53 protein-coding genes and 5 pseudogenes are annotated in these 56,249 nt (G+C 70.4%); 24 read left to right on the top strand and 34 right to left on the bottom strand.

Annotation, left to right across the window (positions count from 1 at the left end):
* Positions 1–109 precede the first annotated feature (109 nt).
* On the bottom strand, positions 110–1,207 hold the full coding sequence (locus ACH5AC_RS36270) for a hypothetical protein (RefSeq protein ID WP_398866602.1): 1,098 nt from the start codon (positions 1,205–1,207) through the stop codon (positions 110–112).
* 1,111 nt (positions 1,208–2,318) lie between these two features.
* On the opposite strand from ACH5AC_RS36270, the gene ACH5AC_RS36265 reads away from it, so the two are divergent.
* Positions 2,319–2,777, top strand: coding sequence for a hypothetical protein (locus ACH5AC_RS36265; RefSeq protein ID WP_398866601.1), 459 nt, complete (start codon positions 2,319–2,321; stop codon positions 2,775–2,777).
* A gap of 558 nt (positions 2,778–3,335) precedes the next feature.
* Complete coding sequence (locus ACH5AC_RS36260) at positions 3,336–3,734, top strand: DUF5958 family protein (RefSeq protein WP_398866600.1); 399 nt, start codon at positions 3,336–3,338, stop codon at positions 3,732–3,734.
* 105 nt (positions 3,735–3,839) lie between these two features.
* Here the strand turns inward: ACH5AC_RS36260 and ACH5AC_RS36255 are convergent, their stop codons facing one another.
* The 3 genes and pseudogenes from ACH5AC_RS36255 to ACH5AC_RS36245 all read right to left on the bottom strand — a co-directional run.
* Positions 3,840–4,922: a barstar family protein gene (locus ACH5AC_RS36255; RefSeq protein ID WP_398866599.1), complete on the bottom strand. Its 1,083-nt coding sequence runs from the start codon at positions 4,920–4,922 to the stop codon at positions 3,840–3,842.
* A 245-nt stretch (positions 4,923–5,167) separates the two neighbouring features.
* Positions 5,168–5,486: pseudogene (locus ACH5AC_RS36250) on the bottom strand (ISAzo13 family transposase); the annotation flags it as partial.
* Between the two features lie 52 nt (positions 5,487–5,538).
* Positions 5,539–6,284: pseudogene (locus tag ACH5AC_RS36245) on the bottom strand (IS256 family transposase); the annotation flags it as partial.
* On the opposite strand from ACH5AC_RS36245, the pseudogene ACH5AC_RS36240 reads away from it, so the two are divergent.
* Positions 6,258–6,404: pseudogene (locus ACH5AC_RS36240) on the top strand (transposase); the annotation flags it as partial. The pseudogenes ACH5AC_RS36245 and ACH5AC_RS36240 sit on opposite strands and share 27 nt — an antisense overlap.
* Before the next feature lie 249 nt (positions 6,405–6,653).
* Positions 6,654–6,872, top strand: a pseudogene (locus tag ACH5AC_RS36235) (pyridoxamine 5'-phosphate oxidase family protein); the annotation flags it as partial.
* A 119-nt stretch (positions 6,873–6,991) separates the two neighbouring features.
* On the opposite strand, the gene ACH5AC_RS36230 reads toward ACH5AC_RS36235, so the two are convergent.
* From ACH5AC_RS36230 to ACH5AC_RS36210, 5 genes are all read right to left on the bottom strand, one after another.
* A complete protein-coding gene (locus tag ACH5AC_RS36230; RefSeq protein WP_398866622.1) occupies positions 6,992–7,237 on the bottom strand; it encodes an alpha-L-rhamnosidase C-terminal domain-containing protein in 246 nt (81 codons plus the stop codon).
* A gap of 9 nt (positions 7,238–7,246) precedes the next feature.
* Entirely contained in the window at positions 7,247–7,861 is a 615-nt protein-coding gene (locus ACH5AC_RS36225; RefSeq protein WP_398866598.1) for a TetR/AcrR family transcriptional regulator, read from the bottom strand.
* Between the two features lie 68 nt (positions 7,862–7,929).
* A complete protein-coding gene (locus ACH5AC_RS36220; RefSeq protein ID WP_398866596.1) occupies positions 7,930–8,811 on the bottom strand; it encodes an SDR family NAD(P)-dependent oxidoreductase in 882 nt (293 codons plus the stop codon).
* Positions 8,812–8,817: 6 nt separating this feature from the next.
* Positions 8,818–9,702 (bottom strand): short-chain dehydrogenase/reductase, encoded by an 885-nt coding sequence (locus ACH5AC_RS36215; protein WP_398866595.1) that lies wholly within the window; start codon positions 9,700–9,702, stop codon positions 8,818–8,820.
* Between the two features lie 12 nt (positions 9,703–9,714).
* Complete coding sequence (locus tag ACH5AC_RS36210) at positions 9,715–10,641, bottom strand: alpha/beta hydrolase (RefSeq protein WP_398866594.1); 927 nt, start codon at positions 10,639–10,641, stop codon at positions 9,715–9,717.
* 697 nt (positions 10,642–11,338) lie between these two features.
* On the opposite strand from ACH5AC_RS36210, the pseudogene ACH5AC_RS36205 reads away from it, so the two are divergent.
* Positions 11,339–11,669: pseudogene (locus tag ACH5AC_RS36205) on the top strand (IS110 family transposase); the annotation flags it as partial.
* Positions 11,670–11,682: 13 nt separating this feature from the next.
* On the opposite strand, the gene ACH5AC_RS36200 reads toward ACH5AC_RS36205, so the two are convergent.
* Together ACH5AC_RS36200 and ACH5AC_RS36195 are read right to left on the bottom strand one after the other, a co-directional pair.
* Positions 11,683–12,111: a hypothetical protein gene (locus ACH5AC_RS36200; protein ID WP_398866593.1), complete on the bottom strand. Its 429-nt coding sequence runs from the start codon at positions 12,109–12,111 to the stop codon at positions 11,683–11,685.
* Positions 12,112–12,399: 288 nt separating this feature from the next.
* Positions 12,400–12,993: a TetR/AcrR family transcriptional regulator gene (locus tag ACH5AC_RS36195; RefSeq protein ID WP_398866592.1), complete on the bottom strand. Its 594-nt coding sequence runs from the start codon at positions 12,991–12,993 to the stop codon at positions 12,400–12,402.
* A gap of 79 nt (positions 12,994–13,072) precedes the next feature.
* On the opposite strand from ACH5AC_RS36195, the gene ACH5AC_RS36190 reads away from it, so the two are divergent.
* Together ACH5AC_RS36190 and ACH5AC_RS36185 are read left to right on the top strand one after the other, a co-directional pair.
* The gene (locus ACH5AC_RS36190; protein WP_398866591.1) at positions 13,073–13,996 is read left to right on the top strand and encodes an oxidoreductase; all 924 of its coding nucleotides are present in this window, start codon (positions 13,073–13,075) and stop codon (positions 13,994–13,996) included.
* An 89-nt stretch (positions 13,997–14,085) separates the two neighbouring features.
* The gene (locus tag ACH5AC_RS36185) at positions 14,086–14,259 is read left to right on the top strand and encodes an ATP-binding protein (protein ID WP_398866590.1); all 174 of its coding nucleotides are present in this window, start codon (positions 14,086–14,088) and stop codon (positions 14,257–14,259) included.
* 87 nt (positions 14,260–14,346) lie between these two features.
* On the opposite strand, the gene ACH5AC_RS36180 is transcribed toward ACH5AC_RS36185, so the two are convergent.
* Both ACH5AC_RS36180 and ACH5AC_RS36175 read right to left on the bottom strand, forming a co-directional pair.
* On the bottom strand, positions 14,347–14,922 hold the full coding sequence (locus ACH5AC_RS36180) for a DUF6262 family protein (RefSeq protein ID WP_398866589.1): 576 nt from the start codon (positions 14,920–14,922) through the stop codon (positions 14,347–14,349).
* Entirely contained in the window at positions 14,919–15,209 is a 291-nt protein-coding gene (locus tag ACH5AC_RS36175) for a hypothetical protein (protein ID WP_398866588.1), read from the bottom strand. The genes ACH5AC_RS36180 and ACH5AC_RS36175 overlap by 4 nt, the downstream gene beginning before the upstream one ends.
* Before the next feature lie 297 nt (positions 15,210–15,506).
* Between ACH5AC_RS36175 and ACH5AC_RS36170 the strand changes: the two genes are divergently transcribed.
* Entirely contained in the window at positions 15,507–16,586 is a 1,080-nt protein-coding gene (locus ACH5AC_RS36170) for a hypothetical protein (RefSeq protein ID WP_398866586.1), read from the top strand.
* A 98-nt stretch (positions 16,587–16,684) separates the two neighbouring features.
* Here ACH5AC_RS36170 and tpg read toward each other — a convergent pair whose 3' ends face one another.
* Positions 16,685–17,242 (bottom strand): telomere-protecting terminal protein Tpg, encoded by a 558-nt coding sequence (tpg, locus tag ACH5AC_RS36165; RefSeq protein ID WP_398866584.1) that lies wholly within the window; start codon positions 17,240–17,242, stop codon positions 16,685–16,687.
* A gap of 13 nt (positions 17,243–17,255) precedes the next feature.
* Positions 17,256–19,499 carry a telomere-associated protein Tap gene (tap, locus tag ACH5AC_RS36160; protein ID WP_398866582.1) on the bottom strand — a complete coding sequence of 748 codons (2,244 nt, stop codon included), beginning with the start codon at positions 19,497–19,499 and terminating at the stop codon, positions 17,256–17,258.
* Between the two features lie 164 nt (positions 19,500–19,663).
* On the opposite strand from tap, the gene ACH5AC_RS36155 reads away from it, so the two are divergent.
* The 5 genes from ACH5AC_RS36155 (at position 19,664) to ACH5AC_RS36135 (ending at position 24,871) form a co-directional block, all read left to right on the top strand.
* Positions 19,664–21,013 (top strand): tetratricopeptide repeat protein, encoded by a 1,350-nt coding sequence (locus tag ACH5AC_RS36155; protein ID WP_398866581.1) that lies wholly within the window; start codon positions 19,664–19,666, stop codon positions 21,011–21,013.
* Positions 21,014–21,161: 148 nt separating this feature from the next.
* Positions 21,162–23,612: a Helicase associated domain protein gene (locus tag ACH5AC_RS36150; RefSeq protein ID WP_398866580.1), complete on the top strand. Its 2,451-nt coding sequence runs from the start codon at positions 21,162–21,164 to the stop codon at positions 23,610–23,612.
* A 19-nt stretch (positions 23,613–23,631) separates the two neighbouring features.
* On the top strand, positions 23,632–23,871 hold the full coding sequence (locus ACH5AC_RS36145) for a hypothetical protein (protein WP_398866579.1): 240 nt from the start codon (positions 23,632–23,634) through the stop codon (positions 23,869–23,871).
* Positions 23,871–24,248: a fic family toxin-antitoxin system, toxin component gene (locus ACH5AC_RS36140; protein ID WP_398866578.1), complete on the top strand. Its 378-nt coding sequence runs from the start codon at positions 23,871–23,873 to the stop codon at positions 24,246–24,248. Before ACH5AC_RS36145 ends, ACH5AC_RS36140 begins: the two co-directional genes overlap by 1 nt.
* A 323-nt stretch (positions 24,249–24,571) precedes the next feature.
* Positions 24,572–24,871: an NIPSNAP family protein gene (locus ACH5AC_RS36135; RefSeq protein ID WP_398866577.1), complete on the top strand. Its 300-nt coding sequence runs from the start codon at positions 24,572–24,574 to the stop codon at positions 24,869–24,871.
* Between the two features lie 527 nt (positions 24,872–25,398).
* Here ACH5AC_RS36135 and ACH5AC_RS36130 read toward each other — a convergent pair.
* The 3 genes from ACH5AC_RS36130 to ACH5AC_RS36120 form a co-directional block, all read right to left on the bottom strand.
* Positions 25,399–26,637, bottom strand: a complete 1,239-nt coding sequence (locus ACH5AC_RS36130; protein ID WP_398866576.1) for a competence protein CoiA — start codon at positions 26,635–26,637, stop codon at positions 25,399–25,401.
* Positions 26,638–27,313: 676 nt separating this feature from the next.
* Entirely contained in the window at positions 27,314–27,445 is a 132-nt protein-coding gene (locus ACH5AC_RS36125) for a hypothetical protein (protein ID WP_398866575.1), read from the bottom strand.
* Positions 27,433–28,224 carry a GNAT family N-acetyltransferase gene (locus ACH5AC_RS36120; protein WP_398866574.1) on the bottom strand — a complete coding sequence of 264 codons (792 nt, stop codon included), beginning with the start codon at positions 28,222–28,224 and terminating at the stop codon, positions 27,433–27,435. Before ACH5AC_RS36120 ends, ACH5AC_RS36125 begins: the two co-directional genes overlap by 13 nt.
* A 99-nt stretch (positions 28,225–28,323) precedes the next feature.
* Here ACH5AC_RS36120 and ACH5AC_RS36115 point away from each other — a divergent pair, with 99 nt between their 5' ends.
* Positions 28,324–28,641 (top strand): Imm51 family immunity protein, encoded by a 318-nt coding sequence (locus tag ACH5AC_RS36115; protein WP_398866573.1) that lies wholly within the window; start codon positions 28,324–28,326, stop codon positions 28,639–28,641.
* A gap of 25 nt (positions 28,642–28,666) precedes the next feature.
* Here ACH5AC_RS36115 and ACH5AC_RS36110 read toward each other — a convergent pair whose 3' ends face one another.
* The gene (locus ACH5AC_RS36110; RefSeq protein ID WP_398866572.1) at positions 28,667–29,788 is read right to left on the bottom strand and encodes an IS630 family transposase; all 1,122 of its coding nucleotides are present in this window, start codon (positions 29,786–29,788) and stop codon (positions 28,667–28,669) included.
* A gap of 75 nt (positions 29,789–29,863) precedes the next feature.
* On the bottom strand, positions 29,864–30,259 hold the full coding sequence (locus tag ACH5AC_RS36105) for a hypothetical protein (RefSeq protein ID WP_398866571.1): 396 nt from the start codon (positions 30,257–30,259) through the stop codon (positions 29,864–29,866).
* A gap of 333 nt (positions 30,260–30,592) precedes the next feature.
* Between ACH5AC_RS36105 and ACH5AC_RS36100 the strand changes: the two genes are divergently transcribed.
* Both ACH5AC_RS36100 and ACH5AC_RS36095 read left to right on the top strand, forming a co-directional pair.
* The gene (locus ACH5AC_RS36100) at positions 30,593–31,951 is read left to right on the top strand and encodes a hypothetical protein (RefSeq protein WP_398866570.1); all 1,359 of its coding nucleotides are present in this window, start codon (positions 30,593–30,595) and stop codon (positions 31,949–31,951) included.
* An 84-nt stretch (positions 31,952–32,035) separates the two neighbouring features.
* Positions 32,036–32,767 (top strand): DsbA family protein, encoded by a 732-nt coding sequence (locus tag ACH5AC_RS36095; RefSeq protein WP_398866569.1) that lies wholly within the window; start codon positions 32,036–32,038, stop codon positions 32,765–32,767.
* A 906-nt stretch (positions 32,768–33,673) separates the two neighbouring features.
* Here ACH5AC_RS36095 and ACH5AC_RS36090 read toward each other — a convergent pair.
* The 7 genes from ACH5AC_RS36090 to ACH5AC_RS36060 all read right to left on the bottom strand — a co-directional run bounded on the left by ACH5AC_RS36090 (position 33,674) and on the right by ACH5AC_RS36060 (position 40,189).
* Positions 33,674–34,597, bottom strand: a complete 924-nt coding sequence (locus ACH5AC_RS36090) for a GNAT family N-acetyltransferase (RefSeq protein ID WP_398866568.1) — start codon at positions 34,595–34,597, stop codon at positions 33,674–33,676.
* Between the two features lies 1 nt (position 34,598).
* On the bottom strand, positions 34,599–34,988 hold the full coding sequence (locus ACH5AC_RS36085) for a hypothetical protein (protein WP_398866567.1): 390 nt from the start codon (positions 34,986–34,988) through the stop codon (positions 34,599–34,601).
* A 371-nt stretch (positions 34,989–35,359) separates the two neighbouring features.
* Positions 35,360–35,683, bottom strand: coding sequence for a hypothetical protein (locus ACH5AC_RS36080; protein ID WP_398866566.1), 324 nt, complete (start codon positions 35,681–35,683; stop codon positions 35,360–35,362).
* 219 nt (positions 35,684–35,902) lie between these two features.
* Positions 35,903–37,213 (bottom strand): hypothetical protein, encoded by a 1,311-nt coding sequence (locus ACH5AC_RS36075; protein ID WP_398866565.1) that lies wholly within the window; start codon positions 37,211–37,213, stop codon positions 35,903–35,905.
* Positions 37,210–37,821 carry an RNA polymerase sigma factor gene (locus ACH5AC_RS36070; protein WP_398866564.1) on the bottom strand — a complete coding sequence of 204 codons (612 nt, stop codon included), beginning with the start codon at positions 37,819–37,821 and terminating at the stop codon, positions 37,210–37,212. The genes ACH5AC_RS36075 and ACH5AC_RS36070 overlap by 4 nt, the downstream gene beginning before the upstream one ends.
* Positions 37,818–38,132 carry a hypothetical protein gene (locus tag ACH5AC_RS36065; RefSeq protein WP_398866563.1) on the bottom strand — a complete coding sequence of 105 codons (315 nt, stop codon included), beginning with the start codon at positions 38,130–38,132 and terminating at the stop codon, positions 37,818–37,820. Before ACH5AC_RS36065 ends, ACH5AC_RS36070 begins: the two co-directional genes overlap by 4 nt.
* 707 nt (positions 38,133–38,839) lie before the next feature.
* Positions 38,840–40,189, bottom strand: coding sequence for a hypothetical protein (locus ACH5AC_RS36060; protein ID WP_398866562.1), 1,350 nt, complete (start codon positions 40,187–40,189; stop codon positions 38,840–38,842).
* A gap of 594 nt (positions 40,190–40,783) precedes the next feature.
* Here ACH5AC_RS36060 and ACH5AC_RS36055 point away from each other — a divergent pair.
* Complete coding sequence (locus tag ACH5AC_RS36055) at positions 40,784–42,937, top strand: HEAT repeat domain-containing protein (protein WP_398866561.1); 2,154 nt, start codon at positions 40,784–40,786, stop codon at positions 42,935–42,937.
* A gap of 105 nt (positions 42,938–43,042) precedes the next feature.
* Here ACH5AC_RS36055 and ACH5AC_RS36050 read toward each other — a convergent pair whose 3' ends face one another.
* The 3 genes from ACH5AC_RS36050 to ACH5AC_RS36040 all read right to left on the bottom strand — a co-directional run bounded on the left by ACH5AC_RS36050 (position 43,043) and on the right by ACH5AC_RS36040 (position 46,529).
* Positions 43,043–43,618, bottom strand: a complete 576-nt coding sequence (locus ACH5AC_RS36050) for an HNH endonuclease (protein WP_398866560.1) — start codon at positions 43,616–43,618, stop codon at positions 43,043–43,045.
* Positions 43,619–43,755: 137 nt separating this feature from the next.
* Complete coding sequence (locus ACH5AC_RS36045) at positions 43,756–45,105, bottom strand: AAA family ATPase (RefSeq protein WP_398866559.1); 1,350 nt, start codon at positions 45,103–45,105, stop codon at positions 43,756–43,758.
* Positions 45,106–45,236: 131 nt separating this feature from the next.
* Positions 45,237–46,529: a helix-turn-helix domain-containing protein gene (locus tag ACH5AC_RS36040; RefSeq protein WP_398866558.1), complete on the bottom strand. Its 1,293-nt coding sequence runs from the start codon at positions 46,527–46,529 to the stop codon at positions 45,237–45,239.
* A 187-nt stretch (positions 46,530–46,716) separates the two neighbouring features.
* Between ACH5AC_RS36040 and ACH5AC_RS36035 the strand changes: the two genes are divergently transcribed.
* The 4 genes from ACH5AC_RS36035 to ACH5AC_RS36020 all read left to right on the top strand — a co-directional run bounded on the left by ACH5AC_RS36035 (position 46,717) and on the right by ACH5AC_RS36020 (position 50,097).
* Positions 46,717–47,187 carry a hypothetical protein gene (locus tag ACH5AC_RS36035; RefSeq protein WP_398866557.1) on the top strand — a complete coding sequence of 157 codons (471 nt, stop codon included), beginning with the start codon at positions 46,717–46,719 and terminating at the stop codon, positions 47,185–47,187.
* A gap of 110 nt (positions 47,188–47,297) precedes the next feature.
* On the top strand, positions 47,298–48,020 hold the full coding sequence (locus ACH5AC_RS36030; protein WP_398866556.1) for a methyltransferase domain-containing protein: 723 nt from the start codon (positions 47,298–47,300) through the stop codon (positions 48,018–48,020).
* 72 nt (positions 48,021–48,092) lie between these two features.
* On the top strand, positions 48,093–48,938 hold the full coding sequence (locus tag ACH5AC_RS36025) for a DUF6042 family protein (RefSeq protein WP_398866555.1): 846 nt from the start codon (positions 48,093–48,095) through the stop codon (positions 48,936–48,938).
* A gap of 139 nt (positions 48,939–49,077) precedes the next feature.
* Positions 49,078–50,097, top strand: coding sequence for a hypothetical protein (locus ACH5AC_RS36020; protein ID WP_398866554.1), 1,020 nt, complete (start codon positions 49,078–49,080; stop codon positions 50,095–50,097).
* 53 nt (positions 50,098–50,150) lie between these two features.
* Here ACH5AC_RS36020 and ACH5AC_RS36015 read toward each other — a convergent pair whose 3' ends face one another.
* The 4 genes from ACH5AC_RS36015 to ACH5AC_RS36000 all read right to left on the bottom strand — a co-directional run bounded on the left by ACH5AC_RS36015 (position 50,151) and on the right by ACH5AC_RS36000 (position 53,461).
* Entirely contained in the window at positions 50,151–50,918 is a 768-nt protein-coding gene (locus ACH5AC_RS36015) for a hypothetical protein (RefSeq protein ID WP_398866553.1), read from the bottom strand.
* Positions 50,869–51,402 (bottom strand): hypothetical protein, encoded by a 534-nt coding sequence (locus tag ACH5AC_RS36010; protein ID WP_398866552.1) that lies wholly within the window; start codon positions 51,400–51,402, stop codon positions 50,869–50,871. The genes ACH5AC_RS36015 and ACH5AC_RS36010 overlap by 50 nt, the downstream gene beginning before the upstream one ends.
* 527 nt (positions 51,403–51,929) lie before the next feature.
* Positions 51,930–52,166, bottom strand: coding sequence for a hypothetical protein (locus ACH5AC_RS36005; protein ID WP_398866551.1), 237 nt, complete (start codon positions 52,164–52,166; stop codon positions 51,930–51,932).
* On the bottom strand, positions 52,163–53,461 hold the full coding sequence (locus ACH5AC_RS36000; RefSeq protein WP_398866550.1) for a hypothetical protein: 1,299 nt from the start codon (positions 53,459–53,461) through the stop codon (positions 52,163–52,165). The genes ACH5AC_RS36005 and ACH5AC_RS36000 overlap by 4 nt, the downstream gene beginning before the upstream one ends.
* A gap of 137 nt (positions 53,462–53,598) precedes the next feature.
* On the opposite strand from ACH5AC_RS36000, the gene ACH5AC_RS35995 reads away from it, so the two are divergent.
* The 3 genes from ACH5AC_RS35995 (at position 53,599) to ACH5AC_RS35985 (ending at position 55,734) form a co-directional block, all read left to right on the top strand.
* Positions 53,599–53,883 (top strand): hypothetical protein, encoded by a 285-nt coding sequence (locus tag ACH5AC_RS35995; protein ID WP_398866549.1) that lies wholly within the window; start codon positions 53,599–53,601, stop codon positions 53,881–53,883.
* A 612-nt stretch (positions 53,884–54,495) separates the two neighbouring features.
* Positions 54,496–54,786 carry a hypothetical protein gene (locus ACH5AC_RS35990; RefSeq protein ID WP_398866548.1) on the top strand — a complete coding sequence of 97 codons (291 nt, stop codon included), beginning with the start codon at positions 54,496–54,498 and terminating at the stop codon, positions 54,784–54,786.
* Between the two features lie 6 nt (positions 54,787–54,792).
* The gene (locus ACH5AC_RS35985; protein WP_398866547.1) at positions 54,793–55,734 is read left to right on the top strand and encodes a helix-turn-helix domain-containing protein; all 942 of its coding nucleotides are present in this window, start codon (positions 54,793–54,795) and stop codon (positions 55,732–55,734) included.
* Positions 55,735–56,249: the final 515 nt, after the last annotated feature.

The raw sequence follows: 56,249 nt of genomic DNA, 5'->3' as shown, positions 1-56,249 counted from the left end.
GCTGCGCGCCGTGCTCGGCCGACCGGCCTGGCGCCGGCGCTGGGAGCGGATCGGCAGCTGGAAGTTCATCCCCCTCGGGGTTGGGGTGGCCGCCACCGAGTAACGTCCGCTAGGACCGCGTCGCCCTCCCGCACTCGTCCCCAGTGGACTTGCCCCGCCCGACCGGCGCGCTGCGGTCGTACGGGTCGATCTCCGTGCCGGCCTCGTCCGCCCGGCGGTCGGTGCCGAAGGGCGGGGTGAAGTAGCCCGTGGGGGCGCCGCAGCCGCCGTTGGTCATGTCGTATTTGTACGAGACGATCGAGAACGTGCCCGGCTCGGTGATCACCTTGTCAGGGTCGTCCCAGCTCAGGACCAGCTCGCGCCGGATGATCGTGCGCACGATCTCGTCGTCGCCGCCCGCGTCCGCGCGGGTGACCGGGTAGACGAAGGTGACGTCGGCGGTCACCTGGAGCGCGCCGCGCTCGCCCTCCTGGTAGGTGAGCCGGCCCCGGGTCTTCACGACGTCGCCGACCAGGCGGGTGTGGGAGGGCTGGAAGCGGCTGAAGAGGAGGAGGGGGTCGTTCTTCTCGCTCGGGGTTCGGAAAGCGGTTTTGAGGAGGTCTTGGACGTCCTTCTGGTGCGGGTTGATCAGTGCAATCGCCTTCTCGGGGCGCTCGCCCTGCAGCACCCCGCGGTCCAGGCCGGACGCGACGAGGAAATCCCGGCTGCGGGCGAGGGCCCGCTCGACCTCGACCGCGCTCAACCAGCCGACCGCCCCGGCCTTCGGCACGGTGATCCCCGCCGCTCCGCTCGCCCAGCTCGCCGCCGGCGAGCCGCGGAACGGCTCCTCCATGGTGGGACGTTGGGTCGCCTCCGCCGGGGGTGCCTGGGTCGGGCGGGCGTCCTCGGCCGCCAGCGGCGGGGAGTCAGCGCCGGCGAACAGGTCCACTGTCCGCCCCGGCGCGAGCGCCACAACCACCAGCAGTACCAGCGAGGCCAGCAGCCCGACCATGTACCAGCCGGTGCGCCGCTTGGGCCGCGGGGGCGTGTAGCTGCGCCAGCCCTCCAGGCCGCGGCCGGGCTCCGCGCGCAGCCGCTTTGCCACGTCGCGGGCCCGCGCCGACGGCTCCTTGGGCGCGTCGGCGGTACCCGCCACCGACTCGCGCAGAAACCGCTCCCACTCCTCGTCGGACCTGGACGAGCCGTCCGGCTCCGTACCCGCGCCCATCCCCAACCCCCTGGCAATCAGCAGACCGCGGCCCACTCCCCTGGGACGCGTCCGCATAATGACACAGAGCGCTGACAGCGAGGCCGGCTGGGTGGACGGTGTGGGCGCGCCGCCCTTTCTCAACTGGCCAACTGAAGCACTCAGTCACACCGCTGAGACTGAGCGCTTCAGCTGGCGACTGAGTCGTTGACTTGGCGGGGCTGTGTGCTTGAGTTGGCGGGCAGCGTAGCGGGCTGGCCTGTCACCTGCGGGGTCTTCGCGGAAACCGGTACCGACCTCAGGCTCGTGACCGTGCTGGTCAGCTCGGCATTTGCCCCACTCCCGTTCCCTCGTCGACGACGGCCTCGCCGCCCGGGTGAACAGGCAGTTCCGCACCATCCATGCCGCGGGTAACACCTCCGGCGAACGCAACCGCCTCCTGCTGGCACCACCACGCGATGCGGCGGTTTGCGCAGCCCTCCTGCATGCCTCCCAACATGCTCCTGGAAGCACGCTGGCTGACCTGATCAACGCCTCCTCCAGGAATGGGATCTCCAGAAGCCTGTGGGCCCGCCAGTTCACGTGCTGGGAAAGCTCGGAATGCCAAGATCCTGCGACGGACTGCGGCTATCCGGCTTGTCCGCTGGGTCGCCGGCGGCTCCATGGAGGAAGCCGCCGAGTTCCTCGGAATTTCGCCCAGCCGGATGTGGTTGAACCCGGCCAGCGACGCTCGCCGCTGGGTCTGGTCCTGGCAAGGCCCCGCCGCCTTCGAAGACGCCCTGCACAACCTCGCCGATCAACTGGCCGCCGGCACAGCCCTCATCGACTGCCACTACCGCCGCGCCGTCCTTGAACACTGGCACCTCAGCCGCGGTGAGTGGCAGGGCCTCATCAACCGTCTGCCGCCAACCCCAGGCCCTGTCCAGCCGGTGCTCGATGACGCAAGCGCCAGGACGCCTCGATCTTCATCTGGACACGCATCACTCAGGGCGAACATCTCTTCGCACCTCGCCTCATCGAGGCCGGCAAGCCGGAGCACGTCCAACGCGCCTGGGCGAACCGGCGCCATACCACATGGTTCCAGCTCACCCGGCCCGACCCTCTGCCCCACTACGCTGAACTGCGACGACTGTTGATCGAACACGCCGACTCGCTGGCGCGGCAGAACGACGCGGGCACACCGCTGCCACACGCTCAGGAGCACCTCTGGCCCCCACCGCAGTCGTCCCCCGACCCGCCGCCCCCAAGGAGTCCCCACATCAACGCCACCCGATGGATCCGCTCCTACTATGACGAGCCCGACACCTGTTCCTACTTCGAACTCGACAACGAGAGCTGGGCACTGCGTCACGTCGACCTGCAAGGCCCCACCCTGCAGCCCGTCACCGCAGCCGCCCTGAGCGAGGTCTTGGGCCTCCGCGATCAGCGTGACCAGACAGCGATGGCTGTCTACGAGCACAAGTACGGCGTCCTTGCCGAAGGCAGCCTGGACGGCTGGCAGGACACCCAGTCCGCCACCGAAATCACAGCGGCTGAGTTCGAACGCATCTGGGCGTCAGCCCGCGAGGCTCTCGCACGTGATGGGGGATAACCCCGCACCCCACGGCCCCATCCAGGCGACATCACGCTGAGCGCTTCAGTTGGTACCTGCGCGTTTGGTGAGGCGGGTCGGGGGAAATGCAGGTGCCGACTCACGGGCCGTGCGGGCAGCATGCCTGCATGTCTACCGAAGTCAGCGGGATGATCGAGCTTTCTACTCAACAATGGCAACGCCTACGACGCCCTCGCCTGCCTCTTCGGTATCCGGAACTACTTCGGCTTCCGCCCGCTGGCCGAAAGTCGCGGCTTTCCGAGCGACGCGTCCGAGGTGCTCCGGACCGATTACGCCGCGTACGGCGGATCTCCTGACACCCACGGCACGACATGGATCACGTGGGCCGAGCTCGCCTCGAGCGACTGGCAGGAAACGGACAGCTCCGGCACGCGAAGCCGAGAATCGGTCGCCGGAGAAGAAAGCGACTGGGGGCCGGTCTGGAGCGTGATGCGGACACTCAGCGAACTCCATGGAGCAGACCATATGCGACTCGTTGCCTGGTTCCACTGACCTCGACTCCGCGGCGAAGCGCCGCTTGCCCGATGGGAGACCGGCGTGACCGAACGCGACGTCATACTCAACGAACTTGCCCAGGGGCTCCGCCCGATGTCACAGGGCATCGCATGGTTCGACGCACTCGACCCAGAGGAGCAGTCCAAGGCCCTGCTGTTTCTGCGCCACCACTGCGTCCAGGCACGCGCCGCCGCCGAGGACGGACCGGAGGGCGTCCGCCGTGCCGGCCTGCGCCCGACGCACACGCCGGCGGTGCTGATCACACGTGGTCGTATCGACGATCAACTGGGGAAGATCGCCTCTCTCGATCCCCGCGACGAACGCCGAAAGGCGTTCCGACTGCTGGTCGCGGTGCTCGCGATCGCCGACGAACGACGCCGCGAACGCTGCTGCTCGAACGGGTGCGGTCACTGGTGGCACAGGCTGTCCGCCGCTGACTGATCCCTCCATCGGCATCAGCTCCCGGCTGGGCTCCCGTATCAGGCGCGTAGGTAGCCCGACGGACCGGCAGCAGCATTGAGTCACTACCGCGGCAGCTCGGCCACTTCACGTCAAGGTCACATGCATCCCGCCCTCGGTCAGGACTTCGATCACCAGGGCGACCAGGTCATATTGCTCACCCTCCGGCGCCAGGACGCGGGACAGGTGCTCGCGCGCAGTCGCAGCGTCCCGCCAGACCAAGGTTGCGGGGGCGGTGTAGCCGAAATTGCCACGCAGACAGTCCACGAGGGCGTCCAGGCAGCCGCCGAAATAGCCGCCCGGCCCGTTGACGGCCTCGCCGAGTGCCAGGTAGAGGCCCGGTTCATCCGTGATGTGCCGGCCGTCCAGCTCGTACGCGTGCCCGGACTGCCGGTCCTGGTGCTTGAGCCGACAGCCCCGCTCCCGGACGAGATCGAGCCAGACCCCGCGCTGGCGGGTATCGAGCGCAGCCCAGGCGCCGGGGGCGTCCGGCGGGCCGGCAAGCCAGCGCTCCCAGACAGGCCGGGCGTATCCCGGTACGGGTGCGAGGTATCCGTCGAGTTCCAGATCAATCAGGTCCGTCCCGCGGGAGGACGGCTGCCACGTACGGGCTTTGGGACGCAGCAGCCGGTCGGTGAGCGGTTCGCCCCGGTCGTCCCGTATCTCCAGCCAGACCTCCTCCAGGTCCAGCGTGCGCCGGGTGCCCGTAGCCAGTGCCCGCCGTAGCCGATCACTCGGGGCGAGCCCCCGCAGGACCAGCGGAGGTTCTACTTGCTCGGGCGGCAGGACGCGGGCGAACTCCCGGCTGGAGCCCAGCCACCGGTACCCGTCGTGCAGCCGGACAGGAGCCCGGTGTCCCTCGGGCGGGCCCTCGTAGTCGTCCAGAGCGGTGAGCACGAGGCCGTCCGTTCCCGGGCACTGTCCGAGGCTCTCCGCGTCCTCCAGCAGCCAGGCATCGAGCGTCCTGTCCTCCGGCACCAGCCACACCCGGCTGCCGACCCAGCCGCAAACCTCGACTTCAGCCGGAACCCAGCCGAACAGTTCGTACGTCCCGCGCACGGGTTCCCTGAACAACCCGTCCGCCTCGACGCAGACGCCCCAGACATGGCTGCTTCCTGCGTCCGTCAGCGAGTACCGTCCCTGCCCGCGATGATTCCCGTCCACATGCACGGCAGGAATAATGCACAGCCCAGGGGTAGCGCGTGAAGCTCTTGGTGGTCGGTGAGAGCGACTCAATGTTGAGCGCTCGGTCTGGCGGAGGTTACGTCCGCTGGAGTGGTGTATTGACGGCCACTCGGTGATCTCGTTTTGAGGCTATGCGGTGAGTTCGGTGGGCAGGTCGGTCTCGTGGGTCTCTGACTCGATCGGGTGGAGGCGGGCCTTGGCCAGCAGGTCGAGTCCCATGTAGCGGCGGGCCTCGGTCCCGGCTCGTCCAGCGCCATGAGCGCCGACAGCAGGCGCGGATCACGCTCCGTCAGGCGCTTGCGGCCACCTCCGCGCGTGCGGACACGACCCCCGCCCAGAGGCACACAGTCCGCCTCCAGCTCGAGGAGGCCCCTGCGGACGGTGGTCTCGCTCGCTCCGGCAACCCGCGCGAACGGCGCGGACGCCACCATGGCCGAGCAGTCCCGCCTCCCTCGCCCGCATCAGCCGCCGCTGCCGCTCGTTGAGATGCGGCAACAACACGCCGAAACGCACGGCAAGTTGCTGCCGTACCCCCTCCTTGATCCCCATGCCAGACCAACGATCTACATCGCCGAAAGCGACACCTTGTTTCCCTACATCTCCAGCGCGTGCGGCAGCGCTGCCACGATGCTCCGGGCAGTACCGCGCCGATGGCGTCGACCAGGCCGGCGTGGGCGTCGGAGATGACCAGCTGGACGCCGGACAGGCCGCGGGCGATCAGTGAGCGCAGGAAGACCAGCCAGCCGGCACCGTCCTCGGCAGCGGCGATGTCGATGCCGAGGATCTCGCGGTGTCCGTCGGCATTGACGCCGACCGCGATCAGCGCGTGGACGTTGATGATCCGGCCGCCCTCGCGGACCTTCTGCGTGAGCGCGTCCACCCAGAGGAACGCATATGGCCCTTGGTCCAGAGGCCGATTGCGGAAAGCTGCGACCTGTTCGTCCAGGTGCCGGGCCATCGCACTGACCTGGGACTTCGACAGCTGGGTGACGCCGAGGGACTCGGCGAGCTTCTCGACTCGGCGGATGGACACGCCGAGCAGGTAGGCGGTGGCGACCACCCAGTTCAGGGCCTGCTCGGCCCGGCGGCGTCGTTCAAGCAGCCAGTGCGGGAAGTAACTCCCGCTCCTGAGCTTGAGGATGGCCAGTTCGACGGTGCCGGCCCTCGTGTCCCACTCGCGCGGGCGGTATCCGTTGCGATGGTTGACTCTCTCCTCACTGACCTGGCCGTATCGGCATTGCAGAGGGCATCCGCCGACGTGAGCGCGTCAGTGAACGTCTTGACCATCGCGCGCAGCAGGTCCGGACTCGCCGAGGCGAGGAACGCGTCAACCATCGCAATGGCCATCGCCCGTGCGAGTGGGACACCCGCGCTGGGACCGTCGAACTCGCCGTCCCCAAGCTGAGGCAGGGCAGCTACTTCCCGCACTGGCTTCTCGAGCGCCGCCGCCGGGCCGAGCAGGCCCTGATCTGGCTGTGACGTTGTCCAGCGGCCCCGGCGTGACGCCTTCCAGCGGCCCCAGTTGATGAAGATCCTGTGTCCCCGGGACGTCTTCAAGTGGCCCCGGGGATTGGTCTGCGCCGGGACCACTTGAGGGGCTTGCCCTTTTCTTGCGGGGGCTCGGGGTGCTTGGGGCTTTGGTCGTAGGTCGTAGGTCGGTGGTGAAGTGATCGGCAGCAACAGAAGATTGGCAATGTGGAATCTTCGCGTTTTGATGTGGACGCTTTCCTGCAGCAGCCGCTCACCGCTCGTATCGCGGCGAGCGGGCCGACGGTGCGTCCTGTCTGGTTCCTCTGGAAAGGGGGAGCTTTCTGGACCTTGACAGGCCCGTGGGCTCGATTGTTCGACCGCGTGCGGGACGACCCGAACGTCGCCCTCCTGGTGGACGAGTGCGATCTCGCGACAGGGTGTGTCCGACAGGTGATCGCTCGGGGCTGCCGGAGCTCCGGCGCCGCTCTCGTTGAACTCTGCGGCCTCCGGGAAGTACGAGACGAGCAAGTCCTTGAAGACACGGACCGCATCTTCGCGGTCCATGAGTTCCCCCATCGTCATGTCTAGGGACAACGGTGCCTGCTCAACCGTGTGTGCCCCAACGCCACTGTCCACGTGTGCCTCCCGGAGCCCACCTCGATGACGCCCCTGCCGTCCGGCAGGACGACGTCGGCCGTGGTGTTCGGAGGGACGACGGCCTCCACGGTGAGTTCACGCCCGGAGAGCGCCCAGGACACCTCGGCGGTGCTGTGCGGCGTGTGCAGACGTGCTCCAGCTTGGGTGATACCGCCACCCGGAAGGGGGGCGATCCGCGGACTTCAGCGGGCGAGCAGTCCGCGGAGAACCACCCTTTCCACAGCTGCGACGAGTTCCGTCAAATGGGAGGCGTCGGCGCGGAGTCGGTCCGCGCGCCAGGAGAGGCCGAGAACGCCGTTCATGGCAGCCCACAACGCGGTGGCGGTGGTGACGGGATCGAGGTCGGCGGCGAGCGAGCCGTCGGCCACCCCGTCGGCCAGGGCGGCGGCGAGTTTGGCGTTCTGCTCGTCGACGAGCGCGGCGACCCGTTCCAGGGCCGCGGGTTCGTCCGGCGGCTCGGCCAGCAGGCGGAACTGGTGCGGGCGCTCGGCGGCGAAGCGGACGTACGCGGCCGAGGCGGCCCTGATGCGTTCCACCGGGGTGCCCGGGGCAGCGTAGGCGTCGTCCATGTAGGTCCGGTTGTCCTCGAGTGCCCGCTCGGCAACCGCGATGAGAACGGCCGCGCGGCCGCCCACGCGGTTGTACACCGTCTGCACGGCGACATCCGCGCGTTCGGCGATGGCTTCCAAGGTGACCGCGTCGGGGCCTCCGGAGGCCAGCAGCTCCTCGGCGGCGTCGACGATGGCCGCACGGGTTGCGGCGGCCCGACGTGTCGTGCGTGTGACCTTGATTGTCATGGTCTTCGCTACTTTACGTGGTGCTTGAACGGCCGGACCCCCCTGGGCCGCTTCCTTCAGCCCGGAATTCAGCGGGAACCGGCCTGGTGGCGCTCATGCACCGCCGGGTCGTGCCAGCCCGACGCCGAGGCGAGGCCGAGGGCGCGCTGGACCGTCTGAGGGCGGAAACCGACACGTTCGAGTATCGGCCGGAACAGACCGGGAGCGTTCGCGGTCAGGGTGAGGGACCTGGGGACGACGACGCGGTCCGCACGGCGCTCGATGCCGCGGACGATACCGGCGATGACCTTCTCCAGCGGCACCATCTTCCACAACCCCTTGGAGTTGCCGCCCCAGAGGGCGTGCCCGGCCGGGTCCGCGGTCACGTCGTCCATCATCGGAGTGCGGAAGAACGTGGGGTGGGCGCTGCCGACACCGACACCCAGGTGGCGAACCTCCAGGCGAAGGCTGTCGCACATCGCCCACACGCCGGCCTTGCTCGCGGTGTAGGAGATCTGGAGCGGCGAGTGCACGAAGGCGGCCATGGACGAGACGGCGAGCAGGTAGCCCTCGTGGCGTTGCACGTGGGGGAGTGCGGCACGGAAGGTGCGCCAGACCCCGTTGAGGTTGACGTCGATGACACGTTCGTAGGCCGACGGGTCGATGGTCGCCATCGGGGCCATGGTGTCGATCCCTGCGCCTGCGATGACGATGTCGAGGCGCCCGAAGTGCGTGGCGGCCTCGTCCATGGCTTGCTGCAGGCCGGCGAGGTCGCGTACGTCGGCGTGCCAGCCACGGGCGACCGTTTCGTCTCCCAGGTCCTGGGCTTGGGCCGTGGTGGCCGCGAGGCTGAGGTCGAGCAGCGCGAGGTTGGCGCCGCGCCCGCGCAGGGCCCGGGCGAGGGCGGCGCCCAGGCCGCCGGTGGAGCCAGTGAGGACGACGGTGCGCCCGGCCAGGCCGTAACGGGTCATGACGGCCTACCTCGGTGAGTCGGTCTGCGGGGACTTGCCTGTGGAGCCGGCGGATTCCTCGAATCGGCGCAGGAGTCGGCGCAGTTCGGGGTGGCGTTCGGCGATGAGATCGGTGACGGGGTTGAGGACGCCGCGCAGGGCCGAAAACGGTACCCACCTGCGGGGGACCATGACACGGGCCGAGCGGTTCTCGATGCCGCGGACGACGGCGTCCGCGACGTGCGTGGGGGCGATGGCCTTGCCGAGCAGGGACGGGAAGGCGATCTCGCGCATGCGGGTGGTGATGTCGTTGCTTCCGAAGGCTGCTCCAGCGATGGGCGTGTGGACCCAGCCGGGGTAGAGCACCCCGGCGCTGGCGCCGTGGATGCCGAGTTCGGCGCGCAGGGCGCGGCCGAACTGCTCGACGCCGGCCTTCGACATGGCGTAGGGGGCGTTGGTCATGCCGTTGAAGTAGGCGTACACCGAAGCGGTGACCAGGACGTGCCCGCGCGCCGCGACAACGTGCGGCAGTGCGGCGCGAACGGTGCGCCAGACGCCCAGCAGGTCCACTTCGACGACGCGCTCGAACATGGCCGGGTCGATGGTGGCGATCGTCGCCGGCGGATCGGCCGCGATCCCCGCGTTGGCGAAGACGACATCCAGGCCGCCGAACCGGTCGACCGTACGGTCCACCGCGTCGGCCAGTGCGGCGCTGTCGGTGACATCCACCGACAGCGCCAGTGTCCTGTCGCCGCCGAGGTCGCGGGCGAGGGCCGATGCGGCGTCGATGCCCCGGTCGGCGAGGACCACGTTGGCTCCGCGCGAGTGCAGCGTGCGGGCGGTGGCCGCACCGATGCCTCCGGCTGCGCCGGTGATGAAGACGGTCTTCCCCGCAATCGGGTAGGTGAGCATCTCGTACCTCTTTCAGGGTGTCGTGGGTCCCGGGGCTTCACCGGGTGCGGAGCCGATGGGGACGTGCCGCGCCAGGAAGGCGAGCTGGTCCGTGACAACGCGTTCGAAGGGCTCGCCGAGGTAGATGTCGAAGTGGCCGTCGGGGTAGAGGCGGATCTCGCCGCGCGGGGCCCTGCGGGCATGGCGCAGGGTCGGCCGCGCGGGGGCCACGCTGTCGTGCTCGCATACGCAGAACAGCACCGGGCATGCGATCTTCGCGGTCCGGCGGCCCGGCCGGTAGCGGAGGATGTCCAGGGCGAACCGCGCCGCAACCTGGTTGGAGAAGGGCGCGTCGTTGGGCACGAGGGCCAGGTAGCCGGGCTCGGCGTCCGCAGCGGTCATCAACGCGGCGGATCGGGGCGGCCCCGCCGTCGCGACCATGACGGGAGGGCGCCCAAGGCGGGCGCCGACCACGTCACGGACCGCGCGGGCCATCACCTTCACCGAGGTGTCGGGGCGCATCGCCAGGGCAGAGGCGACACCGTCGGTGAACAGGCCTTGGGCGATGACGGCGGCGACGGCCGGGTCCTGGGCGGCTGTCGCCAGGACATGGCCGCCGCCGAATGAGGTGCCCCACAGCACCACGCGCCGGGGGGCGACCTCCTGCCGGGAGCGGGCGAAGGCCACAGCCGCCTGCCAGTCCTGAAGCTGTCGGCGGATGCTCAGGAGCTGGCGGGGCCGGCCCCCGCTGGCGCCGAAGTGTCGGTAGTCGAAGACCAGGCAGGCGTATCCCGCGGCGGTGAAACGCTCGGCATAGGCATCCAGGCGCATTTCCCGGATACCGCCCAGGCCGTGCGCCATGACCACCACGGGACGCCGACCCCCGCCCTCGGGCAGGTACAGCCAGGCGTGACACTCGTCGGGCCCCGAAGGAAACGTCACATTCAATCGGTCGGTCATCGGACCTCCGTAACACCGCTCGCATCGTTGGGCTCGCGGAAACTTGGAACTGCTTCCAACATTGGAAGTTAATCCAACATTGCGGGGCTGTAAAGCAAGTCGACGGCAACGAACACGTCACGCCTCCGCTGGGTCCTGAGCCACGCCCTACGTCAGCGCCGCACTGACCGACTGGGCGGCGAAAGGGACGATGACCGGCGGAACAGCGAGGCCGGCGAGCCTCCGGAGACAGGGTCGGCATGTCCTTGGCGGACGTCGCGACGCGCATGCGACCCGAACGCTGTCGCCCACAGGACGGTCGGAGCTGTCGGCGAAGAACGGCCGACGGTCCGAGTGCGCCGTACGACGCACAGAAGGACCGGTCAGTCGCGCCTGTAGCACCGAGCACAAGGTGCGCGACCATGGGCCGGACCCGAAGCGGCCCGGGAACCGGCTCCTGGTCCCTCGGAGAGATCACCGCGCCGGCCCCGAGGCGAGGCGCTCGTCGGGGCCAGGCCCGCCGCAAGCAGAGCGCCGGCCTCCGCCGGTGTCAGAGGGCTCTTCGTTCTTGGACGGGTCGGTCCCCCCATTCGTAGGGTGGGGACGCCCAGGGGTGCAGGGTGTGGCTATCAGAGGGCTGCCGCTTGTGGCTTTAGATGCTTCGCCGCCCGGCGCCCCCCGACGACTCGGCCGCCGATTAGGAAGTGCGAGACAGTCGCTGAACCACGGCCTCGCCCTGGACGCCCTGGGCACCACGTTGCTGTCGCGGCGGCCAACGACGAGCCCGAGCTGCTCACGTTCATCGGCGACGTCTTGGCCCTGGCGGACGGAAGCCCGGTGACCTGGGCGATCGACATGACCGGCGGCGAACCGGCGTTGCTGCTCGCCCTCCTGCGCAACCACGGCCAGGAGGTCCTCCACCTGCCTGGCCGCCTGGTGAACCGGGCCGCCGACGGTTACCGCGGCGAGGGCAAGACCGACGCCCGGGACGCTACGTCATCGCGGACCAGGCCCGAATGCGCCGTGATCTGCGGCCGATCCGCCCCGGCCCTCGCCTGACGACTACGGACGTGGCAGGGTGAACAGCCCCGGTTCCGGCTCGGTCAGGATGTTGCGCCCGGTCAGGGGCTTGAGCTTCAAACGGACGTTGTTGATGTTGTTCGGAGCCGGGTCCAGATCCATCGCCTCGCACACGCCCCGTGCCCGTAGCGGACCGTCTGCCTGGGTGAACACCGCCATGATCTCCTGGTAGGTCGCCCCGTCCGGCAGCTCCGGGGCGGATGTCGACAGCGCGGGCGGGTCCGGGTCGGGCAGCTCCAGCAGCGTCTTGCGGGTGATCCGCACTTCCTCGGCGGCCCGGCCGAGCTCGTCCAGCACGGTGGTGAGCCGCGTGATCTGCTCGCGGGTCTCTTCGGCCTGCTCGGCGATCTCCCGCTCGCGCTCCTCCAGACGTACCAGCACAGCCCCCAGGGTCAGGTCCCCGCTGGTCATGCGCCGCGCCAGGAGGTCGCGCTGCCGGCCAGCCGACGGGCCATCACGTCGCTTATCGCCCAGTCAGACCCTCGCCCTATGGTGTCTCGGTGATTCATGGTGCGTTTGATCACCGGGTGGTAGAGGTCGCAGTAGCAGATGTCCGGCTGGCAAGAATGGAGTTCGACGGCGCCGGCCAATGGCTCACCGCCAATGGTCAAGCGCCTTCGGAGCCTCTTGTCGCCAGTCTCTGAAAAGTGGCCCTCAGCCAGTTCTTCAAAGGTGACCTTCCGGTCATCCTGTGCGGCTCTACTGTGGCGCGCAGCCGCGCAGGACGGACGCGATCAGGTCGTCCAAGCCGTGCTCAGCCGCCTCCGGCGGCAGGACGCCGCTCACCGCCAGGCCGGCGTAGCCGTGCAGCGCCGCGAAGACCGGCAAGGCAATCCGTTCGAGTGGCCCCTCGCGCACTTCACCCCGGCGCTGCCCGTCGCCGATCAGCTCCAGGAGTTGATCGGACCATCGGTGGGCTGTCGCCCCCAGCGCCTCCGACGCCTCCGGACTGTGCTTGACCGAGAACATCAGGTCGAGCAGCGCGGCGTTGGCCACGGCGAAGCCCACGTAGGCGCGGGCCACGGCATCCAGCCGGTCGGCGAACGCCTCACCAGCGCCTTCCTGTGAGGCTGCGATGGCCTCGGCGAGCCGCTCGAACCCGGTCAGCGCCAGGGCGTCCAGCAGTGCCTGCTTGGACTTGAAGTGGCGACTCGGCGCGGCGGGGCTCACCCCGATCTCGCGGGCCAGTTCGCGTAGGGACAGCGCGGACGCCCCCCTCTCGCGCAGTGTCTTCTCGGCTCGCGCGAGCAGCGCGGCGGGGAGGTCTCCGTGGTGGTAGGGGCGGTTCGTCATGCCCTCAGCCTAGTCGGGTGTAGGCGACGCACACATTGTTAATGTTGCCTACATTGTGATCGGTGCATACATTGGGGTCATGGCAAAGAACACGCACACCCAGCCCTGGAACACCACCGACATCCCCGACCAGACCGGCCGCACCACCGTCGTGACCGGCGCCAACAGCGGCCTCGGACTCGCCACCGCCACGGCCCTGGCCGCCGCGGGCGCCCACGTCGTCCTCGCCGTACGGGACACCGAGCGCGGCGAAGCCGCAGCCGCGACGGTGAACGGCAGCGTGGAGGTCCGTCGGCTCGACCTGGCCGACCTCGCCTCCGTGCGCGAGTTCGCCGACGCCTGGCACGGCGACCTGGACCTGCTCATCAACAACGCCGGCGTCATGAACGTCCCCGAGGGCCGCACCAAGGACGGCTTCGAGACCCAGTTCGGCACCAACCACCTGGGCCACTTCGCGCTGACCAACCTGCTGCTGCCCCACATCACCGACCGCGTAGTGACCCTGACGTCCCTCGCCCACAAATCCCCGGGCAGCCCGCGCATCCGGTTCGACAACCTCGACCTGACCGGCGAGTACAGCCCGATCCCCGCCTACAGCCAGTCCAAGCTCGCCAACCTGCTCTTCACCCTGGAACTCCAGCGGCGGCTCACCGAGGCGGGCTCACCCGTACGCGCCCTCGCCGCGCACCCCGGCTTGGCCGCCACCAACCTCCAGGGGCACGACGCCAGCCCGCTGCGGCGCGCCCTCATGCGCCTGGGCAACCGGCTGATCGCCCAGGACAGCCACGCCGGCGCACTCCCCACCCTGTACGCCGCCGTCCAGGACCTTCCCGGCGCGAGCCTCGTCGGCCCGGGCGGCATGTTCGAGACCCGCGGCGCCCCGACCCTGGTCGGCCGCTCCCCGGCGGCCGCGGATCCGGCCACCGCCCGCCGCCTGTGGACGGCGTCGGAGGAGCTCACCGGCGCCACCTTCCCGGAGCCGACCGCGGCAGTTCAATCCTGAAGCCGTGGCCGACCATCGGGTCGGCGACCTGCGACGGGGCAGGTGGCCGCACTCGGTGGCACGGAGGCTCGGCCAACACCGGTGCAGTCATGGTGACCTCGAACCAGCCCCAGATCGCTGGGGAGAGACCTTCTCCGAGGACGTCGCCCGCCGCGATCCTCGATCGGCTGCTGCACCATTACGACGTTGTCGCGATCAACGGCCCGAGCTACAGGCTCAAGAACCGCCTCCAGGCCCTCGCGCGCGAGACCGAAGCGGCCTGACAGCCGGGGACGTTCAAACGTACCGGCCCGGCCACACCGGAGAGTACGCGGACACGAGCGGAATCGCGCCGGGGGTGGTCTGCTCGGTCATGGCGGTCCCTGTTCGAGAAGTTGGTCTTCGAGGTCAGCGATGCGTTTCTCGGCGAACCGCAGGTTGGAGCGGGAACCTTCGAGTCGCTCTTGGAGTGAGCGGTGTTCTCGTGTCATCTGATCCAGCCGGCGCTTGAGGGTGACGTTCTCGGCGAGCACAGCCTGGACTGAGCCGCCGGGGACGGCCTGCTCGGTGTCTCGCAGCTGGCCCATCAGCTCGCCGATCTGCTGACGCTGGGCGAAGACCGCCTGCTGAGTACGGGTGAGAGCCTCCTCGGCGTTGAGCGCGCGCTCGCGCCAGGACGCCTCGATGCGGTCGTGTTGCTGCTTGGTATCGCCGTCGCGCCGTCGGCTGGCATCCGCGATGACTCCTTGAACCAGGGCGCGGGCCTCCTGGTTCTCGTAGCAGAAGGTGGCTGATACTCCGGCCCGTTCGGCGATGCCCCGGACGGTGAGTCGGTGACGTTCGCGCCGTAGCTGGCTGATGGCCTTGTCGAGTTGGGCGAGCTTGGCTTGAGTCTGACGCCGCCGGGCGGCGATGGCTGCCGTGGTCGAGGTGGACGCGGCCGTCATGCGGCCTCGTCGTTCTCGTCGCTGCCGGTGGCGGCCAGGTCGGCGGTTCGAAAGGCGGTGGCCCAGACGCGTCCGAAGTAGTCCTGCGGTCGGCGCAGGTCGAGTGCGAGCGCCTCTTCCAGCAGGCCGGATGCGGCGAGGGCTCGTTCCAGACCCTCGATCGCGCGGGCGGTGGGCTCGAAGACGTCGTGCAGGTAGTCGGCTGTTGCTGGATCGGGAGCACGTTCGGCGAGCGTGCGCCACTGCTCGCGTTTGCGGTGCCAGTAGAGGAGATCGGCGCCAGACAATGACGAACTTGTCGCAGCTGTGGCAGTTGAGGTTGAAGGGGCATGCCTCCCCGCTGACGACGGGCTGGAAGGTGCAGAACCCTCCGTCGGCGGGTGCGGATCTGCGGCTCAGGTCGATGGCCAGGCTCTCGGCTTCTTCCCGGCTCATCGGTTCCCCCGCCGACAGTAGGAGGCCGGGTTCTGCCGAGCTGGGGCCGGCGACCCGGACGATCTGGAGTGCCTGCTCCATGCGCGGGTCGGTGTTGGCGAGGTGAAGAACGGGAGACGCTGACGGCCCTGGAGGAACTCAAGGGCCGCATGCGGGCCGTGACCACCTTCGCCGATCCGCTGCGCCAGCGCGTCGCCGTCCTGGAGGGAACGCACTCCAGGGCCCGGGAAGAGGAGAAAGCGGCCCAGGCCGCCGTCTCCTTGGCCCAGCGGGCCATCAAACGTGCCCAGCAGCAGCCGGGCACCGACCCGGTGCCGCGCTGTCCCCCCTGCACGCAGCCGCTGACCGGCCGGATCGTGCCTGAGGGGGTGTGTGGTCTGTGCCTGTGCGAACTGGACCCCGGGGCGCGGGACGAGGTCGTGCAGGCAGCCGAAGCCGCGCTGGCCACGGCGCAGCAGCGGGCCATCGAGGCGGCCAAGGCAGCCGGTGAGGCCCAGGATTCTCTTGCTCAGGCGCGGGCGGAGCTGGAGGAGCGAACCCGCCTGGAGATCGGGCCGCTGGCCGGGCAGATCGAGCAGCTCTCGGCTGCCCATGCCGGCGCCCGCACCCGGACTGGCATGCTCGAGCGGCAGCTCGACCCGCACCGGCGGCTGCTCGAACTGCAGCGGCGGCTGCTCGAACTGCAGCGGGCGCTGCGCGCGGCCGAGGAAGAACTGCGCGGTGTGCGCGAGGACATCAAGACGCGCAAGAACCTCCTGTCCGGACGCCAGGCCACCCTGGCGGAGATCGAGGAGCAGTTCGCAGCCATCATCGGCGGCCTGTCGCTGCCCGGAGAGCCTGGTGCGCGCATCGATCAGAACTCGCTCCTGCCGAAGGTCAGGGCAGGCAAACTCACAAAGGTAGGCCACGGTGTCCGCACCGCGATCAACGTGGCCTACCGGATGACATTCCTCAGCCACGCGCTGGTCACCGGAGCCACCGATCTGCCGTCCCTGCTGATCATCGACTCACCGCGCAAGAACGTCGGGTACGGCACCGAGGACCAGCAGCTGATCGCACGGCTGTACGCGCACTTCCTCGACCACATCGCCGGCGCCCGAAGCGACACGCTGCACGCACGCCCGCACCAGGTCATCATCGTCGACAACGACCTGCCCTCTCTGCCCGCGCAGCTGCGCCGTCAGATGCACACCATCGAACTCACTCGGGACGATCCGCTGGTGCCCTGACCCGCGCCACGCGAGCACGATGGAGACGGACGCCGCTCTCGGACGTGGCCGCGGCGGCATGCCGGGTGCGGAGACCCGATGTCCAGCGCACTGACCGCCTACAGCTCGAACTGCAGGTCGACGATGTCCTTGAGTTCCACTTCGAGGCCGTGGGCACGCCGTCCGCCGTCGCGGAAGTACACCTCACCCAACGCCTCGGCCGCGACTTCGCGGAGGTCGTCCTCGTCGACGCCTGCTTCCTGGGCTTGAAGGAGGCGGGCGGCGTGCCGGGGCGGCAGGGCCAGGGTGAGGTGACGTACGCGGGCCTGGTCGGTGCTGCCGCCGGCGGCGGTGTAGCCGAACCTCGCCTGCACATCGATCATGATGCCGCTCGTGGTGGCCGCGGCCTCCTTCGCCTTCGCCCTGATCTGCGGCTGCCAGCGCACGCGGACCTCACGCTCCAGCCGGTCGGCGAGCTCCGGCCGGGGCCTTTTGATCTGGTTCTTCACATACCGCTCCACCGTGCGCTGGCTGATGCCGAGCAGCTCGGCCACCGGCATCGTCCGGCCGCCGTGCTTCTTGAGGAGGTAACGCATCTGCGCTCCAGCGGACTTGGGGATGGGCCGGGTGAACGCGCCCTGCACCGCCCTGTCGAGTTCTTCCCCGACCGTGACCATCGGCGTAACTCTCCTACTCTCCAGTGTCCTTGGCGGTGACCTCGCCGGTCTTGATGTAGCGGGCGAGGTTGGCGACATGGCCGTCGGCGCCGAGCTGCTCGAGCACGTCAACCCCCCACAGCACGCTCTGGGTGCCCTCGTGCTTGACCATCCCCGGGGAGACCCCCAGCCGGAACGAGCCCGGCACGGTCTTGCCGTCGGCTCCGTAGGGCAGGACGTGAAGCGGGCTGGGGCCGTCGGCGGCGTACACGGCGCAGTCGGAGAGGACCGCGACCGGGTAACGGTCGGTGGCCGCCGCCAGGTGGAGCATCTTGCGGTGCATGTTGACCCGGGCCCGGGAGATGACGGTCGCGCGGATGTCCGGGCGCCACGTCGGCCGGGCGAGCGCGGGCCAGGCATGCCCCGGCTTCCAGCCGCCGCCGCGCGCCTTCTCCTGCAGCTTGCCGATCCCGCCCTTCACGGTCATCTTGACCGCGTCCACCACGATCCCCAGCTCCGCATCACGCTGCTTGTAACCGTCCATCGCTTCCAGGAACTCCGCCGGGGCCAGTTTCTCGCCTACGCCGAGGTCCGCCATGGTGTCGACGTAGGCATTGCGCAGCCGCTTGTACCAGCCGTCCAGGAACCGGCCGCTCTCACGGCGTAGCCACGCCTCCAGGGGCGCGACGTCGTAGCCGAGTTCGACGGCGTACGCCACGGTGGGCGTGGCGTACCAAGCCGGGCCCTCGGGGCGCTGGCCGGTCGGCGTGAACGGGCTGGGCAGCAGGTCGGCGTCGAGCTCACGCCACTGCTTGCCGACCTTCACCCTGGAGGGGTCGACGTGGGAGAGGTCGACCAGCCAGGAACCGGGCAGCGCCGCATCGAAGACCGGGTTGGTGACGTGCACGGGCGGCGACGCCAGGCCGACGACCGCGCCGTTGGCAGCCGCACCGAACGCCAGGTTCACGTCGATGCCGACCAGGTAGCGCTGCATGCATTCGGCATCGGTCAGATCCCGCGCCCAGTCGTATGCCTCCTCGAACAGCCTCTCGCCGGGGCCGCGCACGTGGAACCGGGGCAGGCCGGCCAGGACGGGGTGGCCGTCGGTCGCCTCGCACGGCGCCGGGTCCACCGGCTGAGTGCCCAGCGAGCCGGGCCGGTGCTCGGCATGCCGCCGGCCGCTCTCGTCCGGCTCGCTCGCACGGGTCGGCGGGTTGAGCGCGGTCATCAGCTGCAGCCCTGTCACAGCGGTGGAGCCGACCGGGGTCATCACCCGGGCCGCGTACACGCCCAGCACCCGGGCGAGCTCCGCGGGCTCCAGCTGCGCGGCATGGCCCCAGGCGCGGTCGTCCAGGGCACGCCACGAGGGGATGCACAGCTGCACGCACTGCCGTCGACTGCCCTGGGCGGGGCGGTAGATCCGCGCCCACGGCCCGAACCCGCGCTTGGTGAGCTGCCAATCTGCGCGCTGAAGCTGCCTGATGAGCTTGTGCCCCTCCGGTAGCCGCCCGGCGAGTCGCTCGGACTCGGACAGGGCAGGGGGCAGTCCGTAGCGTTCGCACGCAGCCTCGGTGAGCACCAGCAGCGGGTCGGCGTCCTTCCCGCAGCCGTGCAGCCTTTCCGCCCCGAGCCGGGCCTCGGCCAGCGTCCACTCCACCAGCGCGGGCAGGGATTTGGCGGGCACGTCCAGGATCAGGCCGCCGATGCCGTAGCCGGTCACCTGCTTCTCGGTGTCGGCGTCGAGGACGAGCAGCGGACCGTGCGCGTACGGCCCGCCAGGCGCGGGCGTGCCGGCCGGAGCGGCCTTCGGCGCGCCCGGGCGGCGTGAAGTCTGCGGCGGCCGGACGGCCCGCGCCGGACGCGATGCTGCGGCCGGTGCGTGAGCGGCTGCGGGCGACGAGGACGGGGCACTGCCGGGCGCGGTCACGGTCGCAGCCTCAACAGCTCCGCCCGCGGGCCCGGTCTGCGCCGTGGGCGCCTGACTGCTGAACGTCTTCGGTGCCGCGGTGTCCTCCTGCGGGGCGGCGGTGGTCTCGGCAGCGGGGTAGAGCTGTGTGAGTTGCTTGAGCAGGCGCGCGTACGCCTCTCGCTCCGGCGGCCGCGGTTCGGTCCTGCCCGACTCCCAGCCGCCGACGGTTGCTCGCCGTACGTCCAGGGCGGCGGCCACCTCGTCCAGGGTGAGCGCGTGGGCCTGGCGCAGACGCTTGCGCTCCGCCGGGGGCGGCAGCGGGGAACGGGACGCGACCAGCGCGTCGACCGCATCGAACAACTCGGACATGGGACACCTCCGCCTCCGACCCTACTCCATGGGCCGTACCTATCGCGTACGGATCGCGTACATTTTGCGTACGGAAGGCATTCACGCGTGGTGGGCTTCCTGACCGGAGGCTGCCCTCGGGTGTTGCAGGCCGATGTCGGAGGCGGTGGTTAGGGTGCGCTGTCATGGACGCTGCTGATCTTGACTACCGGGCTCGGACGTTGTCCGGCTGCATTCCTGCGCCCCTGGTCTCCCGGCTTCTTGAGCTTGATCACGGTGAGGAGGTGGAGTTCCAGGCCCGCCGTGGGGAATGGTTCTGCGCACGGGAGTGGGCGCGGCTGCTGGGTGACCAGGGCCGCCAGGCCGAGGCGTTGGACGTGCTTGTTCCGTACGTCGTCACGGGCTGGTGGCCGGCCGCCCGGACCCAGGCCGAGCTGCTGGAGAGCTGGGGGCGGGCTGAGGAGGCGATAGCACTGGCCCGGCCGTACGCGCAGGCTGGAGGGCTCGCGCTGGAGTTCTTCGCGCACCTGCTGGCCCGCCACGGCCGCAAGGACGAGGCGGTCGTGTTGCTGAGCGGCGGGATCGAGGACCAGCTCCTCGCCACCGCTCTGGTCGACGTTGCCGAGGGGACAGGGCGGGACGAGGACGTCGCCGCGCTGCTGGCCGCCCGGATCCCGGCCCAGCACCGGTGCGACGAGCCGTGGTGCTGCCGCGGCCTCGACCCTGACACGGCAATCGGCCTGCTCGCCGCCATCCGTGAACGCCAGGGCCGCATCGACGAAGCGATCGCCCTGCTGCACACCCGGCACATCACCTCCGTCAACAACCGTGATCAGCTGGCCAACCTGCTGGCCAGGCACGATCGGATCGAGGAACTGCGCGCGTACGCAGCCTTTGAGAACCACGGGCACGCCGCGCAGCGCCTCGCCGAGGTGCTGGAGGAGCGAGGTGATGTGGAAGGCGCGATTGCCGTGTACCGGCAGGACGACTCACCACTCCGCCGGTACCACGGTGCGTTGCATCTGGCGCGGCTCCTGGCCCGGCATGGCCGGGGCGCTGAGGCCATCGAGATGATGCGGGCGCTGGCGGACTCATCCGGCGGCGAGGACTGGATCGCTGGCACGCTGTGCACCCTGTACGCCGACCACGGACGCACCCACGACGGCCTGGCCTACCTCGACGCCCTCAAGGCGCGCCGCGACGGCGAGGAGGAGTGGGACTTCTTCAGGATGCGGCTTCGACTCATGGCCGACTGCGGCCTGCTCGATGAAGCAATCGAGCGGGCGCGGGCGCACCCCGAGGGCGACACCTGGTACGCGGCCTGGACCATCTCCGACCTGCTCGCCGAGGCCGGACGGACAGAGGAGGCGGTCTCCGTCCTCGAACCGCACGCCTCCGCCAACCCCGGCCCTCTGGCCGGCCACCTCATCGACCTCGGCCGCGTCAAGGACGCTGTGGCGCTCCTTCAGCAGCGCCACTCCGAGCCGGTCGCACCCGTCTGGACCGGCGCATTCTCCACCGAACCCCCGTTCTGACCGCGCACTCCGGCCGCACCCGCCGGTGGGGAACCACGGTCCAACTCCGCAGAGATCGGTCAGACTTCGCTGAGAGGTGACGCCTCTTCGTCGGCCTCGCCGCCTCCCCGGCCCGGCCGTCGCCCGCTTCGGATCGAGGAAGAGCTGTATGACTGTGGTCGAACTGCCGCGGCCCGGCCGTCCCGGGAAGCCGCGGCTCTTCCCCGACCAGGCCGAGGCCGTCAAGCGGCTGGTACGGCATCTGCGGCGCGCGGGGACGCGGGGGCTGTTCGTGTCGGCGACGGGCACCGGGAAGACGCTGGTGTCGATCCGGGTGGCGGACGGACTCGGCGCGCGGCTGGTGCTGGTCGTGGTGTCGACCCTGGACCTGGCGGCGCAGACGGCTCTGGCGTGGCGGCGGGACGGCCACGGCGAGCACATGGTGATCGTCTCCTCCCTGGACACGAGCGGCCGGGACGACTTGGTCGCGGCGCGCGTCATGTCGACCACCGACCCCCACGCGCTGGGCGGGCTGATGTCGGTGGTGGGCCAGGGCGAGGACCAGATCCCCGCTTTGACGGTGATCTGCACCTACGACTCCCTGAACAAGATCGAGGAAACGCGGAACACGGGGTACGCGGTGCCGCCGTTCGACCTTGCGGTCATGGACGAGGCGCACCGGATCGCGGGACGGGCCGACAAGAAGTGGGCCATCGTCAACGACGCCCAACGCATCCGGGCCGACCGCCGCCTCTACATGACCGCCACCCCGAGGACCTTCGCCGCCCCCGAGCTGGCCGAGTCCGCCGACACCACCCGCCCCCGCCGCCGTGCCACCGGGCCGAACCGGGACATGGACGTGGACGCGTTCGCCAACTCCATGGACAACGAGGCCGTATACGGGAAGAAGGTCTTCGAGTATCCCCTCGCCCAGGCCGTCGAGGACGGACGGGCGGCGGACTACCGCATCGTGGTGCCCACCCTCACCGACGCCGACCTGCGCCGCCGCCTCAACCTGCCCACCCCCGGCACTACCCCTGGCGACGGCAGCGGCGAGGAGCCGGACAGCGCGCTGCGCACCACCGCCCTGCACCTGTCCGTCCTGCGCGCCATGACCGAACACCACCTGCAGAAAGTCCTGGTCTACTTCAACCTCGTCTCCGACGCCCGCCGCTTCGCCCGCGAACTCCCGCACACTCTGCGCCTGCTGGCCCGCACCGATCCCGGCCTCGTCCCGGATATCACCCCCCGGCTGTTCTTCGCCCACGGCGAGCACACCCCCGCCCAGCGCGCCGACACCTTCGCGGCCTTCGCCGCCGCCGACTGCGCGATCCTGACCAACTCCCGCCTGATCGCCGAAGGCGTCGACATCCCCAGCGTCGACGCGATCGTCTTCGCCGACCCCACCCGCAGCGTCATCCGCTGCGTCCAGGCCCTCGGCCGCGCCCTGCGCCTCGATGTCTCCGGCAAGACCGCCAGCCTGATCGTCCCCGTCTACGTTCCGCCCGGCGCCGACGGCGAGAACATCCTCGGCACCGCCTACGAGCCGGTGTGGGCGATCGCCTGCGCACTGGCCGGCCACGACCACCGCATCCTCGAGCGCCTGCCCGACAAGGCCAACCGCCTGCCCAAGGAGACCAGCGACGTCATCCGGCGCCGCTGGCACTTCGACTTCACCGTCCACCCCGAACGCATCGCCCAAGCGATGGACCTGGTCTCCTTCGACCCCCGCGACCCAGTCGTCTCCCGCTCCCGCCGCCTCGGTCTCGCAGCCGCCCAGTCCTACCACGACCAGTACGGCCACCTCGACGTCCCCGCCGACCACGTGGACCCCACCGGCTACACGCTGGGCACCTTCATCACCACCATGCGCGACGCGGCGAAAGCCGGCCGCCTCGAAGCCGACTGGATCGCCGAACTCGACGCGCTCGGCATGATCTGGGATAAGCACGACGCCGCCTGGCGCTCTCGTTTGGCCGCGGCCGCCGACTACCTGCGCACCCACGGCCACCTCGCCGCCCCCGCCACGACGTCCGTCGGGGCCTGGCTGGCCGAGCAACGCCACCTCGCCGGCCGACAGGAACTCGCCGAGGAGCGCGCCGACGCCCTGACCGCCCTCGACGCCGACTGGCGCCTGCCCCACGGCGCGGACTGGCACCGCAAGTACCACCTGCTGCGCGCCCACCTCGCCGACGGCGCCGACCCCGGTGCGCTGTCCCGCGACACTCTCCTGGCCGGGGTGAAGATCGGCTCCTGGCTGCACCGCCAGCTCACCACCTGGCACACCCTTCACCCCGGCCAGCAGCACCTGATGACCTCTCTCGGTCTGACCCCCGAGAGCAACCCGCTCAGCCCCGCCCGCCGCGTCCGCCGCACCTTCGAACAGACCGTCCAGCTCCTGGAACTCTTCCTCCACCGCGAAGGACGCGCCCCCGCCGCCCGCGAGACGATCCGCGTCGACGGCGACACGGTCAGAATTGGCGCCTGGCTCGCCAAGACCCGCACTAAGCACAGGGCCGGGCAGCTCGACGCCGGTCACGAACGCCTGGTCGCCGCCCTCTTCGATGAGGACTGGACGGACGAGACCGCTGCTCCCGCCGTGGGCCCCGCCTCGTGGTAACGGCTGTTACCATGCTGGTATGGCGAAGACACAACTGGGCGCACGCGTGGATGAGGGCGTTGCGGAACTCGCGAAGAAACGCGCCGCCGACCTGGGGCTGAGCATCGGGGACTACCTCGCCCGGCTGGTAAGGGACGATGCCAGCGGCCTGCGCGCCCGAGCGGTGGACGCAGCAGCCCGCTTCCTGGCGGAACACCAGGCGGTCTTCGACGAAGCCGAGGACGCCCAGCAGGCACCGCGAGGAGCACGTGCGGCCTGATGGACCTGCACATCGACGTTCCCTGGATCCTGCAGGTCGCCGAGACGGCCGGGGCGAACGATCCGGCCCCCGACGACTACGGCGTTCCCGTCTCGGCGGTCGCCCGTCACCAGGCCGAGCTGTTCGAGCAGCCTGTCTACGACGGCCCCTACGCCAAAGCCGCCGCCCTGGTGCACACGCTGGGCCGGTGCCGCTGGCTGGAGCGCTCCAACATGGCCGTCGCCGCAGCGTCCGGCGTCATGTACCTCGAAGCCGCAGGGATTCCCGTCAAGCCCGCCCGCGAGGACGCCATCGCCCTCAAGGACCTGCTCCTCGACCCCGCCTGCACCGCCGGGAAGATCGCCGCTCTGCTGCGGACCTGGCCCACCGCCACCTGACACCCGCAGGCCCGCCACCACCACCCGGGGCGGCGGGAACAGGCCGCTCCGCAGGGTGATGGAAGGCCCCTTTCACTGACTGACTGACTGCCCGGCCGCGGGCCGAGGCGCCCTCCGGAGGCCGACCCTCAGGCTTCCGGATCACGTCCGTCCCCGATGCGGGAGCGATCAGGCCCGGCCGTGTCTCCAGTACGAGGGCGAGAGCTTCCGCCAGCCCTCGCCCTGTAGAGCGGGTGATCGGGTCCCGCAGCAGAGTGACTGGGATCATGAGAGCCTCCACGCCGACTCGGCCCCAAGGCCGCCTACTCGGAGAGGACGTCCGCATGCCGAAGACCGCACAGTTGCGTACGTACACCGTCCGGGACGGTCTGCTCGACGAGTGGGTGGAGCGGTGGCGTGCGGAAATCGTGCCGCTGCGACTGGAGCTGGGGTTCACCATCGCAGGGGCCTGGGTGGACCGGGAGCACAGCCAGTTCGTCTGGCTGATCTCGTACGAAGGCCCGGAGACCTTCGCCGAGCGCAATGCGTTGTACTGGTCGTCCCCTCAGCGCAAAGCGATGGGCCTGAACCCGGACGACTACCTTATTCGCACCGAAGACCGTACGGTCGACGCGGTCTACTGATCACACCATCGCTCAGGGGGCGAGGGCGAGCGGCAGCATCTGCTGCCGCCGTTCCTCGGAAGTGAGGGTACGGAAGACTCTTCCCCGGGCGGTCGCCTCCAGCCGGTCATAGTCCGGTTCCGCCCGCCACACTCGTGCCGCCCCGTCGGCCGACCCCGTGCGTGCAGTTCACCGTCCTGCCCGGGCCGGGTACCTGACACTGCGCGAGCTCGGCCGGTCCTGGCCCCGGGCGGCCGACTGGTGATGACCCGCGCCTCGCGGCGGGGTACTGGTTTTGGTGAGCGCGGCGGCTATGAGGGTGTCGGATGGCTGCCTTGCGGCTCGGGCCATGCCCGGGCGGTGGACGCGCCCTGCGACGGTGCCGCCTGGTCGGGCGGGGCTGGTCCCCGCGGCCCGGCGTCACCAAGCCGGGCCGCTGCTGCTGCTCGGCGTCGGGCACTGCAGGAGGCTTTGCCGACTGCGCCTGGCCGGCCGGGCGCGGAGCAGAAATGCCACGGCAGGGCCACCACGCGCTCGAAGACACCAAGTCAGCGTCGCGGCCCGGGGCCGACGCGCTCGTAGGTGCAGTGCTTGGTGACCGGGTTCAGGACGGCGACTTTCAGCTCGGACTGGGCGGCTGTCTCGATACGGCAGAGCCAGGCCCGGCCGGGGACCAGGATCGTCAGATCCGCAGGCCACCGGGCGAGCGCTGAGGGGTCAGGACACACCACGCCGGCCAGCTGGAACGCGCCTGCCTTGCGCGGCCGGCTGTAGAGGAGCAGTCCGTTGCCGTGGGCCGGGCTCTGGACACCGCACTCGACGGCCTTGCCGGAGGCGGAGCGGACCAGGTGCATGAACGCGGGCCACAGCGCGCCGTCCATGCCCGCGTGCTCGAAGAAGTCCGCCAGCCGCTCCTGCTCCGCCCGCTGTTCCCAAGCCTGCTCCTCAGCGGCCAGCCGGCGCTGTTCCGCGGCGACGGCCCGCTGCTCCGCAGCCCGCCGGCGCTTTTCGGCCGCAGCCGCCTGCAGGACCGCTTCGGCATCGGCCTCCAACCGGGCCCGGGCGATGGCCAGGCGGACATAGGAGCGGGCGGTCCACCACACCGTGCCGTCCGGGCCGGTATGGGCATGCACCCGTCCCTGAAGAATCCACCGGATCGCATCGTCGAGGGAACAGCCGATGTGCGTCCACGCCGCCTTCGTCTTCGCCGTGCGCGGCGCCGCCCAGGTGAAGCGCGCCATGCCATGGCGCACCGTCCATGCATCCCCGCGGTTCCTGGGGGGCGCCACCCGCAGGGAGGCCACGCCGCGCTCCCACGGCCGCTTCTCCACCGAGACCCAGCACACCGCCACACCATCCGCCGCGTAGCGATCCGTCCGCATCCGCGCGTCCTGCGGCGTCATGGGTGACAACTGCGCCTCCAGCGCCATGAACGGCCGGTCCTGCCCATCGAAGACCAGCACGTCGGCACGCCATGTCCGGGCTTCGTTGCAGACCTCCAGCTCAGCTCTGAAGCCCGCCGCCCGGGCGGCAACGGCCAGCTCCAGCTTCAGCAGGTGATGTTCCGGCGACTCGTTCGCCAGCTCGCAGTCGTGCGGCCGCACCTGGTGGTAGAAGTGCCTGGCACGGTGGGGGGAGACGCGCGCGAACACCCTTCCCCGGCACTGCGGACACGCCAGCTCCAGCCCCTTCACGCGGTGGACATCCGCCCAGGACCGGCCGCACCCCAGATCGTCCAGCGACGCATCCAGCCGGCCCCAGCCCGCATGCAGAGCGGTGTACCCCATCGGCCCCCCACCTGTGCCCGACAAGGACAGCATCCCCTCGCACCGTGACGCCGATACACCTGTTTTCCAGAGCAGGGCAGGGAGATGACCGGCCTGCGGGGCCTCTGGCCACAGGGGCGGCTTCCATGCCGGGCGAGGAGTGCAACAACGAACCCCGGAAGACGGGTGAGGACCATGCCACAGCCAGCCCCATCATGCTGCTGCCCCCTGCCCGGGCAGCCACGTGCGCCCCCCGTACGCCGCACCGCAGCACGAGCCTCAAATAGGGACAGACATCCCTGCCGCGCAGGCAGGTGGTCCTGCCCAGGCTTGTGCTGCCGCCGCGTGACGCTGCGAGCCTCGGACACGCCGGGTTGCCCCGGCGTCTGCGCCTACCGCAGGCGCTGATCCCGGCCCGGAGTAGGCGGGAACGAGGGCTGTTGCGGCGGTACGGCGGGCGACTGCGTGAACCGGGAGCGCTCCGCCTGGGCAGCCAAGAGCCGCTCTGCCACGGCACGGATTTCCTCGGCCCGGTCAGCGTACGCCGGTTCGGCGGCAGGCTGTTCGTCGTCGGGTGACAGCCGGAAGCCGGCCTCGTCGTAGCGGGCCCGGTAGGCCGCGCTGGCGTGCTGCGGCCAGCGCGGTGCGATGGCGGCGGTGACCGGCGGCGTGAAGCAGAGGTATGCGTCACCGCCGGCTACCCGACCGAGCGCCAGGCCAGTGAGGACAGCTCGACCGCGATGTCGGCGCCGGAGACGAAGTCCACGCTGGCGGGCAGGGCGTCGAAGGCGGGCGGGTGATCGGTCGAAGGCAGGCTCAGCGTGAACACCAGGTGGGTGGTGGGCCGCGCGGGGACCGTGTCCTGGAAGATCTCCTCGTGGTAGGCGTCCTCGAAGGCCGCCTGCTGGGTGCTGTTCCAGTAGGTGCGCGGCAGGTTGCCGTGCCCGACGTGCTCCAGAAGGGCCGCGCCCCGTCTTGAGGCGTCCTGGGTATGGTCGTGGACATAGGCGTGCAGAACAGGCGGCAGGAACAGCCGTGTCGCGCCGTGCAGCTGCCGTCCGACCGGGTCCAGCCCACATCCTGCACCGGCACGTAATGGCGGGCGTAGCCGTCCGCCTCCTGCTCGAGCCGCTCGCCGTAGCGGTAGACGTCCTGCCGGTGGCCGTCCAGCAAGTAGAAGGCGTTCAGGTGCGCATTCTGGGCCTTCTCGGAGGCCACCTCGACCGCGTCGAAGTAGACGGCCCACTCCGCGGGCGGTCTGTTGTGGATGTTGCGCCGCGGGGCGGGATCACGGTAGCTGTTCCACCACCAGGTCCCCTCCGCGGTGCGGGCACCATGGTTGATCCACGCCGTCGGGTAGACCTCGTACAGGGTGTCCATGAGCAGGCTGGCCACGCCGCGCCGTTGGAAGTCGGGCTGGACATTGAGCATCCACACCTTCACGGCCTGACCGTCGGGATGGACGTGGACATCGAGGTGCCCGGCGACTGCCTGGCCCACCAGTGCCGCCAGGCGGCGCCCCGCCCAGGGGATGCCGGTGGGGATCTTCCAGTCGGTCAGCCACAGCGACAGACCTTCTTCGGGCAGGTCCGCCTCATCTCCGGACACGGCTAGTGCTGTGACCGGAAAGGTTCGCCCGGGTTAGGTGCGGACGAGCAGTTTGAATGGGCTGGGCAGTCTGTGTGCCGGGAGTGGGAAGATCGCGGCGTGACTATCACCCTGCATGACTTTGATGGTGAGCACTCGCTGACGCTCGATGCCGGCGACCTGGCCGCTGATGCGGCAGTGGTTGCCGCCGGACACGAGCCGAACGGGTACTTCTGGGAAGGTCTTGTGCAGTTCGCCTGGCCGGATCTTGCTGAGCGCCTCGACTTCGACAGCGAGGGCGGCATGTTCTGTGCACTCGGGAGCTTGAGTGACCTCGCGCAGCTCAAGACTGCCCTTGAGCCCGTGATCTCGAGCCCCAGCGCGGTTCGCGAGCTTGTTGCCCGTGCGGAGACGGCAGGCTTTGAGTTCGACGACTGATGCTGTGCCCAGCAGGTCTGCCGGTTCAGGCCGCAAGCTGGAGAGATCTGCCGCCCCAGCGGATGTGTTTCTCGCTGCGGATGCGTGCGCGTTCGCGTCGTTGGGCGGCGAGGACGTCCGGGTGGCGGGCGTTCTCGTTGCGCCAGCGCAGGTAGGCATGCAGGGCGCGCGTCTGGACGGTGTGGTTGGGGTGGTTCGAGTTGGCGAGGGTGAACTGCCGCAGTGGCCCGAAGTGGGCCTCGATCGGATTGGCCCAGGACGCATAGGTCGGGGTGAAACAGAGCTCGACCTTGTTCCGGTCGGCCCAGCGGCGGATCCGCCGGTTCAGGTGCGCGGACAAGTTGTCGAGGATCACGTAGATCGGGGCGCCGTCCGGGCGGGCCGCGCGGATCGACCGCAGTGCCGCCCAGGTGTGGTCGATGCCCTTGCGGCGGCGGACAACTCCCCAGAGCCGGTCGTCGGCGACCGAGTAGCAGCCGTGGAAGTAGGTGATGCCGTGGGTGCGTCGGTAGGTCGCCGGCAGCCGGTCCGGATTCGACCGGGGAGCCCAGCACGATCCTGCGATCGGACGGACGCCGAGTGGTCCGAACTCGTCCAGGGCGAAGGTCCGGTCCGGCCGCTCGGTGAGCGCGAACTCGATCCGGTCGAGCTTGGCGTCGAAGTCCGGGTCCGGGGACTCCTTCCAGGTCTTGGTGCGTTGGAAGGAGATCCCGCGGCGGAGCAGTAAGCAGCGCAGGGCCTCCCGGCCGATCCTCACCGGGCGGGCGATGTTGCGCCGCAGATGCTCGGCGAGCTTGCGGATTGACCAGTGGGTGAAGGGCTTGCCCAGCACGGTGGGCCGGGTGGTGGCCGCCTTGATGACGAAGTCCTCGTCCTCAATGCTCAGCAGGCGGGGACGGCCTCCCGCCCACCGAGGGTCCAGGCAGGCCAGCCCCACCTCGTTGAACCGGTGGATCACGTCCCGAACGGTGTCCTCGTCGGCCTGGACCAGCCGCGCGATCACCGGAACCGGGCTGCCGCTCGACGAGGCCAGCAGCATCATCGCCCGCCGGAACCGCACCGAACTGGTGCTTCCCCGCCGGACGATCCGCTGCAGCTTCTGCCCCTCCTGCTCGGTAAGCCGGCGAACCCTAACCGGTGATGCCATACCCGCCCCCTTGCCGAACGCCGTCACTGGCACCCAGCACAACGAGCAACCCGGCAAAGGTTCCCGGTCACAGCACTAGCTGGCCGCTTCGGATGCCCCGGTGACGGCGATGACACGGCTGTGCGCCGTCCGCAGGCCGGGCAGTTCGGCAAGGGCGGCACGGACGTTGTCCTCCAGCCGCTGGGCGCCCTCGCGGCCGGCGACACCGGGCCAGGAAGCCGCGTCGATGGTGAGCGCGCACTGCATGACGACCTCTGCACGCCCAGGAGCCGTCACCGTCCTCGGCGTGGACTGGGTGGCCACCCGGGCCGTGCACGCGACATCACCCCGCGCATCCGGCTCAGACCGGCTGTCGAAAATGATCTGGCCCGCGCCGCCCAGTGCGGCCATCAGCTGGCCGACTGCCTCGGGTGGTCCGCTGAGCTGGACTCTGGTGTAGGAGGGGCCCGGCCCCTGGAAAGGCGTACTCACTGCTGCTCCCATGCTTCGCGGGTGGACGGTTACACGACCACAACTTCCCTCCACCGCCCGCTGGTTCCCCCCGGGTCCGCTGGCCGCGCGCGCCGACCGTGTTGCCGGGACCACCAGGGCGCGCCGTCCGCAGCCGCCGCGCACCAGCTGCCGAGCCGACGCAGCGTGCGCCGCACCCGGGTCCGGCCCCCGGCGCGGACCCTGGTTGATGATTGCTTTCCGTCCCGCGGGACATTTCACCGGCCCGGCATCCGCACGCCCGACTACCTGCAATGCTGGCAGCCCCACAGCCCACCGGCACAACGCGGCCGAAAAAAAATGGGGGAGAGGCAGATGCTGGACGCCGACCTATTGAAGCACCCCGTGATCCGCGAATGCGTCGACGCGCTCGTCGACGGCCGGGGCGGACTGGTCGTCTACGAGCAGGGCCTGGGGGGCCGGGAGACACTCGTGGCAGCGGCCGTGAGGATCGCCGCCACCACCGGCAAGACACTGACGATCGTCGACGCCGAACTCCTCAGGGAGGCAACCGCCCACCTGGCCACGCAGCTTGACCTGGCCGAGCACACCTTCCTGTCTCCCGCGCAGGCCGCGATCTGGCCGACAGGATTCGACCCGGACGGAGTGCTGGCCGTCCACGGGGATGTCCTGCGCAACCAGGACATGGTGGAGCCGCTGCGCGCCGCGGCCCGGGCCGCCAGCCTCCACGGGCATCTCGTCGTCGCCCGCCACCCCTACGGCAGCAACAGCCTCGACACCTACACCGCCCAGTTCCGCCAGATCACAACAGCGGGCTTCATACCGGCGCCTGCAGCGGCGGACAGCAACGGCCCGGACACGCCGGGGCCGGTCGCCAGTCGGGTGCAATCCCCGTCCTGGCAGGCCCAGCAGATCTGGGAGCCGACCTGGATACCGCACGAGACGGACCTCCCGGCAGAAACCCTGGCGCAAGAGTGGATTGCGGCGGGGGAGTCGCTCACGCCCACGCCGACGGGTCTCAGCGAAGAGGTGCGTGACCGCGGACGGTCCTACCAGGCGGCATGGCGGCAGCTGCGCCGGACCCAGCCGGACGCGCCGGATTCCGGCCCCGTCTCCTCCCCGCCGGACTCCGACGGAATCTTCTGGGTGCCCCAGGAACAATCGGCAGGAAGCCCGGACATCTGGGCAGACCTGGAAGCCAAACGGCAGTTCCTCACTGCCCGCGCGGCCGCGCGCACACGCTCAGCACCGGACCCACAACCCGGCACGCCCCCGCAGCAAAACCAGGCGTATCAGGACCTGGACGACAGCCCCGCCCCCAGTGCCACCCAGCGCATGACCAAGCTCGATTCCGACGAGCAGCCCGAAACCGACCGAGAGGGATCAGCCCAGCGCAGGCAGCGAGCCACGGAACTCCCCACCCAGGCTGAACCAGCCAGCTCGGCAGGCGACGAGCCGGCCATCTCCTACGAGGAGTTCAGCGCATGGGCCGAGAACCCCGACGCACAACAGGCGGTCCAGCAAAGGATCGCCGAAGTGCAGGCGGACACGCTCCAGCGCCTTGAGCAGGCCGCCGCAGCCCTTGCCACACCCCTGCACGACCGCCCGGACCAATCCCGCGCCAACCCGCCGGGCGGGAACGACCCCGTACAACGCGCCGCACGCGAAGCCCACACACCCACGGCACCTCCCTCGCCGGGCCCCCGCCCGTAATAGCGGGCCTGGGAGGCTTTTTGGTGGTGCGGTTGTCGTACGGATGATCTAGGGTCGCGCTGTTCTCAGGGGAGGGGATGACGCATGGGACGTAGGGACCGTTGGGCTGTGGTGTGCGCGGCCGCGGTGCTGGTGATGGCGGGGTGCGGGCAGCGCGAGGCGCAGTACGGCCCTGACTTCGCGAGCGCTGAGGAGCTGCCGGAAAGGCTCAGTGCGGACGGCATCACCATCACGGTGGGCGATCCCGACGCGCCGGTGACAGTGCACCTGTATGAGGATCCCCGCTGTCCGTACTGCGAGGAGTTCGAGACCACCGGCGGCGGTCCGCACCTGCGGGAGGCGATGCTCGACCGCTGGGCCAAAGCCGAGTACACCCTCGCCTCCTTCCTGGACGACCGGGTCGGCGGCACCGGGTCGAAGAAGGCGGTCAACGCACTGCGCGCCGCGCTGGAGGAAGGCAAGTTCGTGGAGTACCACGAGGTGCTGTACGCCAACCAGCCCGAGGAGAGCGTCGACGGCTACACCGACGCCTACCTGCTGGAACTGGCCGGCCAGGTGGAGGGCCTGCGCGGCCCGGAGTTCGATGCGGCCGTGAGATCCATGAAGTACCGCTCCTTCGTGACTTCCTCTGAGAAGGCCTATGAGAAGGCCGGGGGAGCACAGGAGCCCGAAGGCCCCGGTACGCCCACCGCGGTGATCAACGGCAAGCGGATCCCCTTGGAGTACAACGCCCTGCTCCTGGAGAGCGACGTCTTCGCCAAATTCCTGCAGATGGTCTACGACAAGCCGGGAGAGTGGGAGAACACCACGTTCTGAACCACCAGGCCCTGCGCCGCAACCTCTGCGCCGCGTGGTCGTCACCGATCGCGGACAAGGCGGCCTCGTACTTGCGGATGCGTTCCTCGCCGGCCAGCCACCGCACGTTCGCCGCCACCATCTTCTCCGGCGGCGCCAGGTGCCGGTAGGTGAACCCCACCGCCGCACACACGGCGGCAAGCACCGCGGCCGCCCGCGCTATCTCTGGTGCTGGCTGGTGGTCAGGCATGTGAGCCATGTTGAAGTTCAGCAACATGCCTGTCGGTTATCCGGGGGCTGGTCAGCCGTCCCGCCGAGTGGGCCGCCGCCCATGCCGCCCTCAACAACCCGCACTCCGGGCGCCAGCCCCGGGAGTTCTGTACCTCCTGGTGCCGTGGGCCGTGCCAAGTTCCTGGGCAACAGGGGCCTGCTGCCCGGCGGCCCGGACGTGCTGCTCCCTCGCCGCGCCTGCGCCTGGACCTGCCCGACGACGCGGAGATTGTGAGCCTCACACCCCGTTCCCCCGGTAGATGCACACCTTGTGCGAGGACGAGAGGCTTGAGCGCGCCCGGCGGCTCTGCACCGGCCTCGGACAGCTCATCCGCTCCCCGGGTCGGTTTCACGCGCGCCGGCTTGGTCCTTGCGGGTGCTGCCCGGGTGCAGGGGGCTGGGGCTGCGGCACGGCCGTCTGCGGTGGTGCGGACGGTGGCCGTGGTGTCCGGGCACGGGCGGCCTGGCCCCGCAGCAGCCGTTCGGCCATGGCCTGGATCTGGGCGGCCCGGTCGGCGAAAGGCCGCGCGCCGTCCCGGGCCGCAGCACGCAGGAAACCCTCCTCGTCGTAGCGGGCCCGGTAAGCGGCACTGGCCTGCTGCGCCGAGGCAGGGGCGATGGCGGCTGCGACAGCGGGAGTGAAGCCAGCCTGATGGGTCACGTGCGGCCGGTCAGCCCGGCGCCAGGCCAGCCCGGTGACGTCGACCGCCACGTCACCGGGGTGATCGAACTCCACGCTCGTCGCCAGTGCGCGGGCCGCAGGCAGGACCGAGGCATGCAATGGGGCCAGGGTGAACACCACGTGCGTAACGGGCGGTCCGGGCGGCCGGCGGTCGAAGAGGTCCTCGTGATGGGCGTCGGCGAACGCGGCCTGCCGGGTGGTGTTCCAGTACGCCTCCCGCGGCAGGTTGCCGTGCCCGAGGTGTTCCAGCAGCGCCGCGGCCCGGGCGCGCGAGTCCTGCGTGCGGCGTGCACGTACTCGTGCACCGCGGGCGGCAGGACCAGCCGGGCCGCACCGTGCAAGGGCTGAGCGCCCGGGTCGACGCGCACCGGCGTAACCGGCCGGTAGGCGGCAGCGTGCAGGGCCGCTTCCGTCTCCAGACGCTCGCCGTAGCGGTAGACGGCGTCCCGGTGGCCGTCCAGACCGTAGTAGTTGTTCTGGTGCGCGTTGTGGGCCTTGTCCGAGGCGACGTCCACCGCGTCGAAGTAGCTGGCCCACTCGGCGGGTGGCCGGTTGTGGACATTGCGCTGCGGCGCCGGCTCCCGGTAGCCGTTCCACCAGCGCGCACCGTTCTCGGTGCGCCAGCCGTGGTTGATCCAGGCCGTGGGATGCGCCGCATACAGCGCGTCCATCAGCACGCCGGCCAGACCGCGCCGCTGAAAGTCGGGATGCACGCGCAGCATGACCACCTTCACCGCCTGCCCGTCCGGGTGCAGGAAGAAGTCGAGCTGTCCCGCCACGCTCGAGCCGACCGACGCCACCAGATGGCGCCCCAGCCACGGGATCCTCGTGCTGACCTTCCACTCCGTCAGCCACAGCGCCAGCCCCTCCTCGGGCAGACCCTCCGCATCCGCGGCCACGCTAGTGAGCGCCCGCCGAGGACACCACGGCCACCAGCCTGCTGGCTACCACCTCGCGTACGCCTTCCACCGCGGCGAGCGCGGCCGTAGCGTCCTCCTCCAGCCGCCGGGCGCCCTCGTCCTGCCCGAGACCGGGCCGGCGCACCGTGTCCAGACGCAGCGTGCTCTGCACGACCACCTCCGCCTGCCCGGCCTGCTCCCCGGCCGCCTCGTAGGTGACCACCTTCGCCGTGCACGCCACGTCACCGCGCACGTCGGGCGCCGAACGGTGATCGAAGATGATCTCTCCCGCTGCGGCGAGAGCGGCCATGAGCCGGGCGACCGCCTCCGGCGGCCCGCTCAACTTCACGGCGCTGTAGGAGGGCTGTGACGTCTGAAACGACTCACTCACGGCTGGCTGCTTTCCTGGACTGCGGACGATTCCAAAGCGTGAACTCCCCCTACCGCACGAAGAGTTCCCCAGTTGGGCAGGGTCCGCTCTCGGTCCCGGCGCGGACCCGATCCGACAATGCATCCCCCGAATCTTCCTGTGATCCGCATCGCGGCAGCTCCGGGTTTTCAGAGCTCATCGGAGCCGGCCGGCAGCCCTCCGAGGCGTAAGAACCGACCGATGCCATCCGCCGATGGGGCCACAGAGGGCCCGGCCGGACCAGGTGGTACGAGATCTTGTCGGCACCCTGCTCGTCCACCAGCCGGCCGGTTCAACAACGTCGCCTGGATCAGCCCCAACGCGCCGCCCTCGCGGCCAAGACGGACGGCCTCCTACTCTTCGTACGGCTCGTGGGCGGGCACCTGCCCGTCACTGCGCCGCTGCCGGTCCCCGCTGAGCGCGACAATCCGGTGAACGGGCACGGAGCTGGCCGGGTGGCCGCCCGTGGGGGAGAACTCCACCCGGCCGATGCCGGGCTCGAATGCGGTCACCGTGCCGTACAGCCGGTGCAGCAGGGTCTCGTCACGCATCCCGCACTCGACGTCCAGGCACAGCATCCACTCCTTGAGCCAGTGGACGGGCAGGTTCTCCATCTCAGCGGCTGCGGGGCCTGGGTGATCGTCGTGGGGGACCCAGCTGTACTTGCCGACGACCACGCCACCTGGCCAGCGCCCGGCCGGCCACAGCAGAGCTGGACGCGGCCGGAATGCACCCTGCGTTTCGGACGGGTGGCGCCGCGACCGGACCCTACGCCGACCTCTGCCACCTGGCCGCCTTGGCCCACCGATCCTTTGAATGCGCTCCTGACGCTGCGGCGCGCCGCAAGGCCAACTGGCAGGGCGCAAGCCAGGCGTCCCCCGACTGCACCACCTGTTTCACCGGCCGGCCGCACGCGCCGCCTCCTCCGAGTCGGCAGTGTCTGACGTGCTGCTGTCCGCTCCTTCCTCGGCACAGTCCAAGGCGAGGCGATAAACCGTCCGAACACCTCCGTCTTCCTGCACCCCGGCGGCGGCATAAGCCGCCAAGAAAAGCTCATCCCCCCAGGCCGCATCGCACCTGGTGACGCTCTTGAAGCTCGCCAACTGCGCGCCCTTTTCTGCAGCCGGGGAGACGAGCAGCGGTCCAACGACGAAGCGAGCTGCGGAAGTGCTCTCCTGCTGCGGATGCCAGTCCTCTGCGACCGTCACCGTTGCGTCCTCGCTGCTGCAGCGCACCCACAGGACGCCCGAAAACTCCGTGCGCACCCGGGACACCCACAAGGGACGCCGGATTTCGTCCATGTCCGCCGGGAAGCAACGCTCCGGCAGGTGGTCCGCAAAAACGGTGAACAGCTCGCGGGCGGCATACAGCCATGCCTGCCGACCGTCCACGCCCGCCTCATCCAGGGAAGTGTTCAGCATGCGTACCCCGCCACGCGCCCGGTTCGACCCGTCGACGACCTCCCGGCGTGCTTCCACACCGGTCCGAGTGGCCTGGACTAGAGCTTCGTCGACGATCTGCTGCGCCTGACGGCGTGCCTCGTCCAGGAGAGTCTCGGCTGCCCAGCGGGCCTGCTCCTGGATCTGCTTGGTCTCCTGCTGTACCTGCTGTGCCTCACAGAGCAGCCTCGCGACCGCACGGCGCGTCCTCTCAAGCCCCCGCTTGGAGTCCAACTGTTCCCGCAGAGCCTTTTGCCGTGCTTCGGCAAGCAGGTCCTCGGCCGCCGAGCGGGCCTCCTCGGTGATCTGCCTCGCCTGTTCCCGGGCAGATGCCGTCACGTCCAGGCAATCCAGGACCGCGGCCCACTTCTCGAAGCCGCCGCCGGCCGGGGGAGGCGACGGGATCGTCGCGCTCGGAGCCGGGCCGGAGAAGCCGACGGCCGTGGCCCGGCCGGCAGCAGGGCTGGCCGGCTGGCCGGCATCGATCTCCTCGAGGGCCTCCTCAGCACCGGGGACGCTGTGGTCGGCGGCCACGCGCAGCCACCGCTTCGCCGCGACGTAGTTGCCGCGCCGGTGGTACTCGTGGCCCAGCGCGTACGCCTCGTGGCCCAGCACCGCTGCATCGGCCTGTGCCCGCAGCCGGGCCTGCTCGTGGGGGCTGTGGTCCTTCAGCCGCCGCATCACGGCGGCGAAGCCGTCCGCCTTCTCGGCCGGGCTCAGGGTGAGGGGCTCGTGCTGCTTACCGTCGTGGTCCTGTCCGAAGTTCACCGGTGCACCTCCTTCGCCGTCCCGGCGGTTTCGTACCCGTCCAGGCGTGGTGACTGCCGCAGTTTGCGCAGCGCCGCCTTCAGGATCTTCTTCATGTTGTCGATGCCGGTCCCCAGGACCTCGGCGCACTGCGCTACCGGCAGATCGGCCACGTACCGCAGCATCAGGGCCTGCCGCTCGCGCTCGGTCAGCCCGGCCAGCGCCGCGCCGAGATCGACGCGCTGGACGACGTCCGCGAGCTCGTCGCGGGAGCCCCCGTCGGCCGCGGCCTCGGCGAGTTCATGGGCCTCTACGGTCAGGACCCGCCCTTTCCGGCGGAGATGATCGTTCAGGCGGCAGCGGGCGATCTGATACAGCGTCGCCACCGGCTTGGGATGCTCGGGATTCTCCGGCCACCAGGTGAAGAACTCCTCGAAGACCTGGCCGAGGATCAGCTTGCCGTCGTCTCGGCCGGCCTTGCGGGCCAGGAACCTGAACACCCTGTCCACGTGGGCTTCGTAGAAGGCGGCGAGCGCCGCCTCGTCGACCACCGGGATACCGGCGCTCGGCCCGCAGGGCCCGGCCGCGTCCGGGACGAGCCCCGCTCCTGAAGGGTCTTGCACGGTCACCGGCGCCGCCTCGCCGCGATCGTACGGCCGTCCACCGGCGCCCCGCGCCTGCCAGACACCTCCGGGCGGGGCACCGCAGCGGACCGGGTGCCCGTCAAGGACCACACTCCGACCCCACCGCGGTGTACTTGGATCTCCCGCTCGCCCCCGGCGACCTCCGCCACCATCTCGGCCAGCAGCTCCTGCTCACGCTCGCGGCGCTTCTCGCGGGCAAGCTGCACCCGTCTCCACTCGCGCGCCCCGATGGCGACCAGCGTGGCCAGGAGGACCATCACCCCCTCGGGCATCAGCATCTCCTGCACCGACTTCACCGCCCCGTTCCTTGACTCACGTGCCCTTCCATCATGTTCATCGCGCGAGCAGCCCGCGGCGGGTACCGAAGAATCCAAGATCTTTTACGAGGCACCCTCACCGGCCCCGCCGACCGGCCCGTGCGCCCCGCTCCAGGCCGCGGTCTGCTCGCGCCGCGCACGGGGTCACGTCCCCCGAAGCCGGCCGTGCCGGTCTTGCCCCGGGATTGGAAGACGTACGGTCCGCCGCGAGTTGACGAGCGCCTCGTACAGCCCGTCCCCGAGCCGGCGCGGGACCCGCACGGTGCGCCAACCGGCATGCTCGCCGCCCGCCCCATCCGGCAGTACGGCGAAATCTTCGCCCCGGCACCGTCGCCTGGCGTGTGGGCCCGCCTCGGAATCAACGTCTTGGCTGCGTAGGTGAGAAGGGGGAACGTTTGTAGACGAGTTGCAGGAGCAGTCGCTTTTGCTGGTGTTCGGAATATTGATGAGTTTTGGAAACGCTTGCCCGGCGTGTTGGCGTCAGTCGATGGCCGACGGCGATTGCCATGCCCGCGATCGCTATGTGGGTGTCGTCCTTCAGCGGCGGGCCGCCGTCGGCGGGGTGGCGGCGCCGTTCAGGCAGTGGTCGAGGAGTGCGTGCATGCGGGGGACGGGGAGGGACGGGTTGGCCGCGGCGCCCTCTGCGGTGCGGAGGTCGGTGAGGAGGGTTTCCAGGGTCTCCGGTGTCAGGGTCGGGTTGGTGGCGGCTGCCCGGCGTACTGCATCGTCGGGGTCTTCCAGCGGGGGTTCGGGCAGAGCGGGGTCGGCCGCGGCCAGGGCGCGTACCTCGGGGTCCGGGTGGCCGATGAGGTGTGTCCGGCCGGTGCGGGGAACGCGGGCAGGGTCAGCAGGTGCGGACGGTGGGCCGGGCGGGTCACGAAGACGTCCAGGAGGAGGTGCGGCGGAGCCAGTGGGTGGTGGCAGGCCAGCTGGATCCGTACCTCCTCGTCATCGTCCAGCGCCAGTGTCCCGACGAGTTCTGCGGGCAGGCCGGGCCAGCTCGCCGCAACCCGGCGGAGCATCGGTTCCTCGGACGCCGCGCAGGTGGCGTACCAGTCGGGCGACGGCTCGGTGGCCGGCTCCGTGATCGGGCAGGTGCAGTCGGGACCGTGATCGACGACCTTTTGGACCCCCTGGAATTCGGCCCAGGTACGGATGGAGGGCTGGAGGCGGGCACGCATCCGCACGTCCTCGTCCGGATCCTGCCTCAGCTCCGCCGCCTCCGGTCCCAGGTCGGGCCGGGTGGCGACCAGCCTGCGGATCTCTGCATCGGGATGGCGGGCGAGCCGGGCAAGGGCGTCGGCCGGGGTATGGCGGTTCCGGGCCAGCGGGTGCACCTCGTCGTCCGCGAAGCACTGCTCGACGACCGCGGTTGACAGGGCACAGGTGCCGAGCACGAACCACCTGTTGCGTGATCCGATGGACGGCAGCTCGGCCTCCACGGCCTCCGGGTCCAGCTGCCGGCTGCCCTTCCTGGCTGCTTCCCGTACGGCGGGGTCGGGGTCGTCGAGCAGGGCATTGCGCTGCTCAGCGGTGAGCGACTGCCACTGGAAGGCGGCGTACAGACGGAGTGCGGGGTGGTCGTGCCCGGCCATGTCCCGCGGGAAGGACGGAGGGACCTGCCGGGAGGACCAGAGCTCCCCAACGATGTCCTTCTCGGTGACCCTGCCGTCCTCGCCTCCGTCCTGGGCGGTCAGGAAGGTGACGAGGATGTCGTCCGGCAGGGGCCGGACCCACCGGGGCTGGAGCCGGGTGCCGCCGGCGAGACACGCACGGACGAGTCCCGAAGGGTCCGATGCCAAGGGAGCGAGTCGTGCGGGGTCGACGTGCAGGTTGCGGGCGAGGGCGCGGCGGATCCGCTCGACCGAGTGGCGGAGGGCCGCGTCGATGACGGCGTCGGGCAGGTCGCGGCCCTCGCACATCAGCAAGCCGGCCTCACCGGCCGCTTCGTCCAGGAGACGTATCAGCACGTCGGCGGGCGCCGCCGCGTTGAAGGCGATGCCGCGCAGCCACAGTTCACGGAGAGAGTCGGACACCACGTCATCCTGCCACCTCGCCTCCTGAGCCCAGGCCGCCCGATGGCTCCCTCGTCGGCGCTGACCGGCGGCTCCGTCCGCAGGGCTTCGGACCACGTGGCGAGAGCCCTGCTCATCATGCCTACCCTGACCGTACGCCGCACACAGCCAGGCTCCGCATCCACCCCCGCCGACGGATGCACGACATCCGGGGCAAGTCAAGCAACCGGGCGTTGCTGAAACTCGGCTACATCGTCTTCCGTGCCCACGGGGTGTTCTCGCTCCTGGACAACAAACGCTCTCGCTACTGACCGACAAAGCCAACGTCTGCGCCTGCCGGCGGCACGGACCTGCCGGTGTACGCGGCAGGTCCGTGCCGACATAGGACCCTCAGAAGGCATTACCTGCCGAACCTCCGTTGTTGTGGGATTCCCTGACGTCGCTGAGAACTCCTTGATCTGGGAGCGGCGTTGAGTAGGCCATGCTCGCGGCAGTTGCCGTCCGTACGCCCCTCCACGCAGGCCCGACCCCGTTCGTCCTGGCCGTGCCGACGGTGTCGTACGGGCCCGTCCCGGGGCGCCTCTGTTGTCAGTGGCGCCTGGCATGGTTTGGATCATGTTCGACGGACTTCATGACATCGACTGGGCGTCGATGGAGCACGCGTACGGCTCGGCCGAGGAGGTACCGGCGCTGCTGTTGGCGCTGCGCTCCCCGGACGCCGAGGAACGCCGCAAGGCTCTCGACCGCTTCTACGGCGCGGTCCACCACCAGGGCAGCGTGTACCCGGCCACGGCGGCCAGCCTGCCCTTCCTGCTCGAGCTGGCCGCCGACGGCGCCACGCCCGACCGGGCCGCCATCGTCGCGCTGATGGTCAGCATCGGCCGGGAGTCCCTCGACCAGGGCTTCGAGGACGACGGCACCGAGATCGAGTACTGCCCCCCGATGGGCTGCGGGCAGGCCGTCGCCTTCCTGCGCGAGCGGGGTGCGCAGTTCGCCGGACTCGCCCGCGACCCCGACCCGGACGTGCGCCTGGCCGCGATTGGCGGGCTCGGGCTCTTCCTCGACGACGCCGACCGGGCCGCCGCCCTGCTGCGCGGGCGGCTGGCCGCCGAGGAAGGTATCGCGGCGCGGCTGCGGATCGTTCAGGCGGCGGCCACCCTGGCACTGCGTCTGCCGGCGGCTTCGCAACAGGTGATGGACTGGCTCGCCGGGCTCGCCGCCGACCCGGCTCAGGGCCCGGCGACCCGGCTCGCAGCCCTGGTCCAGCGGGCCCGCTGTGCCCCGGAGGAGATCGGCGAGGACGTCGTGCCGGCCGCCGTCGGCCTGCTGCGCGAGACCGCCCGCGCCCTACCCGTGCAGCGGATCGCACCAGCCCCGAGCCGCCCAGCCACGCCCACGGACACAGTTGCGCCCCAGATCGTCGCCGCCTTCGAGGATCTCGACCGGCACACGCGCGTGTACGCACCGACCACGGCCCTGCTGCGTACGTTCCACGAAGCCCTGGGGGCCCGGGTGCCCGAGCGCACCGCGGTGCTGGCCGAGCAGCTGAGCAGCGCCGACCCCGGCTCGTGCCTGGACGCGGTCCGGATGAGCGGGGAGCTGATGCGCACCTGGCGCGGGGACCACACCCGGCTCCTCCTGCTGGTCGCCGACCAGCTCACCGCGGCCGACCAGGAGGTCGCCGCCGAGGCCGCGGCCGTCCTGGAGTCCTGCCACCCGATCGCCGCCCCGGCCCGGGAGGCACTCGCCGCGCACATCGACGCCCAACGCGTGGCACACGGCCCTCAGGCATGGGCTGCACCACAGGCGATGCTGCGTAGAAGCCACCAGGAGGCCGTCCGGGCCTTGGCGCGCCTCGGCGACAGGCGCGCTCTGCCGAGTCTGCTGGCCGCGCTGGACAGCGACGTCGACGCCTGGCACGCGATCCAGGTCGCAGGGCATCTGCCGCAGGCGGCCGACCAGTTGGTGCCCCGGCTCTGCGACCACCTGCGCCGATTCGACCTCTCCCAGCAGTGGACCGAGATGAGCGCCAACGCGATCCTGGCCGCCCTGGCCGCGCTGGGCGACCCGGCCGCGGTTCCTGTGGTGGTGGACACGCTCGGCGCCGCGGTGCGCCATGAGCAGCACGGCGTCACGCGATCAGCCCTGAAGGCACTGGGGGCGTTCGGTCCGGCGGCGACCGGCGCGCGGGAGATGATCCGGTCGCTGACCACCGCCACCGACGCGCACGTACGCCCTGCCGCTGTCGCCGCGCTGTGGGCCGCCGGCGGTGACCTGGCCGAGGTCATGCCGCTCCTGCTCAGCCTCCTCGACGACCGCATCACCTTCCGGATCAGTGACGCGGCCGATCTGCTCGGCGAGATAGGCCCGCCCGCATCCGTCGCACTGCCGCGCCTGCGCAACCTCCTCATGCACGACTACGAATGGGTTCGTGTGCATTGCGCGGCCGCGCTCTGGGAGATCGGCGGCCAGGCCGAGGCACCGGCCGTCTTGAACGTCCTGCTGCAGGCCATGGCCCAGAACCCTGCGACAGCCAACCACGTCGTGGCCTGCCTGGACCGCATGGGCCCTCTCGCGGCACCGGCCCTGCCCCTGCTCCACGAGCAACTGGCCCTGCCCCGACGCGGCGGCAGGTACCAGAGCCTTGACCACGACGAGGAACTCCAGCGGGTCGGCCGTACCCTCATCGCCCGGCTCGATAAACGGCATGAGGCTGCGCCGCCCACGCCGCCGCAGCCCGGTCGCTGGGCACCAGCACCACCACGTTGACCGCCTTGGCGTGCCGGACGCCAGCGTCTGAGAGGCTCGTGAGACACGCGAGGGCGCAACATGGGGCAGGAAGACCACGTACGGGTTGCCGTACGCCCCTGCTGCTCACGTACCCTGCACGCTGCGCCACGCCTGCAGGGCAGCAGCACCAGGCGGCCCCATGACCGGCACGACCGCCGACGGCGGCAGCTGCTCCATCGCCCGTCTCACACCGGCGAACGGAGACTCGCCCAGTGCCTGCGCCACCTCTGCAGCCTCGTTGGTGTCGCCCTCCTGCCAGAGCGTGTGCCAGCCGATGAGAGCGCTGCGCGTCACGACGAAGGCGCTGCGCCGGCCCTTCACGAGGTCGGCCCGGTTGAGGTCGAAGACCCGGATCGTCTCCGAGCCCTTGAGCGTGAGGTGGTCATATTCGCCGGACGCCAGCAGCAGCACCAGATGCTCGGCAGGGTCATCGACAGTGGGATCGATCAGCAGACAGTTCCCGTCCCCATCACACGGGTAGAGCTGCCGTTTGGCGTTGCTGTTGCAGAAGGAGCAGGCCAGAAGATGGTTGCTCCAGTCGAAAGCACGCAGCGGCGCCAAGGCGATCGGCTCGAAGTGGTCAATGTCCGTTCCGAGGCTGTCCTCGCAGTACATGCACCGCTTCGGCCCGTGCGCCATCTGCTCCAGCAGATCCCTCACATGCCTCTTGGGTGCCGCAGCCGCATCCCACTTCTCTCGAGCCGCATCAGCGCTGCCCCCCGCCCGCTCCACCCGAGTCGTCCACGCCGACAGCAGCCGCTGTGTCCTGGTCGGCGCCGGTATCCGGCGCAGCTGGATCACTGCTCGTGGCCCAGACGGGCTGCCACCTCGGTCACCCGCGCGTCCAGGGAGCTCATCAGCAGCTCGCTCAGCCTCTGGTACTCGGTGGCCTCCTCCGCGGTGGCGGTCCCCGCATACACCTTCCGCTCCAAGGCCACCAGTCTCTGCCGCTTCTCCTCGGCCCGGCTCGAGTACGGCGTCTCCAGCCCGAACAACTCCGACAGCACCGCATCATCGCCGCTACCGTAGACAACGCGCTGGTACAACTCCTGATCCACCACCTCGGGAGGCCGCTGCTCATTCGGCCCGGCCAGCCGGATCAGCCCGCCGGGATCAGCAGCCTGGCAGATGTAAGGGCTGTGGCTGGACACAATGAACTGGATGTTGGGGAAGTGCTTGCGCAACCAGCCGCCGATCTTCCGCTGCCAGGAAACATGCAGGTGCGCATCCACCTCATCGATCAGCACCACACCAGGCACCACCACGGCCAGACCCCCACCCTCCGTCCACTGCGTCCTAAGACGGCCGTAAACAGTCGGGATCCGCCGCACAATGTCCAGCACCAAGGCCGCCACCGTGCGGTAGCCATCACTCATCTCCCGCAGCGGGAAACCTTCCTCGCTACCTTCCTCACCGACCCACAACCCATCCGCGGTCACCCCTCTGATCTGGTATTCATCCGGCAGCAGACCATCCTGCAACAAGGCCAGCACCTGCCTCAGCAGCACACTGGCCGGCCCCCTGGGCTCCTCCAGCTCCCGCAGCCGCAGATCAACCAGCCACGCCACGCCCTCAGCCAGGGAAGCATCTTCATGAAACAGCGTGGCCACGCGCGCGGCCGGGCCCTTGGCACGCATGAGCCGCTGCGCCTCACCGGAATACCCACCCGTCAGCCGGCGGAACGGCCCGTAGCCCGCGAAGAACCAGCCCCGCGGGTTGTCCGCCCAGGGCCCGAGCCTGGCGTCACTGCTGTCGACCAGGCCACGCGCCTCCAGGACCGGTAGCAGGTCAGAGGCCGGCTCGCCGTTCTCCGGCTCGGGCCGGTCCCACTGCATGCGCAGCGAGACGGCCTTGGACCCTGCACGCCCCTTATCGACGAACGCGTCGGATACATCGGGCACAACACGCACGTCCACCGAGCCGGACTCGGCGCCAACGGAGATCCAGTCATCGAAATCCGCCACCAACGTCTGCGCCACAGCAGGCCCGCCCAGCGCCAGCGCAATCGCCCGCAGCAGCGTCGACTTCCCTGAGCTGTTACGCCCGGCAAGCACCGTCCAACCACCCTGCGCGGGCAACACCAGGTCCGCCGCACGCGCACCGGTGAAGCCCTTGATATCCGTGAGCTGCACTTTCGTGACGTACACCGCGCGTCCTCATCGCCCTTCCGATTTGCCACCGACGGCCAACCCCGACATCTCCGCCGTCCGAGACCAGCCTTACGCGTCACTTTCTCACGGACCGTTCCGCCAGCCATGCCCAAAGGGGCGGGCGGGCGTCAGCTGGCCTGCGTCACGGCGGTGTGCAGTTCGCCTACGCCGCTGGTGCGCGGGTGCCGCTCGGCGAGCTCGGTGACGATGCGGCGGATCGCGGGCCGGTCGCGGACCTCGCCGGGGCTGGCCCGGTAGGCGTCCAGCAGTGCGCGGGCGGTCTGCTCGGGCCGCTGCCAGGACCACCACGCCCGCGCCATGTCGGTGCCCAGGCGGGCCTTGCGCTCGGCGGTCGGGAACAGCCCAGGGCGCAGGTTCTTCCCGGCATCCAGGGCAGCGCCCGCGTCGCCGAGCGCCCAGTGCACACCGACCGCGTACAGAGAGACGGCGGCCGGGCTGATCGCGAACAGCCGCCCCTGCGGAGCGACCTGCGGCAGGTGGCGGGCCGCGAGGCGGGCCTCCTCGGTCATCGCCAGGGCCTCGGCGCGCTGTCCGCCCCGGGCGGCGGTGTAGGACAGGGTGCACAGCATCTGCGCGTACGCGGCTGCCGTGGCGTCGGTACGCAGCCCGGTCGCTTCCAGGTCGGCGGCGGCCGAGGACATCAGGCGCTGGGCGGCGTCGTGGTGGTCCTGGTGGCGCAGCACGATCGCCATCTCCCGTGCTGCGGCCGCCGCCGTGAGCGGGGAGCCGGAGATCTCTGCCCAGGTGCGGGCGCGGTCCGCGGTGAGCCGGGCGCGGTCGTAGGAGCCGAGCTTGATGAGCACGGCGCAGGCGAGGCTGTACACGGCGGACAGCCGGGCCTGGTCAAGGCTGCGGCGGGAGGCGGCGGCGAAGTGTGCATCCGCGATGAGATCAGGCAGTGCGGCCAGGAGCCGTGCGTGCGCGCCCTGGTCGTACAGGGCGCGGGCGCCGGCCAGGCGGCCGTCCAGCGGCCCGGCGCCGGACGGGGCGGGGGTGGCGGCCAGGGCGTCGTCCAGGCCCATGAGCAGGGCGGCGGGGCCTGCGGCCGTCGTGGCGGTGAGCAGCGTACGGCGGCGCATGGGGTCCTCCTCGGCGTCACGCTGACTGGCCGTCACTCTAGTGGCCGCCGTTGCCATCGCGAGGGGTGGCGCCAGAGATGTCACCAGGACGTGTCGGGGCACGCCGACTTCGTGCGCGGCACGGTGCACCAGAGCCAGGTCGACGATCCGTGTGCGGCGCTCCAGCCGGGAGACGGTGGCTGGCGAGCAGCCGATCCGGTCCCCGAGCGCGGCCAGCGTCCAGGCGCGGTGCTGGCGTCCGAGTCGGATGAGCGCGCCGGGGCGCCGCTGCGCGGCTAACTGAAGCGCTGTCGTGCTGTTCCAGAGCGGGTCAACGGGCACGCGTCCCTCCCACACCGCACAGACAGGGGGCCTCCACGCTACGGGCACCGGCCGGGCGCGTCGAGGCCGCTTGCACAGCGTGCAAACGCCTTGCACGGCAGGAGAGTTGATCACCACGTGGCCGGTCGGCGCGGTGTGGTGGGCGCACCGCCCCGAGCCCCGGGGCATCGTCCATCGGAGGCACTCCATGGCAACCGCCGCAGCTGTCGCATCCCCTCTGGCCGCCGACTCGACGACGGGCCCGGTCCGCTCCCCACGACAGGTCGTGCCGGCCGAACTGTGGGACAAGCAGGTCGGGCTCCTGATACGGGACTACCCGTACGACTCGGTCATGGCCGCCCGGGTTCTCGGCCAGGGGTACGCGTACCTGCTGACCGCGATGAACCACCGGGGCGAGTCGCTGGGACTGGCGCCCAGCAAGCTGGTCGACATCGGCGTCCACACGATCATCCTCGACACCGTGGCGTACGCCGAGCTGTGCGAGATGTTCAACGGCGGGCAGTTCCTGCACCACGTGCCCAAGGTCGACTTCAAGAACGACGGCTCCGTGATGAAGACAGCGCACATCGTCGCGGCCGACGGCTGGGACATCGACCTGCCGCTGTGGGCGGACGCCGCCGAGTGCGGCCCGTGCCACCCCGGCAACGACTCCCACTGACCGTCCGCAGCGCGGGCTCCTTGTGGCCCGGCCGCCCCGGCCGGGCCACAAGGAGCCCGCCCAGGTGACATTCCGCCGAACCCGCCCGCCGCCGAGCCCTGACCGCCAGGATGGGGCGGGTGACCACCAGCACCGCAGACCTCTGGCACCACTACGGCCGCGCCCGCGCCAGCACTGACCGCGCCGTTCCCGGCACCTTCTCCTGGAACTGGGGGCAGGACGCCGGGCCCGGCCCGGAGGTCCTGGGCGATGTGACCGGCCGCTGTGTGGGCGACCTCGGTGCCGGAGCAGCCCGGCACGCCGCGCACCTGGCGGTACATCACCAGCCCGCCCGGGTCCTCGCCGTCGACGCGTCACCGGCTCAGCACGCCATGGCAACCGACCTGTACGCCCACCTCGCGCCGCGCCTGCGCATCGTGCAGTCCGACGCCGTGCCCCACCTGCATGCGATGACCGGCACGTACGACGTGCTGTACAGCGTCTTCGGGGCCGTGGACTTCACCGACCCGCGTGAACTGCTGCCGGCGGTGGCCGCCGCGCTCAAGCCGGGCGGGCGACTGGTGTACTCCACTCTCGCCCACTACTTGAACCGCGCGCCTGCCCAGCCCGATGCGGTGGCCGCCGACGTCCCGGCGAAAACCCCGGACGGCGAGGCGACAACGATGCGCCGCTGGGTCCTCCAGGAGCACGTGTGGACCAAGCTGCTCGACGAAGCCGGGTTCACCAACATGACCACCGACGTGCTGCCCGCTACCGCCGACGGGCCCCGCGCTGCCGACACGCTGCTGGTGAGCGCGCTGTGGCGGCCACACTCCGGTGAAGCCGTCTTCTGACACCCTGCATTGCAGGCCGCCGTCTGAGCTGAGGCCCCGCAAGCCGCTCAATGAGCCCCGATGGAGGAAACTTTGACGACCACGCAGACGACCAACGAAGGCGTTGCCCGGCCGGAGCACATGTCCTTCCCATCGGACTGGTTCACCAGCGGCTGGATGCACGTCCTGCCCCGCCACCAGTCGATGATGATGACCATGACCCTCGGCACCGCCGCCGCCGAAGGCCTGAGCGGGTCTCTCGACGAGATCACCCGCATCATCTACGGAAACGACCTCGGACCGGCCTGGCGGAACATCGGCACCACCCTGGACTCGCCGGTCCTCTGGCTGGAGGAAGACGACCTTCAGGACGAGGACGAGGCGGAGCAGGAACGCATCAGGGCCGGCGCCGAGGAACATCGGGCGGTCTGCGAGGCCGCGTACCGGGACGCCGGTGTACCCGTACCGACCACCATCCGCGAGCTGGCGGGCACGATGATGGCGCTGGGGATCGCCTCGCAGGACGAGGACGGCTACTGGTCGATGCCGGACGGCCTTCCCTTCCCCGAGGACGTGCTGCGCCTTCCCGAGGAGATGACCGCTCGATTCCGCGAGATGCGCCGCATGCAGGAACTGGAGCCGGCGGAGCAGGCCATCATCCACCATCTCACCGAGGAGTTGAGCTACCCGGAGGAAGTGTTCACGTCCCTTGACCGGCTTGCCGAGGCTGTCGAGATGGACGCGGCCGACGTCAGTGCCGGCCTGGATTACCTGGTCGAGCAGGGCGACGCCCGCCTGTACCGAGGGCAGCCTCGGACGGAGGTTTCGGCCAAGGATCTTCCCAGCCATGCCCGGTTCTACCTGGTGCCGGACTGGGAGCACTTCGCGGAGAACCGCATCCACATCGCCTCCGGCCGTCAGGATGGCGACAACGAGTGACCAACCGCGCGCGGCGCCCCTGTATCTTCGGGACGATGAGTCGCTGATCATGCCCGGGTAACGAGCGGCACGGCTGCCGGGGCAGGTGATGGTGTGGGTGTGCTGGCGACGGTTGGGCGAGATCGAGGAGACCGGCACGATGACCAGCGACACCTCCCAGCCCGCCGCCCGCCCGGTGCTCCAGCGGTGGCTCACCGGCGCTTCCCACACCCACCCCGTGCGCGTCATGGAAGCCGCCGCAGGGACGAACTCGGCTGTCCTCGTCGGGCTGGACGCCCTGGAGACGATGGCGGCCGCACTGGACGCCACGGCCGCCGGCGACCCCCGCTGGCGCAGGAAGATCGCGGAATTCGGGCAGTTGACCTCGATGGGGCAACTCCTGGAGATGAGGGCCGAGTTCGCTCTCGCCCTCGTCCTGGCCGATGCCGGGATCGGCTACGAGCTTGGGGACACCAAGATTGCGAACCCCGACTTCCTGCTCACCAGGTCCGGCGCCGTCTGTGCCGGGGTAGAGGTGACCGCCCGGGCGCCGCAGAGCATCAACGAACTCGTCGAGCGCGTAGAAACAGTCAGCGGCGGCCGGTTCGACGTGGATCTCGCCTTCGACCGCTATCCCAGCCGCCTGCAGCCAGAGGTCGCCGACAAGGCCGCGGCGGCCGTGCGCACCCAGGCCGATGCCCTCGGCGCGGGCAGCCCGGCTGCGGCCGAGGTCATCCGGGTCGAGGACCCGAAGAACGCGGGACCTGTGGAGATAACCGTCCAGGTCTGTCCGGGAAACGGCGCGGTGAGCTGGGAAGTCACCGCCGGGACACTTGACGGCCCGCTGGGCGCGGCCGAGTACGCCGCGTTCGAAGCCGGCCGCGGCGCGCAGAAGGCGGCCCAGGGCCGCTCCCTGGCCGGCGCGCCGGTGCTCCTCGCGGTCGACGTCTCCCGCTACGGAGCCGCCTGGATGCGTCACGGCACCGTGTGGGCCGCCCGACTCGCCGCCTGTGAGTACTTCACGTCCGACTACCCCTTCGCTGGGCTGGCCGTCATGCGCCAGAGCCTGGAGCAGCCGGGCCTGATCGACATCGGCGTCGGTCTCTCACCCCATCTGACGGCAGCTGACCGGCAGGTCCTTGAGGACCTGTGCACCACTCTCGGCTGGCCCTGCGCATAGCAGTCGGCGTCTTCGGCCGTGCGGCCGCGGCCGCACGGCGGTCCGCCCGACTCTCACCCGGCCGTGGTCTGTTCGCGCAGCATACGGATCCACCTCTCCATGAAGCCGGCCGGGCCAGTCTCCTCGCCGGGGATCCGGAAGATGTCCGGGGCGGCTGCGAGCTGTTCCACGAGTGCCTCGTACAGGTTGTCGAAGGGCGGCTCGAGGCAGACCGCCAGGGACTCGGCGAACTGCCTGGGGGAGGTGTTGATGGCGATGACTTGGTCCAGGACCGGGAACATGCCCCATTCGTCGATCCGTTGCCGCAGCGCGGCCAGGGCCGGCGTGTCCGGCATCAGCAGCCCGTGCACCACGTACAGCCCGTAGAACCCGCGCAGACCGATCAGCACCGTCCGCGCCCGCACCAACTCCTCATCGCTCGCCCGCTGAACCTGACCCACTACATCCGCATGCTCTTGGAGCAGCCCCCAGTCCACCGGTGGCCCCTCGCCGCGCTCCGCCGCGCCGAGCGCCCGCGCCCAGTCCTCCACCGTCAGCCCGAACATGCCGAACGCGGCGAACGCCTCGGCCAGCGCATCCGCCCCCACCTCCTGCGCCCCGAGACCGATCGCGGCGACCAGGTGCACCATGCTCCTGAAGTCCGGCCCCTCCGCCTCGACCGGCACGACCTCGCCCGCTTCGAGCGCCGCGCGCACCAGGGCGGGGTTCGAAGCCCCGCGGTACGGCCCCATGAGCCGGCCGGCGACCGCATACAGCGCATCCTGCCCTTCCTCACCCGCCCCGGCAGCGCTGCGAGCAAACTCCACCAGCCGCTGCGACACCGACCTCTCCCCGCTCGCCACGGTCCTTGCCGTCGGTGCTGCGCATCTCGGGGGCCATGAAGTTGGCGGGCCCGACCTTGTCCCCGACGCGGGTCAGTCCGGCGGGCAGGTGGGCGAAGGCCGCGATCCCGAAGTCGGCCAGAACCGGTGCCCCGTCGTACCAGAACAGGTTGGCGGGCTTGATGTCCCGATGATAGATCCCCTGCTCGGCGAGCACGGCGAGAGTGCGGGCCAGAGCCGCGGTGTGCGTGACCACGTCGAGGACGGTCGAGGCGGCGTCGAAGACGTCGGCCAGCAGCCGCGCCTGGGGCATCGCGTACCAGCGGGGCGCGGCGCCGTGGGTGTCGTCGATGTCCCAGACCGGCAGGATGCCCGGGCTCCCGTTCACCTGCCGCATGAAGAGCGCCTCGTCATAGAAGCGCTGGCGCCGGACCCGCCGTCCCTTGTCCACGTAGCCCTCACCTCGCACGGGCGGGTCCGACATGTGCTTGAGACACCGTTACGCCCGCTGCTCACATCGGTGGCTCTGCGCACGAACTTCTTCCCCGGGTCGGAGCCGAGTTGGCCGTCGTCGCGCCACCGCACAGTGCCGTAGTCGCGGCTGCCGTCGTTCTGCTGGGGCTTGCGCGGGCGCTGCGGAGGGCGGGGGACCGGTCTACCTGGCATGCCCGAACGGTAGCGTTCCTGCGCCCTGCTCCGGGACCAAACGGCATGGGCTGCCTGAGGGTTGGGATCCGCCGTACGGTCAACGGGTGGCCATGTGCCTGGGGTGTTCGGCGGGGACGTGGTGGTCGAGGGGGTTACCCAGCATCCGGGCATCGTGGGCGGCTGCCCACAGGGCTTTCCAGGCTGGCGACGGTGGCTCCGTACCCGCGTCGTCCGCTGCCCCGGCGGCCGGTGGCCTGGCCGTAGGCGTCGAGGAGGCGGCGGGTGCCGAACTGGGCGAGGCCGTCGAGTTCGGACCGGTGCCGCTGGGCCCAGCCATATGCCCGCAGGCCGCCCGGGTCCTCGTCATGACGGCTTCACCTGTGCCCGGTTCCTGCTGCTGGCCGCCCCGCCGGGCTGCTTCCGCCCTCCCCCCGCCGAGCCCGGGACCGCGTGCTGAATGCAGCGTCGGCCCACCGCGGTGTGCTCCTCGTCGCCGAGCATCAGCCCTTGATCGTGCCGTACGACGGCGCGGGCCGCCGCAGTGAAGCCGTGGCACGTCCAGCCGCGCTGCGACACGAGTCCACCGTCGTGGCTGCTCACTGGTTCTGTTCCTCCCGATCGACCAGCGCCCCGGCTGTCCTCGTCCGGCTGGCGGTCCGGTCCGTCCTGTCCGTGCCGCTCCCGGCCAGCCTGGTGTCCGTCGGCGCTCTTGTGGACGGCTGCGCCGCGTCGACGTCCTCGTAGGCGCCGGTGCGGCGGTCGCGTGCGCGGTCGGTGAGCTGGTGGAGGTGGTCGATCCAGGCATGCATGAACACCTCCGGCCCCTCCTGTTCGGCCCCGGGCAGTCGTAGCAACCCCTGCCCGGTGTCGGTCTGTTCGGTGAGCAGGGTTTCCAGCCAGGTGGCGAGCGCGGCGATTTCGGGGGCGAGGCACATGGTCAGGGCGTGCACGACGCCCGACGGGTTGATCATCAGGGGCACCATCTGGGCCGCGATCAGGGCGAACCCGGACTCCTCCAGGAGGGCCCGCAGGCGGGCGAGGGCGGGGTTGTCGGGCATGCCGAACCCGTGCATCAGGTACCGGCCGCCGATCCCGGCGAGCACGGTGGCGGCGTGGCGTGCGGCGGCCATCTCCTGGGGACCGGCCGTCTGGAGCAGGCTGAGCGGGTCGACGGCCCCGGCCTGGATCCATCCGTCGAACTCGCCCGTCTCCTCGGCCTGCCGCGCCTTGGCGGCGACGTCGGTCCAGTGGAGGCCGGGCGTGAGGGTGGCGAGTGCGTCGATGAGCCGCTCGCCGCCGACTTCGCCCGCGCCCATGGCGGCGGCCGCAGCCAGACTTACCGCCCCGCGCCGCCGTCGGCGGTCCTCACCCTGGTCGAGCTCGGCGTCCGGGTCCTCCAGGACCCGCCGCACCGTGTCGGGGTGCGCGGGTCCGGCGTGCCCGCGACCCACCACCCGCCCGGCCTCGGTGTAGAAGGCGTCCTGCTCCTCCTCACCCCCGCGGGCCGCCGCACGGGCCGCCTCGGCCAGGCGATGCGCCGTCGAGCGCCGCATCGCCCACACCAGGGCCTCCCGTACAGCCGGCCACGGCGGCTCCGGTACCGCCAACTGCCCGGGCAGGACGGGGCGTCCGGCCTCGGCGTACCAGGCGATCACCGTCCAGCGCACATCCCGCCCCGAGCGCGCGTGCCGACCGAGCACGGCGGCCACCGCGACGGTCTCCTCGGCGAGCACGGACACCGAGCCGCGCCCGCGCCCCAGCCACGCCCGCGCGTGCCGGGGCAGCAGCCCCAGCCCCCGCCAGCGCTCCAGCTGCGCCGCCGACACCGTGATGCCGAGCGCCGCCAGACGCCCGATCAGTTCCGCATCCGCCGGACTCGGCTCTCCTCTTGCCACCCACCCACTTTAGAACCCCGCGAGGTGCCCGGAAACTGTCCTCCACGTACCCGCTGAACTGGGAAAACCACCGGGCACCGACAAGGGTCCGGGAAACCTCCGTACGCCCGTACGCCTCTGTAAGGAGCCGCTCGCCCATGCCCGCGCGCCGCCGACGTCCCCGCCCCACTCCATCCCGCCGCCCCCGAAATCTGCCTGCCCGTACGGCCCCCGCTGCCGCCACCGTGCTCCTCCTCGCCCCTACCGCCGGCGGCCGCACCGCACTGGCGTACGCCGGCACCGGCCTCCTGCTGCTCGTGGCCCTCACCGCCGCCCTCGCCCTCGGCGCCGCCTACGCCCCCACACCCGCCCACCGCACCGCCGCGCGCCGCACCCTCCACCTCCTGTTGCGTCTCGCCCCGTGGTATCCCGACCGCCCATAGAACGAAATGCCGTCCGAGGGCAGGCGGCGTTCACCGCGCACATGGCCGCCGTATGCGCGCGGCTCCACGGCCGAAGGATGGCCGCTCACACGTCGACGGCTCCGCTCACCGGGACTGCAGGTGGTCACCAGAGCTCTGGTGACCGGGAGCGCACCCGGAAGACGACCATGAAGTTGACATGTGGCTGGCGGTCATCGGAGTGCTCGTCGGGTGGCTGGGGTGAGGAGTTCGCGTTCCGGCGCAGTCCGCCGCCCCGGAATCGGCACAGGGATGGGATGCCAGCTGCGGAATTCACAAGCCCGAGGGGCGGGTGAAGAACGGAACGGGTACGGCCGCGCATGCGATCCGTTCCCTGCACGAGCCCGACACAAGACTGCGGCGTCCTCGCAGCGGCATTCGGACGACTGGGATGCTCGCCGCGGAACCCGCTGCAACAGCCCTTTTCCGGTACGGGGCTTGGCCGGATGCCTGCAACGATGAAGACACGTGCCGGAGGGACGCGGTCGGGCTCGGCCCCGCGGTCCGACGCCACGTCCTCAACTTGTCGGGCCCCGCTGTAGGAGCCCCTGTCGCATCCAGGAGCCAGTTGTGATGTCCCCCGAGGACAGCCCCGTGTCCCCTTCCCAGCGTGCGGATGCCGCCGTCGACGTGCCCCCGGCCGGCCGGGTCTCCTCGCCCGGGGGCAACGGGAGTAAGAGGCTCAACGGGGCCGAGGCCGCCATGATGACCGTCGTCTTCGCCACAGCGGTGGTTCTGCACCTTGCCGGGTCGTCGTTCGGCGAGGTCATGCGGATGGTCGCCGCCGTGGGTGGGCTGGCAGCAGTGGTCTTGGCGTCGGTGACGGGCCGGATCCCCGTACGCGCCTGGATCGGGAAGCTCGGCAAACTCGCCGGGGAGGAGTGAACGGCCGTGGGACGCAAGGAGAATCCGGTCGTCCGGGACGTGCCCGCCGTCGGCAGGCTTGCCGACTTCCAGCGGGCCTGGCGCGAGGCGGCGGGCCTGACGTACGAGGATCTCGCGCACGCCACCGGCTGGTCCGCCAGCACCCTGCGCAATGCCGCCTCCGGCCGCCGCCCGCCGCGCCGGGACGTCGTGCGGGACGCCGTCACCCACTGCGGCGGGCCCGAGCAGGAAGCCATCGACCTGTGGAGGCAGGCCCGTTACCACCAGCGGCTGGCCGACCGTCCCCGCCCCCAGGCTCCCGCCGCGCATCTGGTGCGCACCGTCGTCGACCTGGCCGCGCTCGTCGAGGAGCTGTACGAGAAGAACGGCGCCCCGTCGATGAGCGAGGTGGAGGACCGTACGGACGGCCGGCTCGGGCACTCCACGGCGCACCGCCTCGTCACCAAGAGGACGATCCCCGCCGACCGGGACCAGTTCGAGGCCTTCCTCGACGCCGTTGAAGTCCACGAACCCCTGCGTGCCCAGTGCATGGAGGCCTGGGACCGGGTGATCACCCTGAACGGCCCCGTACGCGTCCAGCGCAAGGTGCCTCACCTGTGGCGACTACGCCAGAAACTGGACTTGCTGCGCACCGTTGATGATCTCGTGGCCGAGCTGGGCGTTCTGCGCACGATGGCCGGTTCCCCGACCGACGCGGAGATCGCCCACCGCACCGCCCGCATAGGTGGCATAGGGTGCTGGGCCCCGCAAACCATCGTCACGCAGATCATGGCCGGACAGCGAACGGTCAACCTCTTCTTCGGTTCTGTGCTCGACGCGCTCGGTGTGCCGTCAGACGAGCAGATCTTGTGGCGGCAGGCAAGGCAGAGGGTACTGAGCGAGGACCGGGCGCGACGCGAACCGCCCCCTCTCGGCCGCACTGTCACCGACTCCGTCGAGATGCTGTGATGAGTCAGTCCGGACGAGGGGAGGTTCACCCGGCCGAGGCGACAGAGCATCGGCCCCCTCCGCTTGGTGCCGTGGCGCACCCTGAAACTGACAATACAACAGGGTGACAGACCTCGATGTCTGTCCAATGAAGCGGAACGGACATCACCACACCCACCCCCACAGTCCAACCCACCATGATCTCCAGCCCAGGGCACCAACCCCGAATCCGGATTCCTGGAAAGTTCTACACGAAGGAAACACCCCACCCGGCTTCCCTAGCGAGCAGCCCGCGAAGCGGGCTTGGTCCGGGAGCGCAGCGGACGGACCTTCAAGGCATCGGGAACCGAGGCCGCCTAAGGCTGCGTCAGCAGCCGCACGGGTCGCTGAAGCGCAGCGCAAGCGACCCTCGGTTCGAAGCGCAGCGCAGAACCGAACCTCCTCGCGCAGCGAGGAGGTGTCACTCCGTCAACCCCCGTGCAACGCACGGGGGTTCGCTGGGAGCCTGCGAAGCAGGCTCTTACCCGCTCCGCGGG

Origin of the sequence: Streptomyces sp. NPDC018693 (genome assembly GCF_044391385.1) — a bacterium.
In the GTDB taxonomy this organism is placed as follows: Bacteria; Actinomycetota; Actinomycetes; order Streptomycetales; family Streptomycetaceae; genus Streptomyces.
This window is presented reverse-complemented; position numbering and strand designations above follow the sequence as displayed.

Excerpts from the sequence above, each read along its gene's own strand:
- ACH5AC_RS36215 (WP_398866595.1), bottom strand. The coding sequence starts at position 9,702 with ATGCTCACCTACCCGATTGCGGGGAAGACCGTCTTCATCACCGGCGCA.
- ACH5AC_RS36030 (WP_398866556.1), top strand. The coding sequence starts at position 47,298 with ATGGGGCGGGTGACCACCAGCACCGCAGACCTCTGGCACCACTACGGC.
- ACH5AC_RS36170 (WP_398866586.1), top strand. The coding sequence starts at position 15,507 with ATGCGGGCCGTGACCACCTTCGCCGATCCGCTGCGCCAGCGCGTCGCC.
- ACH5AC_RS36010 (WP_398866552.1), bottom strand. The coding sequence starts at position 51,402 with ATGTCGGACCCGCCCGTGCGAGGTGAGGGCTACGTGGACAAGGGACGG.
- ACH5AC_RS36145 (WP_398866579.1), top strand. The coding sequence starts at position 23,632 with ATGGCGAAGACACAACTGGGCGCACGCGTGGATGAGGGCGTTGCGGAA.
- ACH5AC_RS36195 (WP_398866592.1), bottom strand. The coding sequence starts at position 12,993 with ATGACGAACCGCCCCTACCACCACGGAGACCTCCCCGCCGCGCTGCTC.
- ACH5AC_RS36110 (WP_398866572.1), bottom strand. The coding sequence starts at position 29,788 with ATGGCATCACCGGTTAGGGTTCGCCGGCTTACCGAGCAGGAGGGGCAG.
- ACH5AC_RS36035 (WP_398866557.1), top strand. The coding sequence starts at position 46,717 with ATGGCAACCGCCGCAGCTGTCGCATCCCCTCTGGCCGCCGACTCGACG.
- ACH5AC_RS36220 (WP_398866596.1), bottom strand. The coding sequence starts at position 8,811 with ATGACCCGTTACGGCCTGGCCGGGCGCACCGTCGTCCTCACTGGCTCC.
- ACH5AC_RS36135 (WP_398866577.1), top strand. The coding sequence starts at position 24,572 with ATGCCGAAGACCGCACAGTTGCGTACGTACACCGTCCGGGACGGTCTG.
- ACH5AC_RS35995 (WP_398866549.1), top strand. The coding sequence starts at position 53,599 with ATGCCCGCGCGCCGCCGACGTCCCCGCCCCACTCCATCCCGCCGCCCC.
- ACH5AC_RS36020 (WP_398866554.1), top strand. The coding sequence starts at position 49,078 with ATGACCAGCGACACCTCCCAGCCCGCCGCCCGCCCGGTGCTCCAGCGG.
- ACH5AC_RS36270 (WP_398866602.1), bottom strand. The coding sequence starts at position 1,207 with ATGGGCGCGGGTACGGAGCCGGACGGCTCGTCCAGGTCCGACGAGGAG.
- ACH5AC_RS36155 (WP_398866581.1), top strand. The coding sequence starts at position 19,664 with ATGGACGCTGCTGATCTTGACTACCGGGCTCGGACGTTGTCCGGCTGC.
- tap (WP_398866582.1), bottom strand. The coding sequence starts at position 19,499 with ATGTCCGAGTTGTTCGATGCGGTCGACGCGCTGGTCGCGTCCCGTTCC.
- ACH5AC_RS36210 (WP_398866594.1), bottom strand. The coding sequence starts at position 10,641 with ATGACCGACCGATTGAATGTGACGTTTCCTTCGGGGCCCGACGAGTGT.
- ACH5AC_RS36190 (WP_398866591.1), top strand. The coding sequence starts at position 13,073 with ATGGCAAAGAACACGCACACCCAGCCCTGGAACACCACCGACATCCCC.
- ACH5AC_RS36095 (WP_398866569.1), top strand. The coding sequence starts at position 32,036 with ATGGGACGTAGGGACCGTTGGGCTGTGGTGTGCGCGGCCGCGGTGCTG.
- ACH5AC_RS36055 (WP_398866561.1), top strand. The coding sequence starts at position 40,784 with ATGTTCGACGGACTTCATGACATCGACTGGGCGTCGATGGAGCACGCG.
- ACH5AC_RS36140 (WP_398866578.1), top strand. The coding sequence starts at position 23,871 with ATGGACCTGCACATCGACGTTCCCTGGATCCTGCAGGTCGCCGAGACG.
- ACH5AC_RS36180 (WP_398866589.1), bottom strand. The coding sequence starts at position 14,922 with ATGACGGCCGCGTCCACCTCGACCACGGCAGCCATCGCCGCCCGGCGG.
- ACH5AC_RS36200 (WP_398866593.1), bottom strand. The coding sequence starts at position 12,111 with ATGACCAGCGGGGACCTGACCCTGGGGGCTGTGCTGGTACGTCTGGAG.
- ACH5AC_RS36185 (WP_398866590.1), top strand. The coding sequence starts at position 14,086 with ATGGTGACCTCGAACCAGCCCCAGATCGCTGGGGAGAGACCTTCTCCG.
- tpg (WP_398866584.1), bottom strand. The coding sequence starts at position 17,242 with ATGGTCACGGTCGGGGAAGAACTCGACAGGGCGGTGCAGGGCGCGTTC.
- ACH5AC_RS36100 (WP_398866570.1), top strand. The coding sequence starts at position 30,593 with ATGCTGGACGCCGACCTATTGAAGCACCCCGTGATCCGCGAATGCGTC.
- ACH5AC_RS36130 (WP_398866576.1), bottom strand. The coding sequence starts at position 26,637 with ATGGGGTACACCGCTCTGCATGCGGGCTGGGGCCGGCTGGATGCGTCG.
- ACH5AC_RS36150 (WP_398866580.1), top strand. The coding sequence starts at position 21,162 with ATGACTGTGGTCGAACTGCCGCGGCCCGGCCGTCCCGGGAAGCCGCGG.
- ACH5AC_RS36225 (WP_398866598.1), bottom strand. The coding sequence starts at position 7,861 with ATGACAATCAAGGTCACACGCACGACACGTCGGGCCGCCGCAACCCGT.